At 71.3% G+C, this 54,939-nt stretch carries 63 protein-coding genes (1 of these 63 cut by a window edge); 36 read left to right on the plus strand and 27 right to left on the minus strand.

Annotation, left to right across the window (positions count from 1 at the left end; all coding sequences use genetic code 11):
• Nucleotides 1–58 precede the first annotated feature (58 nt).
• Entirely contained in the window at nt 59–457 is a 399-nt protein-coding gene (locus tag AWC30_RS08575; protein ID WP_234807997.1) for a hypothetical protein, read from the plus strand.
• Between the two features lie 108 nt (nt 458–565).
• Here AWC30_RS08575 and mbp1 (AWC30_RS08580) read toward each other — a convergent pair whose 3' ends face one another.
• On the minus strand, nt 566–811 hold the full coding sequence (gene mbp1, locus AWC30_RS08580; RefSeq protein WP_085109776.1) for a microaggregate-binding protein 1: 246 nt from the start codon (nt 809–811) through the stop codon (nt 566–568).
• Between the two features lie 21 nt (nt 812–832).
• Nucleotides 833–1,090 (minus strand): DUF7218 family protein, encoded by a 258-nt coding sequence (locus AWC30_RS08585; protein ID WP_085109834.1) that lies wholly within the window; start codon nt 1,088–1,090, stop codon nt 833–835.
• Nucleotides 1,091–1,305: 215 nt separating this feature from the next.
• On the opposite strand from AWC30_RS08585, the gene AWC30_RS08590 reads away from it, so the two are divergent.
• Together AWC30_RS08590 and AWC30_RS08595 are read left to right on the plus strand one after the other, a co-directional pair.
• Complete coding sequence (locus AWC30_RS08590) at nt 1,306–1,743, plus strand: ATP-binding protein (protein ID WP_085109777.1); 438 nt, start codon at nt 1,306–1,308, stop codon at nt 1,741–1,743.
• On the plus strand, nt 1,743–2,531 hold the full coding sequence (locus AWC30_RS08595; RefSeq protein WP_085109778.1) for a SigB/SigF/SigG family RNA polymerase sigma factor: 789 nt from the start codon (nt 1,743–1,745) through the stop codon (nt 2,529–2,531). Before AWC30_RS08590 ends, AWC30_RS08595 begins: the two co-directional genes overlap by 1 nt.
• 34 nt (nt 2,532–2,565) lie before the next feature.
• Here the strand turns inward: AWC30_RS08595 and AWC30_RS08600 are convergent, their stop codons facing one another.
• Nucleotides 2,566–2,997, minus strand: coding sequence for an STAS domain-containing protein (locus AWC30_RS08600; RefSeq protein WP_165756470.1), 432 nt, complete (start codon nt 2,995–2,997; stop codon nt 2,566–2,568).
• Between the two features lie 393 nt (nt 2,998–3,390).
• Here AWC30_RS08600 and AWC30_RS08605 point away from each other — a divergent pair, with 393 nt between their 5' ends.
• Together AWC30_RS08605 and AWC30_RS08610 are read left to right on the plus strand one after the other, a co-directional pair.
• On the plus strand, nt 3,391–4,377 hold the full coding sequence (locus AWC30_RS08605; RefSeq protein WP_085109780.1) for a glycosyltransferase: 987 nt from the start codon (nt 3,391–3,393) through the stop codon (nt 4,375–4,377).
• A 43-nt stretch (nt 4,378–4,420) separates the two neighbouring features.
• On the plus strand, nt 4,421–5,692 hold the full coding sequence (locus AWC30_RS08610) for a glycosyltransferase (RefSeq protein ID WP_085109781.1): 1,272 nt from the start codon (nt 4,421–4,423) through the stop codon (nt 5,690–5,692).
• Between the two features lie 3 nt (nt 5,693–5,695).
• Here AWC30_RS08610 and AWC30_RS08615 read toward each other — a convergent pair whose 3' ends face one another.
• Together AWC30_RS08615 and AWC30_RS17790 are read right to left on the minus strand one after the other, a co-directional pair.
• The gene (locus tag AWC30_RS08615; protein WP_085109782.1) at nt 5,696–6,535 is read right to left on the minus strand and encodes an SDR family oxidoreductase; all 840 of its coding nucleotides are present in this window, start codon (nt 6,533–6,535) and stop codon (nt 5,696–5,698) included.
• On the minus strand, nt 6,535–6,711 hold the full coding sequence (locus AWC30_RS17790) for a hypothetical protein (RefSeq protein ID WP_165756471.1): 177 nt from the start codon (nt 6,709–6,711) through the stop codon (nt 6,535–6,537). The genes AWC30_RS08615 and AWC30_RS17790 overlap by 1 nt, the downstream gene beginning before the upstream one ends.
• 179 nt (nt 6,712–6,890) lie before the next feature.
• Between AWC30_RS17790 and AWC30_RS08620 the strand changes: the two genes are divergently transcribed.
• Nucleotides 6,891–7,310, plus strand: a complete 420-nt coding sequence (locus AWC30_RS08620; protein ID WP_085109783.1) for a hypothetical protein — start codon at nt 6,891–6,893, stop codon at nt 7,308–7,310.
• On the opposite strand, the gene AWC30_RS08625 is transcribed toward AWC30_RS08620, so the two are convergent.
• The 5 genes from AWC30_RS08625 to mbp1 (AWC30_RS08645) all read right to left on the minus strand — a co-directional run bounded on the left by AWC30_RS08625 (nt 7,307) and on the right by mbp1 (AWC30_RS08645) (nt 12,079).
• Nucleotides 7,307–9,151, minus strand: coding sequence for a CheR family methyltransferase (locus tag AWC30_RS08625; RefSeq protein WP_085109784.1), 1,845 nt, complete (start codon nt 9,149–9,151; stop codon nt 7,307–7,309). The two genes, AWC30_RS08620 and AWC30_RS08625, sit on opposite strands and share 4 nt — an antisense overlap.
• A 44-nt stretch (nt 9,152–9,195) precedes the next feature.
• Nucleotides 9,196–9,927, minus strand: a complete 732-nt coding sequence (locus AWC30_RS08630) for an STAS domain-containing protein (RefSeq protein ID WP_085109785.1) — start codon at nt 9,925–9,927, stop codon at nt 9,196–9,198.
• A gap of 19 nt (nt 9,928–9,946) precedes the next feature.
• Nucleotides 9,947–10,957: a chemotaxis protein CheB gene (locus AWC30_RS08635; protein WP_085109786.1), complete on the minus strand. Its 1,011-nt coding sequence runs from the start codon at nt 10,955–10,957 to the stop codon at nt 9,947–9,949.
• Nucleotides 10,958–11,003: 46 nt separating this feature from the next.
• On the minus strand, nt 11,004–11,609 hold the full coding sequence (locus AWC30_RS08640; RefSeq protein ID WP_372507128.1) for a PAS and ANTAR domain-containing protein: 606 nt from the start codon (nt 11,607–11,609) through the stop codon (nt 11,004–11,006).
• A 230-nt stretch (nt 11,610–11,839) separates the two neighbouring features.
• Entirely contained in the window at nt 11,840–12,079 is a 240-nt protein-coding gene (gene mbp1, locus AWC30_RS08645) for a microaggregate-binding protein 1 (RefSeq protein WP_085109788.1), read from the minus strand.
• A 116-nt stretch (nt 12,080–12,195) separates the two neighbouring features.
• On the opposite strand from mbp1 (AWC30_RS08645), the gene AWC30_RS08650 reads away from it, so the two are divergent.
• The 9 genes from AWC30_RS08650 (at nt 12,196) to AWC30_RS08690 (ending at nt 22,461) form a co-directional block, all read left to right on the plus strand.
• A complete protein-coding gene (locus AWC30_RS08650; protein WP_085109789.1) occupies nt 12,196–13,179 on the plus strand; it encodes an NAD-dependent epimerase/dehydratase family protein in 984 nt (327 codons plus the stop codon).
• 93 nt (nt 13,180–13,272) lie between these two features.
• A complete protein-coding gene (locus AWC30_RS08655; protein WP_085109790.1) occupies nt 13,273–14,922 on the plus strand; it encodes a carbamoyltransferase family protein in 1,650 nt (549 codons plus the stop codon).
• Entirely contained in the window at nt 14,919–16,433 is a 1,515-nt protein-coding gene (locus AWC30_RS08660) for an HAD-IIIA family hydrolase (protein ID WP_085109791.1), read from the plus strand. The genes AWC30_RS08655 and AWC30_RS08660 overlap by 4 nt, the downstream gene beginning before the upstream one ends.
• On the plus strand, nt 16,430–17,473 hold the full coding sequence (locus tag AWC30_RS08665; protein ID WP_085109792.1) for a glycosyltransferase family 9 protein: 1,044 nt from the start codon (nt 16,430–16,432) through the stop codon (nt 17,471–17,473). The genes AWC30_RS08660 and AWC30_RS08665 overlap by 4 nt, the downstream gene beginning before the upstream one ends.
• Nucleotides 17,470–18,045, plus strand: coding sequence for a D-sedoheptulose-7-phosphate isomerase (locus tag AWC30_RS08670; protein ID WP_085109793.1), 576 nt, complete (start codon nt 17,470–17,472; stop codon nt 18,043–18,045). Before AWC30_RS08665 ends, AWC30_RS08670 begins: the two co-directional genes overlap by 4 nt.
• A complete protein-coding gene (locus AWC30_RS08675; RefSeq protein WP_109561991.1) occupies nt 18,042–19,430 on the plus strand; it encodes a PfkB family carbohydrate kinase in 1,389 nt (462 codons plus the stop codon). The genes AWC30_RS08670 and AWC30_RS08675 overlap by 4 nt, the downstream gene beginning before the upstream one ends.
• Before the next feature lie 24 nt (nt 19,431–19,454).
• Nucleotides 19,455–20,201 (plus strand): SDR family oxidoreductase, encoded by a 747-nt coding sequence (locus AWC30_RS08680; protein ID WP_085109794.1) that lies wholly within the window; start codon nt 19,455–19,457, stop codon nt 20,199–20,201.
• A complete protein-coding gene (locus AWC30_RS08685) occupies nt 20,192–21,163 on the plus strand; it encodes a glycosyltransferase family 9 protein (protein WP_234807998.1) in 972 nt (323 codons plus the stop codon). The genes AWC30_RS08680 and AWC30_RS08685 overlap by 10 nt, the downstream gene beginning before the upstream one ends.
• Nucleotides 21,160–22,461: a UDP-glucose dehydrogenase family protein gene (locus AWC30_RS08690; protein ID WP_085109795.1), complete on the plus strand. Its 1,302-nt coding sequence runs from the start codon at nt 21,160–21,162 to the stop codon at nt 22,459–22,461. The genes AWC30_RS08685 and AWC30_RS08690 overlap by 4 nt, the downstream gene beginning before the upstream one ends.
• Nucleotides 22,462–22,471: 10 nt before the next feature.
• On the opposite strand, the gene AWC30_RS08695 is transcribed toward AWC30_RS08690, so the two are convergent.
• Entirely contained in the window at nt 22,472–23,584 is a 1,113-nt protein-coding gene (locus AWC30_RS08695) for an enolase C-terminal domain-like protein (protein WP_085109796.1), read from the minus strand.
• An 87-nt stretch (nt 23,585–23,671) separates the two neighbouring features.
• Here AWC30_RS08695 and AWC30_RS08700 point away from each other — a divergent pair, with 87 nt between their 5' ends.
• The 3 genes from AWC30_RS08700 to AWC30_RS08710 are packed head-to-tail and all read left to right on the plus strand — an operon-like array spanning nt 23,672 to nt 25,984.
• Nucleotides 23,672–24,157: an oxidoreductase gene (locus AWC30_RS08700; RefSeq protein WP_234807999.1), complete on the plus strand. Its 486-nt coding sequence runs from the start codon at nt 23,672–23,674 to the stop codon at nt 24,155–24,157.
• A 15-nt stretch (nt 24,158–24,172) separates the two neighbouring features.
• Nucleotides 24,173–25,663, plus strand: coding sequence for a molybdopterin-dependent oxidoreductase (locus AWC30_RS08705; RefSeq protein WP_085109798.1), 1,491 nt, complete (start codon nt 24,173–24,175; stop codon nt 25,661–25,663).
• The gene (locus AWC30_RS08710; protein ID WP_234808000.1) at nt 25,664–25,984 is read left to right on the plus strand and encodes a hypothetical protein; all 321 of its coding nucleotides are present in this window, start codon (nt 25,664–25,666) and stop codon (nt 25,982–25,984) included.
• Between the two features lie 48 nt (nt 25,985–26,032).
• Here AWC30_RS08710 and AWC30_RS08715 read toward each other — a convergent pair whose 3' ends face one another.
• The 4 genes from AWC30_RS08715 to AWC30_RS08730 are packed head-to-tail and all read right to left on the minus strand — an operon-like array spanning nt 26,033 to nt 27,951.
• Entirely contained in the window at nt 26,033–26,311 is a 279-nt protein-coding gene (locus tag AWC30_RS08715) for a hypothetical protein (RefSeq protein ID WP_085109799.1), read from the minus strand.
• The gene (locus AWC30_RS08720) at nt 26,308–26,649 is read right to left on the minus strand and encodes a hypothetical protein (RefSeq protein ID WP_207568416.1); all 342 of its coding nucleotides are present in this window, start codon (nt 26,647–26,649) and stop codon (nt 26,308–26,310) included. Before AWC30_RS08720 ends, AWC30_RS08715 begins: the two co-directional genes overlap by 4 nt.
• A 23-nt stretch (nt 26,650–26,672) precedes the next feature.
• Nucleotides 26,673–27,698, minus strand: a complete 1,026-nt coding sequence (locus AWC30_RS08725) for a hypothetical protein (RefSeq protein WP_234808001.1) — start codon at nt 27,696–27,698, stop codon at nt 26,673–26,675.
• A 25-nt stretch (nt 27,699–27,723) separates the two neighbouring features.
• On the minus strand, nt 27,724–27,951 hold the full coding sequence (locus AWC30_RS08730; RefSeq protein ID WP_085109801.1) for a hypothetical protein: 228 nt from the start codon (nt 27,949–27,951) through the stop codon (nt 27,724–27,726).
• Nucleotides 27,952–28,077: 126 nt separating this feature from the next.
• Between AWC30_RS08730 and AWC30_RS08735 the strand changes: the two genes are divergently transcribed.
• The 6 genes from AWC30_RS08735 (at nt 28,078) to AWC30_RS08755 (ending at nt 33,771) form a co-directional block, all read left to right on the plus strand.
• Nucleotides 28,078–28,728: a UdgX family uracil-DNA binding protein gene (locus AWC30_RS08735; RefSeq protein ID WP_085109802.1), complete on the plus strand. Its 651-nt coding sequence runs from the start codon at nt 28,078–28,080 to the stop codon at nt 28,726–28,728.
• 68 nt (nt 28,729–28,796) lie between these two features.
• A complete protein-coding gene (locus AWC30_RS08740) occupies nt 28,797–30,617 on the plus strand; it encodes a thiamine pyrophosphate-requiring protein (protein WP_085109838.1) in 1,821 nt (606 codons plus the stop codon).
• Complete coding sequence (locus AWC30_RS17795; protein ID WP_165756472.1) at nt 30,617–30,766, plus strand: hypothetical protein; 150 nt, start codon at nt 30,617–30,619, stop codon at nt 30,764–30,766. Before AWC30_RS08740 ends, AWC30_RS17795 begins: the two co-directional genes overlap by 1 nt.
• Nucleotides 30,767–30,810: 44 nt before the next feature.
• A complete protein-coding gene (locus tag AWC30_RS08745; protein ID WP_085109803.1) occupies nt 30,811–31,305 on the plus strand; it encodes a hypothetical protein in 495 nt (164 codons plus the stop codon).
• 5 nt (nt 31,306–31,310) lie between these two features.
• The gene (locus AWC30_RS08750; protein WP_085109839.1) at nt 31,311–32,078 is read left to right on the plus strand and encodes a gluconate 2-dehydrogenase subunit 3 family protein; all 768 of its coding nucleotides are present in this window, start codon (nt 31,311–31,313) and stop codon (nt 32,076–32,078) included.
• Nucleotides 32,065–33,771: a GMC family oxidoreductase gene (locus AWC30_RS08755; protein WP_085109804.1), complete on the plus strand. Its 1,707-nt coding sequence runs from the start codon at nt 32,065–32,067 to the stop codon at nt 33,769–33,771. The genes AWC30_RS08750 and AWC30_RS08755 overlap by 14 nt, the downstream gene beginning before the upstream one ends.
• A 33-nt stretch (nt 33,772–33,804) precedes the next feature.
• On the opposite strand, the gene AWC30_RS08760 is transcribed toward AWC30_RS08755, so the two are convergent.
• Nucleotides 33,805–34,842, minus strand: coding sequence for an SDR family oxidoreductase (locus AWC30_RS08760; RefSeq protein ID WP_085109805.1), 1,038 nt, complete (start codon nt 34,840–34,842; stop codon nt 33,805–33,807).
• Between the two features lie 74 nt (nt 34,843–34,916).
• Between AWC30_RS08760 and AWC30_RS08765 the strand changes: the two genes are divergently transcribed.
• Nucleotides 34,917–35,630 carry a HemK2/MTQ2 family protein methyltransferase gene (locus tag AWC30_RS08765; protein WP_085109806.1) on the plus strand — a complete coding sequence of 238 codons (714 nt, stop codon included), beginning with the start codon at nt 34,917–34,919 and terminating at the stop codon, nt 35,628–35,630.
• The gene (locus tag AWC30_RS08770) at nt 35,627–35,824 is read left to right on the plus strand and encodes a CDGSH iron-sulfur domain-containing protein (RefSeq protein WP_085109807.1); all 198 of its coding nucleotides are present in this window, start codon (nt 35,627–35,629) and stop codon (nt 35,822–35,824) included. Before AWC30_RS08765 ends, AWC30_RS08770 begins: the two co-directional genes overlap by 4 nt.
• Here the strand turns inward: AWC30_RS08770 and AWC30_RS08775 are convergent.
• Nucleotides 35,813–36,847, minus strand: coding sequence for an iron-containing redox enzyme family protein (locus tag AWC30_RS08775; protein ID WP_085109808.1), 1,035 nt, complete (start codon nt 36,845–36,847; stop codon nt 35,813–35,815). The genes AWC30_RS08770 and AWC30_RS08775 overlap by 12 nt on opposite strands.
• Nucleotides 36,848–36,956: 109 nt before the next feature.
• Between AWC30_RS08775 and AWC30_RS08780 the strand changes: the two genes are divergently transcribed.
• The 5 genes from AWC30_RS08780 (at nt 36,957) to AWC30_RS08800 (ending at nt 41,300) form a co-directional block, all read left to right on the plus strand.
• A complete protein-coding gene (locus tag AWC30_RS08780) occupies nt 36,957–38,750 on the plus strand; it encodes a glycoside hydrolase family 15 protein (RefSeq protein ID WP_085109809.1) in 1,794 nt (597 codons plus the stop codon).
• Nucleotides 38,751–38,836: 86 nt separating this feature from the next.
• Entirely contained in the window at nt 38,837–39,157 is a 321-nt protein-coding gene (locus AWC30_RS08785; protein WP_085109810.1) for an ANTAR domain-containing protein, read from the plus strand.
• Nucleotides 39,158–39,178: 21 nt separating this feature from the next.
• On the plus strand, nt 39,179–40,165 hold the full coding sequence (locus AWC30_RS08790) for a TIGR03557 family F420-dependent LLM class oxidoreductase (RefSeq protein WP_085109840.1): 987 nt from the start codon (nt 39,179–39,181) through the stop codon (nt 40,163–40,165).
• A gap of 262 nt (nt 40,166–40,427) precedes the next feature.
• On the plus strand, nt 40,428–40,970 hold the full coding sequence (locus AWC30_RS08795; RefSeq protein WP_085109841.1) for a type 1 glutamine amidotransferase domain-containing protein: 543 nt from the start codon (nt 40,428–40,430) through the stop codon (nt 40,968–40,970).
• A 54-nt stretch (nt 40,971–41,024) separates the two neighbouring features.
• Entirely contained in the window at nt 41,025–41,300 is a 276-nt protein-coding gene (locus AWC30_RS08800) for a hypothetical protein (protein ID WP_085109811.1), read from the plus strand.
• Between the two features lie 3 nt (nt 41,301–41,303).
• Here the strand turns inward: AWC30_RS08800 and AWC30_RS08805 are convergent, their stop codons facing one another.
• The 9 genes from AWC30_RS08805 to AWC30_RS08845 all read right to left on the minus strand — a co-directional run bounded on the left by AWC30_RS08805 (nt 41,304) and on the right by AWC30_RS08845 (nt 48,971).
• Nucleotides 41,304–41,660, minus strand: coding sequence for a hypothetical protein (locus tag AWC30_RS08805; protein WP_085109812.1), 357 nt, complete (start codon nt 41,658–41,660; stop codon nt 41,304–41,306).
• A 9-nt stretch (nt 41,661–41,669) separates the two neighbouring features.
• On the minus strand, nt 41,670–43,460 hold the full coding sequence (locus AWC30_RS08810; RefSeq protein ID WP_085109813.1) for an acetyl/propionyl/methylcrotonyl-CoA carboxylase subunit alpha: 1,791 nt from the start codon (nt 43,458–43,460) through the stop codon (nt 41,670–41,672).
• A gap of 76 nt (nt 43,461–43,536) precedes the next feature.
• On the minus strand, nt 43,537–43,965 hold the full coding sequence (locus AWC30_RS08815) for a SufE family protein (protein WP_085109814.1): 429 nt from the start codon (nt 43,963–43,965) through the stop codon (nt 43,537–43,539).
• Complete coding sequence (locus AWC30_RS08820) at nt 43,965–44,855, minus strand: sulfurtransferase (protein ID WP_085109815.1); 891 nt, start codon at nt 44,853–44,855, stop codon at nt 43,965–43,967. Before AWC30_RS08820 ends, AWC30_RS08815 begins: the two co-directional genes overlap by 1 nt.
• Nucleotides 44,856–44,901: 46 nt before the next feature.
• Nucleotides 44,902–45,129, minus strand: coding sequence for a hypothetical protein (locus tag AWC30_RS08825; protein WP_234808002.1), 228 nt, complete (start codon nt 45,127–45,129; stop codon nt 44,902–44,904).
• 253 nt (nt 45,130–45,382) lie between these two features.
• Nucleotides 45,383–46,012, minus strand: a complete 630-nt coding sequence (locus AWC30_RS08830) for a Maf family protein (protein ID WP_085109816.1) — start codon at nt 46,010–46,012, stop codon at nt 45,383–45,385.
• On the minus strand, nt 46,009–46,263 hold the full coding sequence (locus AWC30_RS08835; RefSeq protein WP_085109817.1) for an acyl-CoA carboxylase subunit epsilon: 255 nt from the start codon (nt 46,261–46,263) through the stop codon (nt 46,009–46,011). Before AWC30_RS08835 ends, AWC30_RS08830 begins: the two co-directional genes overlap by 4 nt.
• Before the next feature lie 32 nt (nt 46,264–46,295).
• The gene (locus AWC30_RS08840) at nt 46,296–47,945 is read right to left on the minus strand and encodes an acyl-CoA carboxylase subunit beta (protein ID WP_085109818.1); all 1,650 of its coding nucleotides are present in this window, start codon (nt 47,943–47,945) and stop codon (nt 46,296–46,298) included.
• A gap of 69 nt (nt 47,946–48,014) precedes the next feature.
• Nucleotides 48,015–48,971 (minus strand): alpha/beta hydrolase, encoded by a 957-nt coding sequence (locus tag AWC30_RS08845; protein WP_085109819.1) that lies wholly within the window; start codon nt 48,969–48,971, stop codon nt 48,015–48,017.
• Between the two features lie 98 nt (nt 48,972–49,069).
• Here AWC30_RS08845 and AWC30_RS08850 point away from each other — a divergent pair, with 98 nt between their 5' ends.
• From AWC30_RS08850 to AWC30_RS08865, 4 genes are read left to right on the plus strand one after another with little or no spacing between them, the layout of a single operon-like run.
• Nucleotides 49,070–50,020, plus strand: a complete 951-nt coding sequence (locus AWC30_RS08850) for a glycosyltransferase family 2 protein (protein ID WP_234808003.1) — start codon at nt 49,070–49,072, stop codon at nt 50,018–50,020.
• 41 nt (nt 50,021–50,061) lie between these two features.
• Entirely contained in the window at nt 50,062–51,732 is a 1,671-nt protein-coding gene (casI, locus tag AWC30_RS08855; RefSeq protein ID WP_085109820.1) for a steroid-22-oyl-CoA synthetase, read from the plus strand.
• 41 nt (nt 51,733–51,773) lie between these two features.
• Nucleotides 51,774–52,586 carry a biotin--[acetyl-CoA-carboxylase] ligase gene (locus AWC30_RS08860; protein ID WP_085109821.1) on the plus strand — a complete coding sequence of 271 codons (813 nt, stop codon included), beginning with the start codon at nt 51,774–51,776 and terminating at the stop codon, nt 52,584–52,586.
• 10 nt (nt 52,587–52,596) lie between these two features.
• Nucleotides 52,597–53,127: a PH domain-containing protein gene (locus AWC30_RS08865; protein ID WP_085109822.1), complete on the plus strand. Its 531-nt coding sequence runs from the start codon at nt 52,597–52,599 to the stop codon at nt 53,125–53,127.
• On the opposite strand, the gene AWC30_RS08870 is transcribed toward AWC30_RS08865, so the two are convergent.
• Nucleotides 53,070–53,756, minus strand: a complete 687-nt coding sequence (locus AWC30_RS08870; protein WP_085109823.1) for a GtrA family protein — start codon at nt 53,754–53,756, stop codon at nt 53,070–53,072. The genes AWC30_RS08865 and AWC30_RS08870 overlap by 58 nt on opposite strands.
• Nucleotides 53,757–53,883: 127 nt before the next feature.
• On the opposite strand from AWC30_RS08870, the gene AWC30_RS08875 reads away from it, so the two are divergent.
• A protein-coding gene (locus AWC30_RS08875; RefSeq protein ID WP_109561993.1) for a 5-(carboxyamino)imidazole ribonucleotide synthase crosses the window boundary here: on the plus strand, nt 53,884–54,939 show its 5' portion. 165 nt of this gene lie beyond the right edge of the window; only the first 1,056 of its 1,221 coding nucleotides appear in the window; it begins with the start codon at nt 53,884–53,886; its stop codon lies off the right edge, out of view.

Raw genomic sequence — 54,939 nt, forward strand, 5'->3', positions numbered from 1 at the left:
CGCAGTGAACGCATAGGCTCAAGAGACGCTGCACCGCCGCCGACGGAAGGGGATATCCGTGTCCGATCAGACCCCGCTGACGAACGGGGAGCCCAGGCGGCGTCGACCGGTGCTGCGGAACGATCCCACCGTCGGGGTGGCCGCGCGATTCGCGTTGCTGGTCACGGTGGTCGGGGTGGCGGTGCTGCTCGTCGCGGGGTGGTGGGCCAGCGGCTGCGACAGCGGCGCGATGGGCGGTGCGGCCTGCGGGGTGCCGCAGCGCGCGGCGCTCGCGCTGGCGTCCCCGGTGATCCTGTTCGCCGGTGCGATGCGGGCGTTCGTGCGGACCTACCGGCGCTACCGCGCGGGTGAGCAGTGGTGGGGTTGGCAGGGCGCCGGGTGGTTCCTGCTGATGCTCTGCTTCGCGATCCTGCTCATGTCCGGCGCGCCGATCGCGGGGCCGGCGCTGTTCGATTGAGGGCCGAGACGGTTGCGGGAAAGGGAAAAGGGCCCAGCCGTAGCGGCTGAGCCCTTCTCGCGGTAACAGGTTGAGAGAATCCGGCCGGGCAGAGCCCGCGGGACCGGATCAGCTGTCGGGGTCCTGGCTGGCCTTCTGGCGCTGCTCGTCGACCTTCGCCTCGGCGCGGGACTTCTCGGCCTCCGCTTCCTTCTTGGCGGCGTCGCGCTCGGATTCGGCCTTGTCCTGCTGAGCCTTGCCCTCGCGGATCATGTCGTCGCGGCCGGTCACCGTACCGACGGCCTCCTTGGCCTTGCCCTTGGCGTCCTCGACGACGCCCTTGATGGCTTCTTCGGCGGCGTTCTTGTCAGTCATGTGTCCACCTTCCCAGTGCTGCTAGTGGTTTCGCAGTTTCGCGATGAGCTTGCTTTTCGTCAGCTTCGAATAGCCGGACATGCCAAGCTCTTTTGCCCGCTTTTTGAGCTCAGGGACGGTCCAATCCTGGTAGGACCCCGAACGTCCGCCGCGTTTACCGACTTTCGAGCGGCCACTCGCGGCGGCGGCGTTCGCGATGCGGGCGGCTTTCTCCTTCGAGTCGCCCTTGTCGCGCAGATCCTGGTAGAGACGCTCGTCCTTGATCGACGAGTTCGGCATCTCCTTCTCCTTTCCGCGCTGAATCTTCCCGACCCGCACACCGGAGTGCCCGCTGCGGGATCGGTCTAAACATCGAATCGTCGAGGCGGGGGTTAACGGCTGGGACAAATGGGTATCAATCCGGCGGCGTCGGAAAGCGCCACGCGGAGCGATCGCGCAGGGCGATAATGTCGCGGCGGTAACCCCGAGGAGATCAACGGCCGGGAGGGCAACTCGTGACGAACACCAGGATCCAGGCGACCCGAGACGAGCGCACCGACCGGTCCATCGAGTTGCGCGTGGCGGCCCGGGTCGACAACGTCGCGGTGGTGCGCACCCTGGCCGGCGCCGTCGGCGCCCTGGAGGATTTCGACCTCGACAGCGTCGCCGACCTGCGGCTGGCGGTCGACGAGGCCTGCACGCAGCTGATCCGGGTCGCCGGCGTCGGCGCGACCCTGGTGACGGTGGTCAGCCCCGGCGAACGGGAGTTGCGGATCGAATTGTGCGTGGCCTGCGCGGAGCCGACCGACGTGGTGGGGCCGGGAAGCTTCGGCTGGCATGTGCTGACCGCCTTGGTCGACGACGTCCGCACCTTCCGCGGCGGTGAGGAGCCCGGCGTCGACGGGCAGCTCGTCGGCATCGCGCTGACCAAACGTCGGGCGGAGACCAGCTGATGGCATCCGGTGCCGATCGGGCATCGCGGTCGAGTTCGGAGTACGCCGACGTTCCCGCGATGTTCGTGGAATTGGCTTCATTGCCCGCCGATACGACCGAGTACCGAACGCAGCGGGACATGATCGTTGAACGGTGCCTGCCGCTGGCCGATCACATCGCCCGGCGCTTCGACGGGCGCGGCGAGGCGCGCGACGACCTCGTGCAGGTGGCCCGGGTCGGACTGGTGAACGCCGTGCTGCGCTTCGACGTCGAAACCGGTTCGGACTTCGTCTCGTTCGCGGTGCCGACCATCATGGGTGAGGTCCGCCGCCACTTCCGCGACAACAGCTGGTCGGTGAAGGTCCCGCGCCGCCTCAAGGAGATGCATCTGCGGCTCGGTGCGGCCACCGCCGAACTGTCCCAACGGATGGGACGGGCACCGACCCCCTCCGAGTTGGCGGCGGAGATGGAGGTCAGCCGCGCCGAGGTCGTTGAGGGCCTGGTCGCCGGTAGTTCCTACAACACGCTGTCGATCGACAGCGGCAGCAGCAGCGGCGGTGATGAGGACGTCCGCGCGATCTCTGACACGCTGGGCTCGGTGGACGCCGGCATGGAGCGCATCGAGAACCGCGAGACCCTCCGGCCGTTGCTCGACGCGCTACCTGAGCGAGAGCGAACGGTGTTGATCTTGAGGTTCTTCGAGTCGATGACCCAGACCCAGATCGCCGAACGGGTCGGGGTGTCGCAGATGCACGTATCGCGGTTGCTGGCAAAGTCATTGGCCCGGCTCCGCGACCAGATGCCCTGATCTGCGGAGCCGGGCCAACGGGCCGGCCGTAGGGTCAGCCCAGCAGTCGCAGCACCCGGGTGTCCCGGACGTAGGCCAGTGCCTCGGCCACCGACTGCTGGCTCGGCAGGGTCCCGTGCGGGTCGCAGATGCGCAACAACCGCGACACGGCAGCGCTGGGCACCAGCGCCCACGACACGCCGTCGACGAGGTCGGTGTCGATGTCGTGCAGGGCCGCGAAACCCGCGGTCCCCATGAACTCCACCCCCTCGAGATCCAACACCACCCACTGGCAGTCCGCCACGCCGTCACGCACGCATTGGGTGATCTCGGCGGCGTTCGCGGCGTCGATCTCGCCGTGCACGGCCAACACCAGACCGGTGCCGTCCCAACGCGCTTCGAAGTGTGCGGTATGACTTTCCCAGATCTTCGGCGGGAAATCGGCGGCCACCGGTTCAATGATGGCCGCAGTACGCTTCACAGTCATGTCCATCGCTCCATCAGTCGACATATTCGTTCTGTGGACCGTGCCGAGAGCGATGCGTGAATTGAATACCCCGGGGAGTTCCACCTCCCCGGCACGCCCTCGACGGGTTCCCGGTGGCTGTGAACTCAACCTGTGGGCGACGTTACTCCACTGGCGCCGCAATGACAACGGTTCGGTAACGGTCGATCATTCTTCTCAACGAACCCTTACCCGGACTCCGGCCCGGAGCCGCTTCGCTGGCCGTGGCAGCAACCCGGACATCGCCATCGTGAGCGACAACGGCGCGGTGGTCGGTGCCTGATCGTCGGTCGGGCGAAGGTCCCGGGCTTTTCCCGGTACGTGGAGGATTCGCCGGCAGCGTTTAGTGACCACTTCTCCGGGTATCGACTGCGTATGACAACGCCGGATCGGCAACCGCCGCAGCGCTCCATTTTGCTGTGGCACATCCACGGCTCGTGGACGCAGGCTTTCGTCGCCGGCCGGCACCGGTACCTGATCCCGGTCACCGAAGCCGGCGACGAGGACGGCCGTGGTCTGTGCGGCCGGGATTGGCCGAACGCGACCGAGGTCGCGCCGGAGGCATTGGGCGCCTCCGACGTCGACCTGGTGATACTCCAACGGCCCGGTGAACTGGAGCTGGCGCAGTGCTGGCTGGGCCGGCGCCTGGGCACCGAGATCCCGGCGGTGTACGTCGAGCACAACACGCCGCGGCCCTACGCGGTCGACAGCAGCCACCCGATGGCCGGGCGCAGCGACATCACGATCGTCCACGTCACCGACTTCAACCGGCTGATGTGGGACAACGGCCGTGCCCCGACCACGGTGATCGATCACGGCATCGCCGACCCCGGTCCGCGCTACACCGGCGAGATCGCCGCCGCGGCGGTGACGATCAACGAGCCGGTTCGTCGCGGGCGCACGGTCGGCACCGACCTACTGGTCGAATTCGGGAGGAGCGTGCCCATCGAGGTGTGGGGAATGGGCACCGAAGAGCTGAACCACCCCGAGCGGCTGCGACCCGGCGTCGTGGGCCACGGCGACCGGCCCGGCCCGGCGCTCTGGGACGAACTCGCCCGACGCCGGGTCTACCTACACACAGCCCGCTGGACCTCGCTGGGCCTGTCGCTGCTGGAGGCGATGTACCTGGGTATGCCGGTGGTGGCGGTCGCCGCCACCATGGCGCCGCTGGTCGTCCCGCGTGACGCCGGAGTGGTCAGCGCCGACCCGGCGGTGCTGGGTCGGGCGCTGGAGGAGCTCGTCGCCGACCCCGACCACGCCCGGGCGGCCGGTGCGGCGGCCCGCGAGCACGCCCGAAAACAGTACGGGCTGGACCGGTTCCTGCACGCCTGGGAACACCTGATCGAGGCGCAGTGCGCATGACCCGCCCACCGACCTCGAGGGAGACAGCAAGGAGAGGATCGCCATGAAGATCGCGATGGTGTCCGAGCACGCCAGTCCGCTGGCGGCCGCGCTGGGGGGAGCCGACGCGGGAGGGCAGAACGTTCACGTCGCGGCGTTGTCGTCGGGGCTGGCCCGGCAGGGCCACGAGGTGGAGGTGTTCACCCGCCGGGACGAGCCCAGCCTGCCGGAGCGGGTGACCACCCCGGACGGCTACACCGTGGTGCATGTGGACGCCGGTCCAGCCGAACCGCTACCCAAAGATGAACTGCTGCAATACATGGGGCGGTTCGGCCGCTACCTGGACGCCGAATGGACGCGCGAACGCCCCGACGTGGCGCACGCACACTTCTGGATGTCGGGGATCGCGACCCAGTTGGCCGCGCGCCGCAACCGGATTCCGGCCGTGCAGACCTTCCACGCCCTCGGCGTGGTCAAGCAACGCCACCAGGGTGTCGACGACACCAGTCCACCGGACCGGTTGCGACTGGAAACGCTCGTCGCCCGCGAGGCGGCTTGGGTGACCGCCAGCTGCACCGACGAGGTGTTCGAGCTGCGGCGGATGGGACGCGACCGCACCCGCATCTCGGTGGTGCCGTGCGGCGTAGACCTGGACCTGTTCTCCCCGGACGGGCCACGGTCGGACCGCTCCGATCGCCGCCGCATCGTCTCGGTCGGCCGGTTCGTGCCCCGCAAGGGCTTCGCCACGCTCATCGAAGCGCTACCCGCCATACCGAGCGCCGAATTGGTGATCGCCGGCGGGCCCGCAGCCGCCGAGTTGGCAAACGACGACGAAGCGTGCCGATTACGGCGGCTGGCCGACGAGCTCAGGGTGGGCGACCGGGTTCGGCTGCTCGGCGCGGTCGCCCACGAGGACATGCCGGCGCTGCTGCGCTCGGCCGATGTCGTCGCCTGCACCCCCTGGTACGAGCCGTTCGGCATCGTGCCGCTGGAGGCGATGGCCTGCGGAGTGCCGGTGGTGGCGACCGCGGTCGGCGGGATGCTCGACACCGTGGTGCACGACATCACCGGCCTGTTGGTCCCGCCGAAGAAACCGCGCGACTGTGCCGGCGCGATCAACACTATCCTGCGGGATGCGTTCCTCCGGGACAGCCTCGGCGCCTCCGGCCGGGACCGGGCCAAGGCTCGCTACGCCTGGGACCGCATCACCGATGACACGCTGCGCGTCTACCGCCGGATCACCGACAAAACCCTGCTGTACCGCCCGCTTGGCGGCGTGAATCCTCGTGGCGGACAGCCGGTTCAGGCTACCGAGGCGTCAGCGAGTTCCGGCTGACCGTCACAGGATCGGCCGACCGCCGGTGACCGCGACCCGCGCGCCGGAGACATAGCCGGCCTCATCGGAGGCCAACAGCACATAGACCGGCGCCAGCTCCGCCGGCTGGCCCGCGCGTCCCAGCGGCACGTCATCCCCGAACGTCTCCACCGCGTCGGTGGGCAGGGTGGACGGGATCAGCGGCGTCCAGATCGGGCCCGGGGCCACGCTGTTGACCCGGATGCCCTGCGGACCGAGCAGCTGGGCGAGGCTGGCCGAGAAGTTGGCGATCGCGGCCTTGGTCGCGGCGTACGGCGCCAGAGTCGGGTTGGGTGCGTCGGAGTTGACCGACGAACTGCCGATGATCGACGAGCCGGGGCCCAGATGCGGCACCGCCGCCTTCACCAGCGAAAAGTAAGCGCCGACGTTGAGCCGAAAGGTGTAGTCCCACTCCAGCTCGCTGATCTCGTCGAGCGTTTTGCGGGTCATCTGAAACGCGGCATTGCTGACCAGCACGTCGATGCCGCCGAGTTCGGCGACCGCGCGGTCGACCACATGGCGGCAGTGCGCCGGGTCGGACAGGTCGCCGCGCACCAGCACGCAGGTGCGGCCGACGTCTTCGACGAGCGCGGCCACCGCCCGGGCGTCGTCGTCTTCGTCGAGGTAGGCGATCACTAGATCGGCGCCCTCGCGGGCGAACGCGATCGCCACCGCACGCCCGATCCCGCTGTCGCCGCCGGTGATGATCGCTCGTTTGCCGGTGAGCTTGCCCGACCCGCGGTAACTGTCCTCCCCGCAATCGGGTGTCGGGTCCATCCGGGCCTGCGACCCCGGCGGTGTCTGCTGCTGCTGCGGGAAGCCCATCAGGAACCCCCTCCGCCGGGCCCGGCCGCCGGGACGTCGGGGTCGTCGTCGGCCGGCGGCTCCGGATCGCGCCACTCCTCGACGCGGCTGGGCCGGTTGCCCTGCAGGGTGCCGCGCATCTCCTTCTTGAGCGCGTCGTCGTCACGCGGCCCGTGTTTGGCGTTTGCTCGCTCCATCACACCTTCACCTCTCGCCGTGCCGTGGGCTTCGGTGTGTTCTGCGTACCCCGCGGCGCAGCGGCGTAACCTGAGGACACGTCGCCGATGTCAGGGGGTGGGATGAGGATTCGGCTTGACGGCATCTGCCGCATCGGTCGCGGGCATCCTCGCTCTGAGGCGCCGGACGGGGCCCGGCGGTGAGCCCCGAACCGGAACTCGACCCACAGTCACCCGCATCGCGGGCCGCTCGGGCCCGCACCCGCGCCGAGGAACTCCAGCAGCGCCGCGCGCAGTTGGCGGCCGGTGCCCCGGTCACCGCGGAGACCGCCCAACGGGCCCAGCAGCGCGCCGCCGAATCGCTGCACCGGGCGGACCAAGCGCACCAGTCGGCCGCTCAGAAGCACCGGACGGCTGCCGCAGCGCATCTGCGCGCGGCCGCGGTCCACGAGCAGGCCGCGGTGCACGCCGGCGACGGCGACAGTGCGGCGCATGTGGACGCCGCCGCCCGCCACCGCGATGCCGCCGCCGAGCATGAAACGACCGCCACGACCGATGACACCGCCGCCGCGCACGATGCGGCCGCGGCCGACGAGATCGCCCGGCCAGACGCGCCTTAAGACTGCACTTCCATCAACAGCATCGCCCCGTCGACCCCGGCTGCATCGGACGAGCGGAAACCGGTGCAGGTGACCCGCACCGTGACCGGTCGGCCTCGCCGATTCACCGCCTCGATGAGCGCCTCACCCGGCTCGTCCGGCGCAACGAATACCTGCCCGATCAGCGGGCGCACCGCATCCAGCGGCAACCCGATGTCCAACCCGGTCAACGCCGAACCGGTGGTCTCGTCGGCGCGCAGCCCCCACGTCTCCTCGCAGCCGCGGTTCCAGATCACCACTCGCATCTCCCGGTCGACCACCACCAGGCCCAGATGGATCGAGTTGACCAGCGCGTCGACGAAGGTGCGGGCGTCGTCGAGCTCAACGCTGCGTTCCCGCAGGGTGTCGTTGATCGTGTGGAGCTCATCGTTGGTGGACTGCAGCTCCTCGTTCATCGTTTCGAGCTCTTCGTTGGTGGACTGCAGCTCCTCGTTGGTGGTCTCCAGTTCCTCCACCGTGGACTGCAGTTCCTCGTTGGTGGTCTCCAACTCCTCGTTGGTGGACTGCAACTCTTCGTAGGCCGCCTCGAGCTGGTGGTTGGTCTGGACCACCTTGTCCAGCAGCGCCCGGGTGGCGCTGACGTCGAAGAACACGATCGATACGCCGAGCAGTCCGTTCTCACTGTCGATCAAGGGATTGACGTGGATCTCGAACCACACGGTCTCCGCGCCGGGCCGCTGCCAGCTGACGTCCTGAATGCGCGCGGAGCGGCGCTCCACCTTCGCCTGTTCGAGGTAACCGCGCAGTTCCACGGGCCGGTAGGAGATCTCCAGATCACGCAGCAGCCGGCCGATATCGCGGCCCGACAACCCGAAGAGCATCTCGGCCTGCTGGTTGATCATGGCGACGGTGTCTTCGCCGGTGACCACGATCTGAGCGACCGGACCGGCCCGAAACGCCATGTCCCGCACCGTGGTCAGACCGTTCAGCTCTCCGTGGCGGTCATGCAGCGCCGCGGTTCGCTCGTGGTTGTCCAGGCCGCTGTGGCTGCCGACGGCCTTTCGGAACACCCGGTGTTTGAGGTTCAGCGGAGTGAACCGGTCGCTGTGGCTGAGCAGCATCTCGGCGTGGCCGAGGAACAACGTGCCTTGCGGAGCCAACGCGAAATGCAACCGTCCCAGCACGGTGCGCTGGGTCTCGGCGTTCATGTACCTCAACGTGTTGCGGCACACCAAAAGGTCCACCCGCGAGATCGGGGCGTCCTTGACCAGATCGTTGCGACCGAAGATCACCGCCCGGCGCAGATCCTTGCGGAACAGATACCGGCCATTGACCGGTTCGAAGTAACGGTCGAGGTACACCGTCGGAACCGACTCGACGGCTTTGGCGTCGCAGGTGGCCGCGCGCGCCTCGTTTAGCGCCTCCTCATCGACGTCGGTGGCATAGATCTTGACCCGTTGCCGAAAGTCATCACCGCCGAGCGCCTCGGCCAGCAGGATCGCCAGGGTGTACGCCTCCTGCCCGGACGCGCACCCCGCGCTCCACACCCGGATCGGGTCGGTCGGCCCGCGCTCGGCGAGGATCTGCGGGATCACGTCGCTGCGCACGTATTCCCAGGACTCGGGGTCACGGAAAAACGCGGTGACATTGATCAGGATGGTGTTGAACAGCGCGGCGAACTCGTCGGCACTGGCTTGCAGCACATCGAGGTACTCCTCGAAGGTCTCGTAACCGGCCTGGCTCATCCGGTGCCGGACCCGCCGCATCAGCGACGCCCGCTTGTATCCGGTGAAATCGAAGCCGCGGGAATCGCGCAGGTAGCGCAGCAACGCTTCGAACGTCTCGTCCGTGTGCTCGTCCATCTCGCCCCATCCGCTCTATGCCGCGGATCGCACACTACCGGTCGTCAGAGCCGGCTTTCCGGGCCGATGACCGCCCACACCGTCTTGCCGGACACCGTCGGCGTGCTGCCCCACGCCCGCGACAGCGCGGCCACGACACCCAGCCCGGAGATCGCGCGTGTGGTGCCCAGCGGGGGTTCGCGGCGTACCGCCGGCGCGGTCGCCTCGTCCTGGACGGCGATGGTGACCGTCTCGGCTTTGGCTTCCACCCGCAGCACCGGTGCACTGTCGGTGTGGGCGAGCACGTTTTCGATGAAAACGTCGACGACGATCTTGGCGACCGGGATCAGCTCGGCATATCCCCACCCAGCCAGCCATTCGGCGACCATCGCACGGGACCGGCTCAGTGCCGGCGGCGCCGCCGGGAGCCCGGCACGGGCTCGTCGGCGCAGCGGAGTGTCGCCGTCGCCGAGGGATCGCAGCGCGGCTTCGGCGTGCGGGTACACCGGCACGTAGCGGGTCACGCCGTTGCCGGCGATCGTGGCGGCGATCGCGGGGTGTGCGCAGATCAGCAGGATCGGCACGTCCGGCCAATAGCTGACGTGCCAGCGGGCGCTGGTGAACACCGCCCAGGCGGAGGAGGCCGGCACCGCCAGGGCGCCGACGTCGACCAGTACCGCGGTCGGCTGCTCCAGGGCCGCCTTGATCACGCTGTCGCGCAACGTGAGGTAGGTGCTGCTGTCGAGGACGCCACGGACGGTCAGCAGGCAGGCCCCCTGCAGGGCGTCCGAGCGCACCGTGAGCTCGCCGGCCCGGCTAACCCTCGGGCTGGGCCTGGCGCAGATACACCCCGTACAGCCGGTTGCCGAGCACCGTGATCGCGTGTTCGGCTTCCTCGGACAGCGCGGTGTAACGATCGTGCAACATGCCGGTCGGTACCTCCTCGGCGAGGCGCCGGGACAGTTTGGCCTTCTCCTGCAGGCTACGCACGGCGATCCACAGTGCGTTCTCGATTTCGCCGTCCCGCGCGTTCAGTAACGCGTCGGCGGTCCAGGCGTGCCCGACCCGGCACCGGTAGGTGGTGTCGCTGATCGTGACCAGCGGGCCGTTGCAGTCCGGGCAGGAGTACCCCGACGGGGTGCCGAGGATTTCGGCGTCGAACCCGCCGGCGAAGCGACCTGCCATCGCGATCTGGTTCTCCAGCTCCAGCCCGGGGTCGTGGTCGAGCGGGTCGGGAAGCAGCCGAGGCGTCCAGCGGCCCAGCAACTCGCCCATCTCGGCGGCGGCCAGCTGGTGGTCGACCACCCCGGCCCGGATCGCGTTGTGCGGCATGTCTGCGAACAGCGCGTCGTGCGGGGACTGCGCCACGGTGGTGCCGCCACGCGCGTGGATCGCACCCAGGCCGTGCACCCCGTCGTCGAGCACCCCGGACAGCAGGATCCCGACCGCACGGGGCCCGTAGGCCAACGCCACCGACCGGAACAACGCGTTGACGGCAGGCCGATGACCGTTCTCGGTGGGCCCGTCGGTCAGTACCAGTCGGCCGTCGTCGACGAGCAGGTGGTATCCGGGCACCGCGACGTCGATGACGCCGGGTTGGAGCGGCGCACCGTGCACAGCGGCGCGGGCGCGCAACGGGCCGCGCCGATCCAGAATGCGGGCCAGCACGCTGGCCGCCCCGATCGGCAGATGGAGCACGACGAGCACGGCATGCGGCAGATCGGCGGGCAGGCCGGCGACGAAGGAGCTGAGCGCCTCCACCCCGCCCGCAGAAGCCCCGACCGCGACCACCGTGCGGGCGCTCTCACCGTCGTTCGCATTGCCCACAGCGGTCGGATACCCACAACCGCGGGAGGCGACACCCGGGCCGCCGTCAGCTGATGGTCAGCAGCGCGTGGTCGATCCGGCTGATGGCGTCGGCGGACAACCGCCCGGTCACCGCTTCGACGAACCGGACCGCGAATTCGCGCACCTTGATGTTGGTCTCCTGCGAGCGCCACACCAGGACGTCGAAGGCTCGCTCCGCGGAGATGCCGTGTGCGGCCATCAGGATCCCCTTGGCCTGCTCGATCACCGAGCGTGACTCGGTGACCTCCGAAACGGCCGCGCTCACGTCGGATTGCAGCGTCTCGGTGACGTCGACGTAGAAGCCGGCGGTGCCGATCACCGTCTCACCATCCTCGCCGACCATGTAGTCCCCGACCACGATCACCCAGCGGGTGACACCTGCGGTGTCGATGATGCGGTGGCGGCTGCTGAAGGGCTCACCGGCCTGCACCCGGCCGATCACCTCGGCCACTTCAGGGCGGTCGTCGGGGTGCTTGTGCTGCAGGACCAGCTCGGTGGTCGGGTTCACCGCGCCCGGGGCGTATCCGTGCAGTCGCGCCACGGTGTCCGACCAGACCCAGCGCTGATCGGACAGGAAGTACTGGAAGCGCCCCACTCGCTGCGGATCGCCGTCATCGAGGAACCGCTCCAGCGGGTTCGCCGGGTCGCAGTCATCGTCACCCTGCGACGGCTGGGGTGGGAACGGGGCGTCGACATCGCCGACCAACGGACACCTACTTCACACAGATGAGCTTGGTGAAAGCTGAACGGCGCTGGTTCTGAACGCCAGTGCCAATTTTAACCATGCGCGTCGCACTTCGAACAACACGGCCGGTGGAGGCACCCCGTTCGGAGTGCCGCCCACCGGCCGGTATGCGGTTGCTACTGGTTGGCCTGCTGGCGTTTCTCCGCGGCTTCGGCGCCTCCGCGCGCCGACTCCGCTTCGGCCTCCTTCTTGGCGGCGTCCCGCTCGGCCTGTGCCTTGTCCTGCTGGGCCTGGCCCTCCTGAGCAAGATCGTCCCGGCCGGTCACGTTGCCGACCGCCTCCTTGGCCTTGCCCTTGACGCCCTCCACGGCGCCGCGCAAGCCTTCCTGCGGGCCACTCTTGTCGTCGTCTGACATGTGTTCCCTCCCTTCGTTGGCCACTGGCGCATTCCCGATGCCGACACCCGCCAAACCTTTCCCGCCGGAACGCGCCGGCGGCGTTAAGCGGGGGCTGAGCGGGTACCCGACTTCGCATGCGCGAACTTCGTCACGTCCTGGTCACCGGCGGCGCCGGCTTCCTCGGCACGCACCTGTGCGCGCGGCTTCTGGCCGCTGGAAGCCACGTGGTCTGCGTCGACAACCTCGCCACCAGCTGGCCGCCCACGGCCAAGCGGCTGCGCGGGCGGGCCGGCCTGGATTTCGTCGAGGCCGACATCGCCGACGCGCCGGACGATCCACGCCTGCTCGGACCGTTCGACGTCGTCTTCCACCTCGCTTCACCGGCCTCGCCGCCGGACTACCTGCGTCTGCCGCTGGAGACGCTTCGGGCCGGAGCGCAGGGCACCGCGGCGGCCCTCGACATCGCCGAACGCAGCCGCGCCCGGTTCGTGCTGGCCTCCACCAGCGAGGTTTACGGCGACCCTCAGGTGCACCCGCAGCCGGAGAGCTACTGGGGCCACGTCAACCCGGTCGGTCCACGTTCGGTGTACGACGAGGCCAAGCGGTTCGCCGAGGCGCTGACCTTCGCGCACCGTCGCAGCCGGGGTACCGACATCGCCATCGCGCGCATCTTCAACAGCTACGGCCCCGGGATGCGCCCCGACGACGGGCGCATGGTGCCCACCTTCTGCTGCCAGGCGCTGCGCGACGAACCGATCACGGTCGCCGGCACCGGCGAACAGACCCGCTCGCTGTGTCACGTCTCCGACACCGTTGCCGGGCTCCTGGCGCTCGCCGCCGCCGACATCACCGGACCGGTCAACATCGGCAACCCGATCGAGTTCACGGTGCTGCGGGTGGCCGAACTGATCCGCGAGCACGCCGGCAGCGACTCGCCGATCCGGCTCATCCCCGCCGGCACCGACGACCCACAGCGGCGCTGCCCGGTGATCGACCTCGCCGCCGAAGAGCTGAATTGGGAGCCGAAAGTCGATCCTGCACAGGGGCTTCGCGAGACGGTCCAGTGGTTCCGCGACGAGCTGTCGGCGGCCGCAGCGGGTTTGACCCGCGCCGTTTAACCACCTTTGCCGTGGGTATCTGACTGCTGAGCTCAGCAGAGTCGCCGAGCTCGACACAAGCAGTGGTGCAACGCCCACCCGGGAGGATCGATCGTGCGAGTGCTGGGGATCAACGGGGTCTTCCATGACCCGGCCGCCGCGCTGGTCGTCGACGGGCGCATCGTCGCCGCCGCCGAAGAGGAACGCTTCTCCCGCCGCAAGCACGGCAAACAGGCCGTCGCGTTCTCCACCTGGGAACTTCCGGTGCACGCCGCCCGGTGGTGCCTGGAGGAGGGCGGACTGGACCCGGCCGACCTCGACGCCGTGGGCTACTCCTATGACCCGGTGCTCGCCGAGTCCGACGACGGGCCGCTGCCCGGCCAGGACCGCGACTGGGAGCATCTCCGGACCCTCTATGCCCGGCGGGCCGGGCGTTTCCTGGCCGCCGCGCTGCCGGGTCTGGACCCCGGGGCCGTGCGGCACGTGCGCCACCACGTCGCCCACGCGGCGTCGGCGTCGCTGGCCTCACCGTATCCCGACAGTGCCGTGCTGGTGGTGGACGGCCGCGGCGAAGCGACCTCCATGCTGGCCGGGGAGTACCGCGACGGCAAGCTGGACATCCTTGCCAGCCAAGCTCTTCCGCATTCGCTGGGCCTGCTGTACGAGGATCTCACCGAACACCTCGGTTTCACCCGCGGCAACGACGAGTACAAGGTGATGGCGATGGGCTCCTACGGGACCCCGCGTTTCGCCGAGCGGCTGCGCGCCCTGGTCCACAGCTGCCCCGACGGCACGTTCCGCACGGAGCCGATCGACTGGACGACGCTGGCCCCGCCCCGCGGCCCCGCCACCGCCGACCTCGACCCGGTGCACGCCGACCTGGCCTGCAGCGTGCAAACCGTCGTCGAGGAAGTGCTGGTGGACCTGGTGACCTGGCTGGCCGGCCACACCGGCTCCGACACGGTATGTCTGGCCGGCGGGGTTGCTCTCAACTGCGTGGCCAACACCCGGATCCACACCTCCGGCGCCTTCCGCCGGGTCTGGGTGCAGCCGGCCGCCGGGGACGCCGGTACCGCGCTGGGCGCCGCGCTGGCGGTGGCCGGGGCGCAGGACGCGCCGGGCGAGCCGCTGGAGCCGATGGGTTCGGCCGCGCTCGGCCGCGGTTGGTCCGACGACCAGATACAAGCCGTCCTCGACGACGCCGACATCCACTACGAACGCCCCGCCGACCAAGCCGTGGCGGTGGCCGACGCCCTCAGCGACAACCTGCTGGTCGGCTGGTTCCAGGGCCGCTCAGAGTTCGGCCCCCGTGCCCTGGGGCACCGCTCCCTGCTCGCCGACCCGCGCGACCCCGACAACCTCGAGCGGCTCAACCGGGTCAAGGGCCGCGAACAGTTCCGGCCGGTCGCCCCGATGGTGCTCGCCGAGCGGGCCGCGGAGATCTTTCAGCGCGGGCCGCTGCCGAGCAGGTACATGCTGTTCGTCCACGACGTCGCCGACGGCTGGCGCGACCGGATCCCGGCCGTCACCCACGTCGACGGGACCGCGCGCATCCAAACCGTCGACACCGATCAGCCGCTGCTGCACCGGATGATCGCCACCTTCGGCGACCGCACCGGCGTTCCGGTCGTGGTCAACACCAGCTTCAACACCGCCGGACGGCCGATGGTCGACAGCCCCCGCGACGCACTGGAGTGCTTCGGCAGCGCACCCATCGACGTGCTCGCGATCGGGCCGTTCCTGATCCGAAGGCACCAGCAATGACGGCGCCCGGCGTCGCGGTGGTGGTGCCCACGGTGGGGCGCCCGGCACTGCACCGGCTGCTCACCGCACTCGGCGCTGCCGCCGGGCCGGCTCCACCGGAGATCGTCGTCGTCGACGACCGGCAAGACACCCGCATCCCGCTGCCGCTGCCCGAGCTGCCCCAGGTGCCCCAGGTGCTGGTGCTGCGCAGCGGGGGTCGTGGGCCCGCCGCGGCCCGCAACATCGGCTGGCGGGCCAGCTCCGGCGAGTGGGTGTGCTTCCTCGACGACGACGTGGAGCCCGGGCCCGCCTGGTGCGCCCAACTGGAGGTAGACCTGAAGACCGCCGCAACCACCGCGGGGGCGGTTGGCTCGCAGGGCGTGATCGCCGTGCCCGCCCCGGCCGGGCGGCGCCCTTCCGACCAGGAGCGGCGCACGCTCCGCCTGGCCGAGGCACAGTGGATCACCGCCGATATGGCCTACCGCCGGTCCGCGCTGGTCGACAGCGGCGGCTTCGACGAACGCTTCCCCCGCGCCTACCGGGAGGACGCGGACCTGGCGCTGCGCCTCACCGACGCGGGCAGCACGATCCTCGCCGGGACCCGCGAAACCCGCCACCCGATCGATACCGGCAGCGCCTCGCCGTGGAGCAGCCTGCGCGCCCAGCGCGGCAACCGTGACGATGCGCTGATGCGCCGCAAACACGGCAGGCGCTGGCGCGCCGCGATCGGGGAGGGTCGCGGCCGGCTGCCGGCGCACCTGCTGTCGGTCGCGGCCGCGGCCACCGCGGTGGGCGGGGTGCTGGCGCGCTCCCGCCGGGCCGGCGGGGCCGGGCTGGTGAGCTGGCTCGCGCTGACCGCCGACTTCGCGGCGCGCCGCATCGCTGCCGGCCCGCGCACCACCGCCGAGATCACCGCGATGATCCTCACCAGCGCGCTGATCCCGCCGGTCGCGGTCGCTCAACGCGCCCTGGGCGCCTGGCGGTTCCGCGGCGCCCGCGCCGAGCCGGTGCTGGCGGTGCTGCTCGACCGCGACGACACCCTCATCCACGACGGCCCCTACCTCAACGACCCGGATCGCGTAGTCCCGCTGCCCGGAGCGGCGGCCGCGCTGCACCGGCTGCGCAGCCACGGTATGCGCCTGGGCGTGGTCAGCAACCAATCCGGCGTGGCCAAGGGGTTGATCAGCGCCGAGCAGTTGACGGCCGTCAACGCCCGGGTGGACCGGCTGCTGGGCCCATTCGACACCTGGCAGATCTGCCGCCACGACGACGGTGACGGCTGCACCTGCCGGAAACCGGCGCCCGGGCTGGTCACCGCCGCGGCCGCGGCGCTCGGCGTGCCGGCCCGGCGCTGCGTGATGATCGGCGACACCGGCGGCGACGTCACCGCCGGACTGGCCGCCGACGCGCACGCGATCCTGGTCCCCACCGAGCGCACCCGCGCCGAGGAGGTCCGGGCCGCCCGCGCCGATGCCGCCGTCGCCGACACCCTCGGCGACGCTGTCACCCTGGTCCTGGAGCGGATGCGATGAGCCCCGCGACGCCCACCCGGACCGCGCTGGTCGCGCGGCTGGACAGCCTCGGCGACGTGCTGATCACCGGCCCGGCGGTGCGCGCGGTGGCCGCCGGACACGACCGGGTGGTCTTCCTCGCCGGGCCGCGCGGCAGCGCGGCAGCCGTCCTGCTGCCCGGCGTCGACCGGGTGGTGGAGTGGGCCGCCGGCTGGGTCGACTTCGACTCCCCGCCGGTGAGTGCCGCAGCGGTCGCCGACCTCGTCGAGATCATCGCCACCGAAAAGCCCGACACCGTGCTGATCTTCACCTCCTTCCACCAGTCGCCGCTACCGCTGGCGTTGATCTGCCGGATGGCCGGCGCCGAGTGGATCGGCGCGATCTGCACCGACTACCCCGGCCGCCTGCTGGACCTGCGACACCGGGTCCCCGCCGGCATCCCCGAGCCGCGCCGCGCCCTGTCGCTGGCCGCGGCCGCCGGCTACGAACTCCCGGCCGACGACGACGGCCGCCTGCGCATCACTCCGGCCCCGACGCTGACACCGGAGCTGTCGAACACGCTGGGCGGCCCCGGGTTCGTGGCGTTCCATCCGGCAGCCGCCGTCCCGGCCCGCCAGCCCGCACCGGCGACCTCGGCGGCGATGGTGGCGGCGCTGGCGCGGGCCGGGCACCGGGTGGTGGTCACCGGCAGCGCCGCCGAACGCGACCTGACCGCGCTGGTGGCCGGCGACCACGCCATAGACCTGGGCGGCCGCACCAGCCTCGTGCAGCTCGCCGCGGTGTTCGCCGCCGCCGCGGCGGCGGTGGTGCCCAACACCGGGCCGGCACACCTGGCCGCCGCCGTCGGCGCGCCCATCGTGTCGCTGTTCGCCCCGGTCGTCCCGGCCGACCAGTGGAGCCCGTACGGCACCGACGTGGTGCTGCTGGGTGACCAGCACGCCGCCTGCCGGGACAGCCGCGCCCGCGCCTGCCCGGTGCCCGGGCATCCCTGTCTGGACGGCATCGATGTACAGGACGTGGTCGCCGCGGTGGCCACGCTGGAGCAAAGGGGAGCAGCATGATCGAAAGGCACTTCGCCGACCTGGTGCGTGCGCTCGCACCGATGCGCCCGGCCGCCGAGCAGCTGACCACCTGGGGCGAGCACCTCGCCGACGTCTTCGCTGGTGGCGGGCGGCTGCTGGCCTGCGGCAACGGCGGCAGCGCCGCCCAGGCCCAGCACCTCACCGCCGAACTGGTCGGCCGATTCCAGGACGAGCGGGATCCGCTGTCGGCCATCGCACTCCACGCCGACACCTCGGCGGCCACCGCCATCGTCAATGACTATGGGCCTGAGGAGATGTTCGCCCGCGGTGTCCGCGCGCACGGCCGGCCCGGCGACATCCTGGTCGCGCTGTCCACCAGCGGCAGCAGCCGCAACGTGCTGGCCGCCGCCAAGGCGGCCCGGGAATGCGGAGTCACCACCTGGGCGCTGACCGGGGCCGGGCCCAACCCGCTGCTGGCCGGCTGCGACGACGGCATCGCCGTGGAGGCGGAGTCCACCGCCACCGTCCAGGAGGTCCACCTGGTACTGGTGCACGGCCTGTGCATGGCACTCGATCACGTGCTGCTCGGCGGGAAGCAGGTGACGCGGTGAAACCCCTGGTGATCATCGGTGACTCGATGCTCGACGTCGACGTCGACGGCTCCGCCGAGCGGCTCTCCCCGGAAGCGCCGGTGCCGGTGGTGGAACCCCACCACATCTGGCAGCGCCCCGGCGGAGCCGGACTCGCCGCCGTCCTGGCCGACCGGGTCCACTCCGAGGTCGTGCTGGTCACCGCGACCGGACGGGACGCCAGTGGACGCACCCTGGCCCGGCTGTTCGCCGAGGACTACCCGAACATCCGGCTCGTCGAGACGGGCCTGGCCGGCACCACCGCCAGCAAGATCCGCATCCGCGCCGGCGGCCAGTCGGTGCTGCGCGTCGACCACGGTGACGGCTACGCCGCCACCGGCCCCCTGCCGCCACAGGTCACCGAGGTGCTGCGCGAGGCCGGCGCGATCTGCGTCGCCGACTACGGGCGAGGCGTCACGGCCCACGAGCGGCTGCGCGCGCTGCTGACCGCCGCCGTCGCCGACATCCCGGTGGTGTGGGACCCGCACCCGCGCGGCACCGCACCGGTGCCCGGCTGCGCGCTGGTGACACCGAACCAGTCCGAGGCGAGGCGCTTCGTCCCCGACACCCCGGGCGGCCAGCTCCCCGCAGCCCTGCGCGACCGATGGGCCGCCGACGCGGTCAGCGTCACCCTCGGCGCCCGCGGCGCGCTGTTCGCCGACCGCCGGCACACCGCTCATCACCTCCGCCCACCGGACAGCGTGGCCGGTGGCGCCGCCGACACCTGCGGCGCCGGGGACCGGTACTCGGTCGCGGCGGCAGCGGAACTCGCCGGCGGTGCCGACCCGTTGCAGGCCGCGACCGCCGCCGTCGACGACGCAGCCCGGTTCGTCGCCGCCGGTGGCGCCTCCGCCGTCTCCTCGGTGTTCCCGATGCTCGGCGGAATCGAGACGACCACCGACGCCGGTGCGGTGACCGGGATCTCGGCGGTGAACGCCCTCGTCCGGCGGGTCCGGCAAAGTCGCGGCACGGTGGTGGCCACCGGCGGATGCTTCGACCTGCTGCACACCGGGCACGTGCGGCTGCTGCGCCGCGCCCGCGAACTCGGAGATGCGCTGATCGTGCTGATCAACTCCGACGAGTCGGTCCGCCGGCTCAAAGGCGAAGGACGGCCGGTGGTCTCGGCGCAGGACCGCGCCCGGGTGCTGGCGGCGCTGGCCTGCGTCGACGGCGTGGTGATCTTCAACGACACCGACCCCACCGCGATGCTCGACCGGCTGCGGCCCGACATCTGGGTCAAGGGCGGCGACTACCGCGACGTCGACCTGCCGGAAGGCCCGACGATCAGCCGCAACGGCGGCGACGTGGTGTTGCTGCCGACCGTGCCGGGGTATTCGACCTCGAAGCTGATCGCCGCGGCGAAGTAACCACCCACCCGACCGGAGGAGCGCATGTCCCAACACGACTCGTCGGCCCCGCAGTCCGCAGCACTCGGCACGGAGCGACCCGCCGGGGGAGTCGGCAACGTCCTGATCGCCGGCGGAGCCTCCGGGCTGGGCGCAGCGACGGTGCGCGCCGTGCAACGCCACGGCGGCACCCCGCTGGTGATCGACGTCGCCGAACCCGCCGACGGTGTCGCCTACCAGCACGCCGACCTGGCCGACACCGCCGCGGTCGAAGACGCGGTGGCCGAACTGGCCCACACCGCCGACGGACCCCTGCACGCCGTGTTCACCCCGGCAGGCACCGACGCCTGCGGGCGCCTCGACCAGGTGCCCGCCGCCGACTGGGAGAAGGTGCTGCACGTCAACCTGCTGGGCACCGCTGCGGTCATCCGGGCCGCGCTGCCGTACCTGACCGCCGACGGCGGGCACATCGTCACCTGCGCCTCCACCCTGGGCATCAAAGCGGTCAGCGATGCAACCGCGTACTGCGCCAGCAAATTCGGGGTCGTGGGATTCACCCGGGCACTGGCTGCCGAACTGGCCGGTGAGGTCGGGGTGACGCTGCTGATCCCCGGCGGCATGACCACCGCGTTCTTCGATGACCGCCCCGAGCAGTACAAGCCACCCGCCGATGCGAAACTCAACGACCCCGACCAGGTGGCCGAGACCGTCCTGTTCGCGCTGCGTCAACCCGCGGGAAGCGAGATCCGCGAGCTGGTGGTGTGCTGCAGCCAGGAGTCGTCGTGGCCGTGACCCTGCCGGTCCCGCCGGTCGTCCCCGACGCGCCTGCCACGATCCTCGTCCTGCGGGCCCTCGGACTCGGCGACCTGCTCACCGGCGTCCCCGCGCTACGCGGTCTGCGCCGCACCTACCCGCAGGCGCGCCTGGTGCTCGCCACGCCGGATTGGCTCACGGGACTGGCGCTGCTGTCCGGCGCGGTCGACGAGGTGTTGCCCACCGCGGCGCTCGGCGCGTTGCGGTGGCCCGGCCCGGCGCCGGACCTGGCGGTGAACCTGCACGGCCGCGGCCCGCAGAGCATCACCGACCTGCTGGCCACCGAAGCGGAAACACTGCTGTCCCACCGCCATCCGGATTTCCCGGCGCTTCCCGGGCCGGCCTGGCGGGACGACCTGCACGAAGTTGACCGGTGGTGCACGCTGCTGGGCTCCGCGGGTATCGTCGCCGACCCGCAGGACCTCACGCTCGAGCGGCCGGCCGGCCATCCGCGCCGCGACGGCGTGGTCATCGTCCATCCCGGCGCCGGCGCACCGTCGCGGCGCTGGCCGGCGGAGCGGTTCGCGGCGGTGGCCGCCGACCTCGCGGCGGCCGGGCAGCCGGTGGCGGTGACCGGTTCCAGCGCCGAACGACCGCTGGCCGAGGACGTCGCCCGCCGGGCCGGCCTGAACCCGTCGGCGGTGCTGGCCGGCCGACTCGACGTGCTCGCCATGGTGGCGCTGATCAGCGACGCCCGCCTGCTGGTGTGCGGCGACACCGGCGTCGGCCACATCGCCACCGCCACCGGCACCGCTTCGGTGCTGCTGTTCGGCCCCACCCCGCCGAGCCGCTGGGGGCCCCGCGGACCCGGCAGGCATGTGACGGTCTGGGCCGGGGACCGCGGCGACCCGCACGGCCAGCAGCCCGATCCCGGACTGCTGCTGATCACACCGGACCGGGTGCTCGACGCGGCCGCCGAAATCCTTGGGCAGTGCGCATGACACCGCGGGTGGGGGTCGTCGGCGCCGGCTACGTCGGACTGACCACCGCGGTCTGCCTGGCCGACACCGAACTGGACACCGTCTGCATCGACCTGGACGACGACCGGGTCGCCCGGTTGCGGCGCGGCGACGCGGTCATCGACGAACCGCGCCTGCCGGATCTGCTGCGGAGCCGGCTGCGCACCGGCCACCTGCGGTTCAGTCGCGACTACGACGCCCTGCACGACCGCGACGTGGTGTTGGTGTGCGTACCCACCCCCACCGCCGACAGCGGTGCGGCCGACCTGCACGCCGTCGACGCGGCGGTCGCCGCCTTGGCCGCGGTGCTGCGCCGCGGGGCGGCGGTGGCCGTCAAATCCACGGTGCCGGTGGGCACCTGCCGCCGGCTGGCCCGCCGCCTGCACGACCATGGCATCGACGTGGTGTCCAACCCGGAGTTCCTGCGCGAAGGCCGCGCCGTCGATGACTTCTGTCACCCGGGCCGGGTGCTGGTCGGCACCGCCGACGGCGAGGACGGCATCCGGGCCGGCGCCCTGGTGGCGCGCCTGTACGGCGGAGCCGACACGGTGCTGCGGATGAGCTGGGAGAGCGCCGAATTGGCGAAGTACGCCAGCAACGCGTTCCTGGCGGTCAAGCTGTCGTTCGTCAACTCGCTGGCCGAACTGTCCGGCCGGGTCGGCGCCGACATCGGCGACGTCACCGGGGCGATGGGCGCCGATGACCGGATCGGGCCGCACTTCCTGTCGCCGGGTCCCGGCTGGGGCGGCTCGTGCCTGCCCAAGGACACCGCCGCCCTGCTGCACACCGGCCGCCGGCACGGCACCGCGCTGCCGGAAGTGACCTCCGCACGCCGCACCAACGGCCACCAAACCGAACGGATCCTCACCGCGCTGCGCAGCCGGCTGAACCGCCCGCTGCACCAGCTGAAGGTGACCGCCCTGGGGGTGACGTTCAAAGCCGGAACCAGCGACGTGCGCGACTCACCGGCGATCACCATCTGCACCGACCTGCAGCGGGTCGGTGCCCAGCTGACCGCCTACGATCCGCGACTGGAGGCGATCGACGCCGCCGCCCTACCCGCCGCCACCGCCTGCGACCCCTACGTCGCGGTCAAAGACGCCGACGCCATCGTGGTGCTCACCGAGTGGCCGGAATTCGCGGTGCTGGACTGGGACCGGATCGGGCGGCGCGTCGCCCCGGACGCGGTGGTGCTCGACACCCGCAACGTCGTCGACGCCGACGCGGTGCGTCGCGCCGGTCTGGAGTTCGTCGGCAACGGCACCGCCCACGGCTACTGACCGGGCGACCTCAGCGGACCCGGAACCGCTCCAGATCGCCTGCCTTGAGCGTCAGCCCATGGCCGGGGGCGCTCCGGTCCGGGCGCAGTACGCCGCCGGCCTGCGGGCGCAGCACCCCGTCGAACGCCATCGCCTCGATACGGACATGGTCATGGAAGTACTCCAGATGCCGCAGGTGCCACACCGCCGCGCCGACCTGGGCGCTGATCTGCGGGGCGCAGTGCAGGGAGAGGTCCAAACAGCGGGCGTCGCACAGCGCCGCAACCCGCAGCACCCCGCTGACGCCCAGACAGCGGGTGACATCGGCCTGCGGGCAGTCCACCGCCCCGGCGTCCAGCATCCGCTGAAAATAGTGCAGGTCATAGCCGTACTCACCGGCGGCGATGTCCAGACCGGCCGGGCCGCGGTCGCGCAGCAGGCGCAGCCCCGCCAGATCGTCGGAGCTCACCGGCTCCTCGAACCAGCGCACCTCGTGGTCGGCGAACCGCTGCGCCCACAGCAGCGCCTCCTTGCGGCGGTAGGCGCCGTTGGCGTCGACGTACAACTCGGTGCCCGAGCCGATCGCGGCCAGCGCCACACTCAACCGCGCCGGGTCGGTACTCGGGTCGCGGCCCACCTTGATCTTCACTCGCGGGATTCCGGCGTCGACCCAGCCGCTCAGCTGGGAGCGCAGCTGAGCATCGCTGTAGGAGGTGAACCCGCCGCTGCCGTAGATCGGCACGGATTCGTGGATCGCTCCCAGCGTCACGGTCAACGCCTGACCCAGCAGCCGGGAATGCAGGTCCCACAGCGCGATATCGATCGCTGCGATCGCTTGGGCCACTACGCCGGGCCGGCCCAGGTTGCGCACGGCGTGCAGCATCTGGGTCCAGCGCGCCTGCGGGTGCAGCGCGTCCTCGCCGGTGATCAGGTCGGCGAGCATATCGGCGACCACCGTCGCCACCGGGGTACCTGCGTAGGTGTAGCCCAGCCCGCGCTGCCCGCCTGCCTCCGCGGTCACCACCACCATGGTCGTCGACTCCCAGGTCAGGGTGCCGTCGGACTCCGGTGCGTCGGTGGGGATGGTGTAGGCGACGACCTGCACCGCGTCGACCGGGACCGGTGTTGCGCCAACAGCATCCATCCGCGGTGGCTACCCACAATCACGCGGTGCTATCCACCTGCAGCCAAGCACGTTTCCCACCGATCGGCCCCGGGTATGCGTGACGGCGTGAGCACCTCGGTCACCGGTCGCTGGCGGCGGTTCTGGTCGACGCCGCCGCTGACGCTGAACGGGTGGGTCGCGTTCAACCTGCCGACCACCGTGAGCGCCGCAGGCGCCGCCCTGCTGCTGGCCATCGCGGGTGTGCACGGCTACCTGTGGTGGTCGACCCCCGACCCGCCGGCGGCCTTCGTCGGCTACCTCGTGTTGCTGTGCGCGGCCTGCGTGCTCGCGGCGGCGCTGATGTTCGCTCCGCGCGCCGAGATCACCGGCCCGGCCTGGTATCTGGGCAGCGTGGCCTGCCTGTCGTTCCTGGTCGTCTACCTGAGCACCCGCGCCGACGTGGTGGCGGGGCTCACCGGGTTGACCGGTCGCTGGGACGTCGCGCCGGGCAGCGCGCTGATGGGCTGTGCCGCCTTGTTTCTCCTGCTGCACGCCACGGTGCTCTCGGGCATCAACGTCGCGCACCCGCAATGGCAGAACTGGCATGACTAGGTGAGGGAGGCGACGATGACGGCGTTGGATTTCCCGGCCTGGCTGCGCGTCGAGCACTGGCTCAACCTGCTGTTCCTGACCTTGGCGATGCGCAGCGGGCTGGAGATCCTGGCCACCCACCCGAAGCTGTACGGCAACGACGAAAGTCGTCCGGGCACCGAATGGGCCCGCTTCACCCGCAAAGTGATGCCCAAGGCCAAGCTCTACGACACCCTCGACGAGGAGGAGTCCTACCATCCGCTGGTGTCGCTGCCCGGCCGCGCCCAGCTCGGCATGGGCAGGCATTGGCATTTCGTGGCGGTGCTGGGCTGGATCCTGGTGGGCGCCAGTTACTTCATTCTGCTGTTCGCCACCGGTCAGTGGCACCGCTACTGGCCGGCATCGTGGTCGATCTTCGCCGACGCCGCCGACGACGCGCTGACCTATCTGTCGTTCAACCTGCCGCCGTTGCTGCCGGGTGAACCGCTGGACGCGATCCAGAAACTCACCTACGCGGGGTTGCTGTTCGTGCTGGCGCCGCTGCAGATCCTGACCGGGGCGGCGCAGTCCCCGGCGGTCGAGGCCCGGTTCCCGTGGTTCGTCCGGCTGTTCGGCGGCCGGCAGCGCGCCCGCAGCCTGCACTTCCTGGGGCTGGGTGCATTCGCGGTGTTCATCGTCATCCACCTGTCGATGCTGTTCTTCTGGGGCTGGGGGCGGCTTAGCGCACTGATGATCTTCGGTTCGGTGCGCAACACCTATTGGGCCACCGCGCTGTCGCTGCTGATCGTGGCCGCCGTCATCGGTGTGCACGTCGCGGCGACGGTGTGGAGCCTGCGGCGGCCACGCTCGGTGCAGCGGGTGCTCGGCGGGTTCCTCGACCGGTTCCGCCGGCGGGTGTTGCGGCCGTTGGACTCCCGGCAGAACTATCCGGTGCCCGCGGTCTCCTCCCAGCACCGGGTGAACGGAAAACCGCCCACGTCACTGGAGTACAAGGTGATGGCGGTGCACAACTTCGTCGACTGGCGGCTGCGGGTCGGCGGCCTGGTCGAAAACCCCGTCACCCTCGACCTGGCCGGACTGCAGGCGCTGAGCGAACCGCGCACCCAACGGGTGCTGCACAACTGCATCCAGGGCTGGTCGAGCATCGCCGAATGGGGCGGGGTCCCGCTGGACCGGCTGGCCGAACTGGTGCGCCCACTGCCGCAGGCCCGCTACATCTGCTTTCTGACCATGCAGGACAACGACCGTGACGAGCCGAGCGCCCGCGGGCACGGCCAGTTCTACGAGGTCATCGACCTGGAGTTGGCGCACAAGCCGCAAACCCTGCTGGCCTACCAGATGAACGGGATCCCGCTGGCCATCCAGCACGGGGCGCCGGTGCGGTTGCGGGTGGAGACCCAGGTCGGCTTCAAGATGGCCAAATGGATCAACCAGATCGAGTTCGTCGACGACTACTCCTGCATCGGTAAGGGTGCCGGCGGCTGGCGTGAGGACAACGTCTACTACGACCGGCAGGGGGAGATCTGAGTGACCGCCGACCGCGGACCGCAGAACAGCTTCCCGGGGCCCGAGGACGCCGACGTGATGGCCCGCCCGGAACTGGTGGAGTTGTCCGACGCCGCCACCGAGCGGGTCGTCACCCACCTCGAGGCGAGCGGACTGCGCTGCGAGTGTTGCGGCGCCGCCGATTTCACCATCGGGTCGGCGCTGCCGATGGGTTTTCTGTTCCTCGACGAGGACGACGACGCCTACCTGGTCGCACTCACCTGCCGCAACGGCGGTTGCGGGCGCCCGCGTACCGGTCTGCGGCTCGCCGGCGCCGATTTCCTGGCCGCCGCCGATTCCTAGCGCGCCGCGAGCGCCTTGCCTGCTGGGAAGCGCAGCCGGGCGCGGTGCTCAGCGCGGTCCGTCGCGCTCACCGACGTCGTGGGTCTCCTGCGCCAGCCGCTGGTCGAGCGATTCGCCTTCGCGTTGCTCGGCGGCGGTCACCCCGAAACGGTCGGCGGAGGTCCACTGCTCGGGTGGGTCCATGCCCTCTTCCAGCGGATCCAGCCCGATACGGTCCTCATCGAGATCCTCCGCGCCCACGCTGCTGGTCAGATCGGTGTTGACCCCGTCGCCGGGATCGGGCTGGTAGGGCGACGGCGCATCGGACGGGGTGTCGTTGTCGGTCATGACTCCTCCTCGTGTGCTGGATCGGTGTGTGCTGGATCGGTTACCGGGGTGTGCTCGTCGCCGAGGCGTGGCACCGCGATGCCCAGCCGGCGGGACACCGCGGAGAGCTCGCGCAACTCGGCGCAGAGCCGGCGCACCCGCGTCTCGTCGGCGCCGGCCAGCTCGCCGCGGTCGCGGTAGTGCAGCAGCCGCGGGAGCCGGCCCGCCAACGCGGTACCCCAGCGGATGCTGACGTCGTAGACCGTCGCCTCGCTCACCTCGGGCCGGCTACCCAACTGCCGCACCGCGGCAATCTGTTCGGTGAGAACACTCACGTCGTCGGTGATGTCCACGCTCATCTCGGGTTCCTTTCCCGGCGCCGTCACAGGCCCGGCTTGGCGATGCTGACCAGGTACGGCTGACCGTCGAGCGTCAGGTACACCCGGTGCGCCCCGACCGCCAACCCGGACGGCGACGCCGAACGGGCCGGCCCGGCAGGCAGTTCGGCCCGGTAGTCGACGACCCGGATGACCGGAATGGCCCCGTCGGGATAGCCGGTGAAGCTCGCCGTGCGGGCCACCACCAGCGCGGTGTCGGTGGCGATGTAGAGCCGGGTGTCGTCGGCGACGAGGCAACGCACCGCCCCGGCGGGCACCTCCAGCCGGCCGACCTCGGACAGGCCCTCGCCGCCCCGGCGGCTCTCCACCGCACGCACCGTGGCACCGGAGGCGACGTAGCTGCGGGTGGTCTTGGTGTGATCGGCGGCGGCCACGCTCACCGGCACCGCGATCTCGCCGAGCTGCTCGGGGGTGGTCGATGCGCCGCGGTAATGGCGCACCCCGTCGCGGTGGTACAGGTGGTAGTCGATGCGGCGGCCGCGCGCGGAGCCGATGATCGCCTCCGCCGGTTCGTCGGAGAACTCGGCGGTCGGTAGGGCCGTTCGGCCGTGCTCGCCGACCGGGGTCACCGAACGCCCGTCGGCGGAGAGCACCAGCAACACCCGCAGCCCGGCGTTGGCGCTGACGCTGTCCGGTGCCGGGCCGGCGGCGAGCTCGTCGACCGGGCGCAGGCTGTCCAGATCCAGCACGGTCAGGTTCTGCCGACCCGGGCGCGGCACGAAGACCTCGCGCGGATTCGTCTCGCTGATCCGCAGGTCACGCCCGGCGTCCAACGGCCCGGATACCGCGGTCCCCACCCGGTCGGGGTCGTCGGGGTCGGTGACCCGGGCCAACCGGCCGTCGTCGGTGAGGGCCACCAGCGCCGACAACGCCGGCGACCAAGCCGGCGCGCGCAACGGCCGGGCGGTGGCGCTGACCGTCACCGTCGGCTCCGACTCCCAGTCGGTCTGCGCCGACGTGCAGCCCGCCACGGTAGCGGCGGCAACCGCGGCGCCTACGGCTGCTCGCACCCACCCCCGAACCGTCACGGCGCACTCAGTCGGTGAGCCGGTGCTTGAGCAGCGCCTTGGCCTCATGGGCGCCCTTGCGGCTGGCCTGCTGGGCGCGACGGAACAGGTCGGCGGTTTCCTCGTCGCCGCTGCGGTCGGCGTCGGCGATGTAGGTGTCCAGCCGCAGCGCGTTGTCCAGACACGCTTCCACGAACCAGATCAGGTTGTAGTCGCGGTCTTTGGTCCCGGTCACGGTTCCGGTTTCCACCGTCATCGTCGCCTCCCTCGGGTTCTCACATCGGACACACGTCGGGTTCGTTCTCCGCGGCTATCGGCTACCCGTCGGGCCCGTCCGCTAATCCGGGTGGTTGGCGCGCCGGCCGCCGGGTATGCGCACCCCATGACCGCAGGCGCCGAGCAGTACCTGCCCGCGACCCGCGGGCTGCGCGCGCTCCGCGCGGCCGCCGCCACCTGTCGCGGCTGCGGCCTGTACGAGAACGCCACCCAGACGGTATTCGGTGTGGGGCGCCGCAGCGCACCGCTGATGCTGGTGGGCGAACAACCCGGCGACCGCGAGGACCGGCAGGGCCGCCCATTCGTGGGGCCGGCCGGCGGACTGCTCGCCCGCGCCCTCGATGACGCCGGGATCAGCGCGGAGCAGACCTACCAGACCAACGCGGTCAAACACTTCAAGTTCACCCGGACCAGTGGCGCGCGGCGCATCCACCAAAAACCGGGCCGCACCGAGGTGGTCGCCTGCCGGCCGTGGCTGATCGCCGAGATCGACGCGGTACACCCGCGGCTGGTCGTCGCCCTGGGCGCCACCGCCGCCCAGGCGCTCCTCGGACCGAGCTTCCGGGTCTCGGCGCATCGCGGCGAAACGCTGGAGCTGCCCGGTGATCTCGGAACACGCCGCCGACCGCGGCTGCTGGCCACCGTGCACCCGGCGGCGGTGCTGCGTGACCGCAGCGGCGACCGCGACAAGGCTTACCGGCTGTTCGTCGAGGATCTCCGCCGCGCCCGCGACATCGTGTCCTCCCCACCGGTTTGACCGCTTCTCGCCCGGGTACCCGAAAACCGACGCCCGATGACGCCCCCATGTCGAAGGAGTGCACCACCATGCCGAAAACCGCGGATTACATCGTCGACCGGCTCCGTCAGTGGGGGGTACACCGCATCTTCGGCTACCCCGGGGACGGCATCCTGGAGATGGTGGGCGCGCTGGACCGCGCCGACGGCGACCCGGAGCTCATCCAGCCCCGCCACGAGGAGATGGGCGCGTTCATGGCCACCGGCCACGCCAAGTTCACCGGCGAACTGGGGTGCTGTCTGGCCACCTCCGGTGGCGGCGCGATCCACCTGCTCAACGGGCTCTACGACGCCAAACTGGACCACCAGCCGGTGGTGGCGATCATCGGTCAACAGAAACGGATGTCGCTGGGCGCGGCGTTCCAGCAGGAGATCGACCCGAACTCGCTGTACAAGGATGTCTCGTCGGACTTCATCCAAACCTGCATGGACCCGGTACAGGCGCGCCACCTGGTGGACCGCGCCTGCAAGGTGGCGTTGACCAACCGGACCGTCGCCACGATCATCCTGCCCGAGGACGTCGCCGAGGAAGAAGCCGTGCCGTCCCCGCCACGGGTGCACGGCGCGGTCTACAGCGGCATCGGCTGGGCCAAACCGCGGATCCTGCCCGGCCCGGCCGAACTGCAGAAGGCCGCCGAGATCCTCAACGACAGCGAGAAGGTGGCGATCCTGGTCGGCGCCGGTGCCCAGGACGCGGTCGAGGAGGTGAAACAGACCGCCGATCTGCTCGGGGCCGGGGTGGCCAAGACCTCCCTGGGCCGCGCCACCCTGCCCGACGACCTGCCGTACGTGACCGGCCCGATCGGGCTGCTGGGCTCCACCGCCAGCGAGGCGATGATGTCGGGTGCGGACACCCTGTTCATGATCGGCACCAGCTTCCCCTACGCCGAATGGCTGCCCAAGGAGGGCCAGTGCCGCGGGGTGGAGATCAACCATGACGGCCGGATGATCGGGCTGCGCTATCCGATGGACGCCAACCTGATCGGGGACTCCAAAGACACGCTGCAGGAACTGATCCCGCTGCTCAAACACAAAGAGGACCGGTCCTGGCGGTCCAAGATCGAAAGCGAGGTCGAAGAGTGGTGGCGAGTCCTCGACGACCGCGCCCACGACAAGGCCGAACCGCTCAACCCCGAGCTCGTGGTGCACGAGCTGTCCAAACGCCTGCCGGACCGGGCGGTGCTGACCACCGACGCCGGGTCGGTGGCCAATTGGTGGGCCCGGCACCTGCGGCTGCGCCCGGGGATGGCGGCGTCACTGGCGGGCAACCTGGCCAGCATGGGGCCGGGCACCCCGTACGCGATCGCGGCCAAACTGGCCCACCCGGGCCGGCCGGTGATCGCGGTCGTCGGCGACGGGGTCTTCCAGATGAACGGCATGGCCGAGATGATCACCGTCAAGCGCTACAACGAGCGGCTCTCCGACGGTCCGCTGGTCTTCTGCGTGTTCAACAACCAGGACCTCAACCAGGTGACCTGGGAACAGCGGGCCATGGGCGGCCAGCCCAAATTCGAAGGAAGCCAATACATCCCCGATGTTCCCTACGCCGAGTTCGCGAACCTGCTCGGCCTCACCGGGATCCGGTGCGACAACCCGGCCACCATCGGCGAGGCCTGGGAGCGGGCGCTGGCGGCGTCCGGGCCGGTGGTGCTGGAAGTCGTCGTCGATCCCAACGTGCCGCCGGTGCCGCCGCAGATCCGCATGGAGATGGCCAAGAAGACCGCCAAGGCCGTCCTGAAGGACCCGGACCGGGTGAGCATGACGGCCAAGGGCGCCAAGCAGAAGATGCACGAGTTCACCGAATCAGCCAAGCAAACGGTGCGCGACCTGCGGGATCGGGGCGACGACTGATGGGCCGCGATCCCGATTCCCACGGCAGCGGTTCGGAACCGGCCGACGCCGAAGACCAGGACACCGCCGACCGGGTGGGTCGGGTCGCCGCCGACGACGACCTGGACACCGGGGAGACCGGAGCCGAGGCCCGCAGCGACGACGGCTGAGGTATCCGACCGGGCGGCATGACCGCCGAAGGAGGAGGACGCCGATGACACTGCTCAAAATCGGGCGCCGAGGGCGCCCGCCGGCCCCCTCCACGGCGGTCGGTGAGGCCGAGTATCTGATCGACCGGGCGCTGCGCAACATCGCCCACGGGCGCTTCGAACGGTCCCTGTCCGGGCTGACCGCGTTCGCCGCGCTGGTGACGACCGCCGAGGTCTACGCCGAGCACTACCGGGCCAGCTTCGGCAACAAGTGGATGTGGAGCCCGATCGTGGTCACCCCGCCGGTGGTCATCGCCGGGATCGGCGGGGTGTTCTCCCGGCGCTGGGCCAAACGCTGGCTGCCCGCCACCGCCGCCGTCTACGCCGCCAACGGGCTGATGGGGGAGTTCTTCCACGCCCGCGGCGTCGGGCGTCGACCCGGCGGTTGGCGGCTGTACAGCTACAACGTGCCGATGGGTCCGCCGATCGCCGCGCCGGGGCTGATGAGCATCGTCGGCGCGATGGGCCTGCTGGCCGCGATCCTGCGCCGGGAACGGTGAGCGCGATGGCCGAGCACCCCGACATCGCCCGCGGCGACCACCTGCCCAAGCGCCGGCCCGACCGCAAACCCCTGCACCCGTCGTGGCTGCCGCGGCAGCGGCGCGGGATCACCCCGCAGATGATCGGCCGCTACCCCGACTATGACGTGCTGGCCTCCGCCGATTCCTGGGATGACGCCACCCGCGAGGTGGTGCTCGCGCGGCTGGAGAAGCCCGGGCCGCTGCGGTTCTTCGGCGCCGCCGCCGAGCCCACACTGCGCGCCTTCTGCGACACCGTGCTCGCCCAGGACAGCGAACCGCGGGTGCCGGTCGCCGAGTTCGTCGACGCCAAACTCGCCGACGGTCGGCTCGACGGGTTTCAGTACGCCGACATGCCCGACGACCGCGACACCTGGCGGCTGGTGCTGACCGGACTCGACGAGGCGGCCCGCGACACCGGGGTGGCCTCTTTCGCCGACGCCGGCTCGCAGGTCCGCCAGGACATCGTCGGCCGGTTCGCCGACGCGACCCTGTCCGGCGGAAGTTGGGACCGGCTCAACGTCTCCCGGGCCTGGTCGGTGGTGATGCGGGCCGCGCTGAGCGCCTTCTACAGCCACCCCTGGGCCTGGAACGAGATCGGATTCGGCGGCCCCGCCTACCCGCGCGGCTTCATGAGGCTCGGCGGCGCCGGGGTGCGCGAACCCTTCGAGACCCGCGGTGCGACCGCCGAGGACCCGGTCGCGATGCTCAACGACGGCGACACCGGAACCGGTGGTGCCCATGGGCGCGGGTGAGAAGTGGCGCCGCCGCCTGCGCGGCGTGCTGAAGGGCTCGGTGGGACCGCCCGACAACGACTCGCGGTTCCTGCTCGACGTGCACTCGCGCGACTTGCCCGGCAAGGACACCATGCGCCGCTACCCCGACGAGGAAGAGGTCGACCTGGTCGTCGTCGGCGCCGGCGCCGGCGGCTCGGTGCTGGCCCAGCGTCTGGCCCGCGCCGGCTGGAGCGTGGTGATCCTGGAGGCCGGACCGTTCTGGCACCCGGACCGGGACTGGGTCTCCGACGAGGCCGGCTCGCACCCGCTGTATTGGACCCAGAAGCGCATCCTCGGTGGTGCGGACCCGGTCGAGTTGGGCAAGAACAACTCCGGGCGCGGGGTGGGCGGGTCGATGGTGCACTACGCCGGCTACACACCGCGCTTCCACCCCAGCGACTTCGAGACGTTCACCCGCGACCGAGTGGGTGCGGACTGGCCGATCGGCTACGCCGACCTGCTGCCGCACTACGAACTGCTGGAGCGGGAACTGCCGGTGGCCGGCCAGGACTGGCCGTGGGGTGACCCGCACCGCTACCCGTTCTCCCCGCACCCGGTCTCCGGGGCGGCGATGAAACTGTGGGAAGGCGCACTGGCGCTGGACATCGAGATGCGGGTCGGACCGGTCGGCATCGTCAACGGCACGTTCGGTAACCGGCCGCACTGCATCTACCGCGGCTACTGCCTGCAGGGTTGCAAAGTCAACGCCAAGGCCAGCCCGTACGTGACGCACCTGCCCGACGCTTTGGCCCACGGTGTGGAGATCCGGGCGGACTGCATGGCCGCCCGCGTCGAGGTCGACGAAGCCGGCAACGCCAGCAGCGTCACCTACTTCGACGGCGACGGCCGGGAGCGCCGCCAGCGCGCCAAAGTGGTGGCGGTCGCGGGGTATTCGATCGAGACACCGCGGCTGCTGCTCAACTCCACCAGTCGTCGCTTCCCGCGCGGGCTGGGCAACGACACCGACCAGGTGGGTCGCTACGTGATGGTGCAGGGCGCCTCGCAGACCGCGGGCCGCTGGCCCGAGGAACTGCGGATGTACAAGGCGCCGCCGCCGCAGGTGACCTCCGAGCAGTTCTACGAAACCGACCCGGACCGCGGGTTCGCGCGCGGATTCTCCATCCAGACCGTCTCGCCGCTGCCGATCGGCTGGGCTGAACACGTGCTCGCCGACGGCCATTGGGGTGCGGCGCTGCGCGAATACATGCGCGACTACAACCACTGGAGCACCGTCGGGGTGCTCAACGAACTGCTCGCCCACCCGGACAACCGGGTCAGCCTGGCCGACGAAACCGACACCCACGGCCTGCCCGTCGCCCAGTTCGACTACACGCTGTCGGACAACGACAAGGCCAACATGGCTTACTCCACCGAGGTGATCACCAACATCCTCAAAGCTGCCGGGGCGCAGGACATCCTGACCATCCAGCGGTTCGCCCACCTGATCGGCGGAGCCCGAATGGGCAGCGATCCGGACACCAGCGTCGTCGACTCCGACCAGCGGATGTGGTCGGTGCCCAACCTGTTCGTCGCCGACGGCTCGGTCTGCCCCACCCAGGGCAGTGCCAACCCGGCGCTGACGATCATGGCGCTGTCCTCGCGGCTGGCCGACCGCATCGTGCGCAACGAAATCCGCACCGATCGGCGCGGTGCGGGCGCCCGAGCGGGCTGAGCCCGACGGGCGGTCGACGCGGCGCGGAGCGGGTCAGCCGTGCCGCGCGCCCCAGTAGGCGCCGCCGGCCAGGGCCGCGGCGCCGGCGCCGAGCAGTGAGCGCCGGTGCCTGCTGGTCCACACCTGCAGGCTGCGCGCGTGCGACCGGGCGTCGAACGCGCCGTGGGCGCCGAAGTCGTGCCCGTCGGGCCCGTCGGCGGGTTCCCAGAGGTTGACCGGCTGGTCGGGGTCGACCGGCTGATCGGTTTGCTGCGAGCGGTAGCCGGTGCGGGCCAGGTAGCGGTCCAGCAGTGCTGGGGCCAGCCGCTGGCCTAGGATCGTGGCCACCGTGCTGCCGCCGACCCAGTACTGCTTGCGTCGCGGGTGCCGCAGCGCATACGCCACGGCGCGGGCGGCCACTTCCGGCTGGAAGATCGGCGGCACCGGCTGCGCCTGCTTGGGCAACCGGGACCGCACCCAGGAGAACTGCGGGGTGTTCACCGCGGGCATCTGCACCACGGTGATCCGCACCTTGGAGTGGTCGTGCAGCAACTCGGTGCGCAACGACTCGGTGAACCCGTTGATGGCGTGCTTGGCGCCGCAATACGCCGATTGCAGCGGGATCGCCCGCACCCCCAACGCCGACCCGACCTGGACCACCACCCCGGCGTTGCGGGGCCGCATGCGGCGCAACGCGACCATGGTGCCGTGCACGAACCCCAGGTAGGTGACCTCGGTGACCCGCCGGTACTCGTCCGGGCCGATCGCGTGGAACGGCGCGAACAGGGACGAGAACGCCACGTTGATCCAGCCGTCGATCGGGCCGAACTCCTGCTCGACCCGGCCGGCGGCGTCCTCCAGTGCATCGTGATCAGCGACGTCGGTGGGCAACACCAGCGCCTCACCGCCGGCGGCGCGCACCTCCGCGGCCGCGGCGTTGAGACCGGTCACCCCGCGGGCCACCAACCCGATCCGGGTGCCCGGACCGGCCAGCTCGCGGACCACCGCGCGGCCGATGCCCGCACTGGCCCCGGTGACCACCACGACCCGGGGGCGGCGACGGGAACCGCGGACGGCATCCAACACGGTCATAGCCGCGTGATACCCACTGCGGGCGTGGGTAAACGCCGAGTTTGCCGGAGCCCGCGGCGGGGTAGCCCGCAGTGATGTCCCCGGAGTTGACGACCCGCATAGCGCCGCCGGCGAGCCGGCTGCCGTTCACCGCCTGCCCGACACCCCACGGTGTGTATGCGCCGCAAGAGGATTCCCGGTTGCTGATCGGCGCCATGGCCGAGACCGGCGTGGTGCGCAACCGCCGGGTGGTGGACCTGTGCACCGGCAGCGGCGTCATCGCCATCGCCGCAGCCGAACTCGGCGCCTCGGCCGTCACCGCGCTGGACATCTGTCCCCGGGCCGTGCAATGCGCCGGCGACAACGCCGCCGCCAGGGGAGCGGCGGTGGACGTCCGGCAGGGGCCGTGGAGCCACGCGCTGAGTGCCGGGCCGTTCGACGTAGTGGTCGCCAACCCGCCGTATGTGCCCGGACCACCCGGCGGTGCCCCGGTGCTCACCGGGTCGCCGCTGCGCTCCTGGGACGGCGGTGTCGACGGCCGCTCGGTGCTCGGGCCGCTGTGCGAAGCCGCGAACGAGCTGCTCAGCCCGGGCGGTGTTCTGCTGGTGGTGCATTCGGAGTTCGCCAGCCCGGACCGCTCCCTGTTCGACCTGTGGGCGGCCGGGCTGGCTGCGGAGGTGATCGCCGAACAGCGGATCCCGTTCGGGCCGGTGCTGTCCAGCCGAGCCGACTGGCTGGAGAGCACCGGGCGCATGCCGTCGGGCTGCCGCACCGAACGACTGGTCGTCATCCGGGCGGACAAGCCATGAGCTCCGCAGAGCCCCGCCGGGTAAGGGTGGTGCGTAACGGGCCGGTGCTGATCTCCGGGCCCGTCCGCATCGAAACCCCAGACACCGTGGTGGAATCCGATCGCTTCCAGGTGGCGATCTGCGCCTGCGGGCGCAGCAAGAACTACCCCCTGTGCGACACCAGCCACCGCTGCAAACGCGGTTCAGGAGAATAGCGGACCGAGCGGGGAGCGCAACGAACTCTGATCGGCCTGCCACGCGGTGAGCATCTGCTCGGCCAGCCGGCTCTCCACCAGGTCGTAGGCGCGGATGCCGAACACCACGTCGGGCGCCAGCTGCGGCTCCCGCGCCACCAGATCCGCCACCACCTCGCCGCGCACCACCTGCTCGTGCACCGCGTCGGCCTCGACGTGCTCGCGGTAGAACGTCACACACTCCTCCGGGGCATCCATCCGCTGCAGCGCCGAGACCAGCCGCCGCGACCCCGGCGGCGACGTGATCTCGGTGGCCGCGAAATGGCCCACGGTGGCTCCCCGCCACCGCCGATGCAGGCCGAACAACGACATCAGGTTGACCGCCGCCAGCGCCTCCGCCGACACCGCGCCCAGATACGCCAGATAGCCGCCGTCCAGGCCGGCCGCGACCATCAGGTCGGCGTACAGCTCCTGGTGCACCTGCGGGCCGCGACCCGCCCCGTACTCGTCGAACTCGATGGCCACGAACGCCGCCTTGGCCCCGCCCGCCAGCCGCGGAATCACCCAGGCGTGCGGATCGCCCTCCTTGAGGTGATACACCGACCGCTGCACGAAGTACTCACACATCTGTACCCACGTCCCGCTGTCACGCAGGTGCCAACTCAGCCCGCTGCCCCGAACCGGCTCGACGGTCAGCGCATCCATCTCCGCGGCCACGTCGACCGTCGCCTCGATCGGGCCGACGTCGCGGCGCACCTGCTCGAGGAACATCCGCTCCAGGCGGCCCCGCAACTCCAGCAGGCTCGGCTCCCACTCCCAGCCCGGGTCCACCCCGGCGAACCCGCGGTAGTGCAGCTCGTAGCAGAGCTGCAGCGCCAGCTGCAGATCCCGTCCGTAGGGGTCGACGTCGCCGACGGCGACACCGACGTGCTCAAGTCGCTGCGGGGAGCCGGCCAACGTGTCACAGACCGCGGTCGACAGCGGCCCGCACCCGGCGGGCAACTCCGGCCCGAGGCCGGTCGGGCTGATCGGGGCAACTCTCATACCCCACCCATACCCGCACCGGACGACCGGAAAACGCCACCGCGCAGCGCCCGGTTTCACCGGGTGCCCCGGCGGGGAAAACCCATGACCGAAGACGAAAGGATCGCGGATGACGCAGCGGCAGGCGGTGGACCTGCGGGCGCAGTTCCCGCCCCAGGTGCTGCGGCAGTACGCGCTGCTGGCCGACGGGGAGCGCGGCGCGCTGATCGGGCCGCACGGCGAGATCACCTGGCTGTGTGCGCCGCGCTGGGACTCCGACGCGGTGTTCGCCGCGTTGATCGGCGGCGGTGGCTGCTTCGCGATCACCCCGCAGGACCGCAGGCATGTGTGGGGCGGCTACTACGAACCGGGCAGCCTGATCTGGCACAGCCACTGGGTGACCGGGGAGGGGCAGATCGAATGCCGGGAGGCGCTCGCTTTCCCCGCCGAGCCGGGTCGCGCGGTGGTGTTGCGCCGCCTGCTCGCCGTGCACGGCACCGCGCGGGTCGCTGTGCTGCTCGAGCCCCGCGCCGGATTCGGTCACTACGCCAGCGCGCATCTCCGCCGCGACGGCGAGGTGTGGAGTGGTCGCAGCGGGCCGCTGCGCTGGCGGCTCACCGGCTGCCCCGACGCCACCCCGCAACCGAGCGCGCACGGCGCCGGATCGGTGCTGGTCGCCGAACTGGCCCTGCCGCAAGGCGGCCACCACGACGTGGTCTTCGAAGTGTCCGACCGTGCACTGCCCGACGACCTGGTGGACGCCGACACCGCTTGGGCGGCAACCGCCGACACCTGGACGCGGGCCCGGCCCAACCTGACCGACACCATCGCGCCACACGACGCCACCCAGGCGTGGGCGGTGTTGCGCGGGCTGACCAGCCCCGGCGGCGGCATGGTCGCCGCGGCCACCACCAGCCTGCCCGAACGCGCCCACACCAACCGCAACTACGATTACCGCTACGTCTGGATACGCGACCAGTGCTACGCCGGGATGGCCGCCCACGCCGCGGGCGCGGCCGACCTGTTCGACACCGCAACGGATTTCGTTGTCGCCCGGTTGCTGGAGGACGGCCCGCACCTCAAACCCGGCTACACCACCACCGGCGCCCCGGTGCCCGACGAACGCACCCTGGACCTACCCGGCTACCCCGGCGGGGTGGACAAGGCCGGCAACTGGATCACCCGCCAGTTCCAGCTCGACGCGTTCGGTGATGCGCTACAGCTGCTGGCCACCGCCGCCCGCGCGGACCGGCTGCCCACCGGGGGCCGGCGCGCCATCGACGTCGCGGTCGCCGCCGTCGACCGACGCTGGCAGGAGAAGGAGGCCGGCATCTGGGAGCTGGACAACCGGCAGTGGACCCACTCGCGGCTGACCTGCGTGGCCGGGCTGCGGGCGGTGGCCCAGGTGGCCGCTGGCGGCGGGCCGGGGCGGACCGCGGTGCTCGCCGACGCCATCCTGGCCGACACCGCACGCCGCGGCCTGGACGCCGCAGGCGCCTGGCGGCGCAGCCCCGAACTGCCCGGCGTGGACGCCGCCCTGGTGCTGCCGCCGGTGCGCGGTGCTCTGCCCGCCGACGACCCGCGCACGCTGGCCACCCTGGCCGCGGTGCGCGACCGGCTCACCGTCGAGCAGTACGTCTACCGGTTTCGCCACGATCAGCGGGACCTCGGCGAGGCCGAGGGCGCGTTCCTGCTGTGCGGGTTCATGATGGCGCTGGCCGAACACCAGCAGGGCAGGCACTGGTCGGCGGTGCGCTACTTCGACCGCAACCGCTCGGCGTGCGGCCCCGGCGGGCTGCTGTCCGAGGAGTTCGACGTCAGCCAGCGCCAGTTGCGCGGCAACCTGCCGCAGGCGTTCGTGCACGCCCTGCTGCTGGAGACCGCCGCCACCCTCACCGACCCGGGCGGCACCGCACCGGCCTGACCCGGCCGCGGTGTGCCCGCCCCCGAATCGGGGTACCCGGTTGGGCACAACGAGGTTCGGGGGACAACACCGACGAGGAGGGGGTCATGGTTCTGAGCTTGCTGACCGGATCCGACGGGCCGGTGAGTTCGTCGCTGTCGGCGCGCAGCCTCGACATCGCCAAGGGCGTGCTGATCGTGCTGCGCGGCTGCGACGCGGCCGCCGCCTTCGACGAACTGGTGGCCGCCAGCCGCAGGCACCGGTTGCCGATCTTCACCCTGGCCGACGCGTTGGTCGCGGTGGCGGCGGGTGGAACCCGACGCGCCGCCCACCTCAGCGCGCAGGTGGCGCGGGCCGTCGAACAGGAGTGGGGTCCGCTGCTGGCCCCGCGCGGTGCGACCGACACCGGCGACGGTTTGGCCGAGTGAGCCCCGGGTATGCGCCACGACATGACCCGTTTCGGCTACACGTTGATGACCGAGCAGAGCGGACCCGCCGACCTGGTCCGCCACGCCGTTGACGCCGAGCAGGCCGGCTTCGACTTCCTGGTCTCCAGCGACCATTTCACCCCGTGGCTGGCCAGCCAGGGCCACGCCCCCAACGCGTGGGCGGTGCTCGGCGCGGTGGCCCACGCCACCGAGCGCGCCCACCTGTACTCCTACGTCACCTGCCCGACCATGCGCTACCACCCGGCCGTCGTCGCCCAGCAGGCCGCCACCGTGTCGCTGCTGTCGGAGGGCCGCTTCACGCTGGGACTCGGCAGCGGCGAGAACCTCAACGAGCACGTGATCGGGGAGGGCTGGCCGAGCGTGGCAAGCCGCCAGGACATGCTGCGGGAGGCCATCGAGATCATCTCCGCGCTGCTCGACGGCGAGCCGGTGACCTGGCACGGCGACTACTTCTCGGTGGAGATGGCCAAACTGTGGGACCCGCCCGAGCAACCCGTCGGCATCGGGGTGGCGATGGCAGGCAGGCACGGCATCGCCAAGCTGGCCACCCTTGCCGACCACCTCATCGCCGTCGCCCCGGACGCCGGCCTGGTCCACGACTGGCACAGCGCCCGCCAGGCCGCCGGGTTGGCAGGCGGCGGTCGCATCGTCGGACAGATCCCGGTCTGCTGGGACCGGGACCGCGACGCCGCCATCGCCCGCGCCCACGACCAGTTCCGCTGGTTCGGCGGCGGCTGGCAGGTCAACGCGGAACTGCCCACCCCGGCCGCGTTCGCCGCCGCCACCCGCTATGTGCGCCCCGAGGACGTCGCCGAGGCGATCGCCTGCGGACCCGACCTGGACCGGATCGTCGAGGCGGTACGCGCCTACCGGGAGGCCGGCTTCACCGACATCGCGCTGATCCAGATCGGCGGGAACCACCAGGAGGAGTTCCTGGCCGAAGCGGCCGACCCGCTGCTGACCAAACTGCGTGCCGCCGTCGCCTGACCCGGGCGCGGATTGGCGCCGCCCCGTTCCGGGTATGGCTAACCCGACCGACGGGGCCGATCCGAGGGAGGCGATCGCGATGACACAGCAGGACTCACCCGCGGACCCACTCGACGACGCGGTCCGACTGGACGCGCTGACGGTGGAGTCCACCGGTGTGCCCGCACCCGGCAACCCCGACCCCGACGACATGGCGGCCGACGTGGCGGGCGGATCGGTCGCCGAGGCCATCCGCGAACCCGCCGATGAGGAGGAATCCGCCATGACCGACCGACTGCAGGGCCGACGCGTCGCCATACTGGCCGCCGACGGCGTCGAACGCGTCGAATACGAACAGCCCGTCGACGCGCTGCGCGAGCAGGGCGCCAGCACCGAACTGATCTCCCTGGCGGCCGGCGATATCCAGGCCCGCGACCACGACCTCGAACCGGCCGGCAGCTTCCCGGTGGACCGCCCGGTCGGCGAGGTGTCGGTCGAGGACTACGACGCGCTGGTACTGCCCGGCGGCACCGTGAACCCGGACAAGCTGCGCAGCGACGACACCGCGGTCGCCTTCGTCCGCGACTTCGTCAACTCCGGCAAGCCGGTCGCCGCCATCTGCCACGGCCCGTGGACGCTGGTGGAGGCCGGGGTGGTGGCCGGGCGCACCGTGACCTCCTACCCGAGCCTGCGCACCGACCTGCGCAACGCCGGCGCCGACGTCGTCGACAAGGAGGTCGTGGTCGACCAGAATCTGATCACCAGCCGCTCGCCGGACGACCTGCCGGCGTTCTGCGCCACCCTCATCGAGCAACTCGCCGCCTGAACAGCCGGAACAGCGGCGGGTTTCACCGCGCGGCGACCCGGGTATCCGATCACCATGACTGATCCCGACAACCCCATCGACTATGCCCGGACCACGCAGCACCGCGCCGGCATGGTGATGAAGGACCGCCGCGAGGTGCCCGGTGCTGCACTGCTGGTCTTGGCCGTGGTCTGCCTGGTCGGTTTCATGACCTCGTTCGCGATGGGCAGCACCGCCTGGACGGTCGGCTTAGGGGTCGCCGCCCTGGTCGCCGGTGCCGCCGGCGCGGCCTGGATCCTGCTCGGTCGACGCCGCGCCGCCGGCCTCGGCGACGACCGGTCCCGGTCCTGACGCCTAGGTCGCGCCACCCGGTGCGTCGACGACAACCGGGTTGAGACCCAACGCGCCGGTCGCGAACCGGCACACCGTCGCCACGGCAACCTGTGCCGCCTCGTCGTGACCGGTGCGGGCGCGGTGCCGGACCTGCTCGGTGACCGGGTCCAGCACCACCTCGGCGAGCAGCTCACCGGTGGTGGGCTCACAGACCGCCCAGGTGAATCGGGTCTCGTTCGCCCAGCCGTCGACCACCCCGGCGACGTAGCCGGGGTCGGTCTCGCCGAGATCGGCCAGCGCGACCCGGTCATCGACACGTTCGTCGGCGCGCGGCGCCCGCAGGTACCAGGCGCCGGCGTTGATCTCCACCGGTTCCACGGTCGGGGCCTACTTGATCTCGGCCAGCACCGTTCCCTGGGTGATCGCGGCGCCGGCTTCGACGGCCAGGCCGGTGATCACGCCGTCCTTGTGGGCGGTGACCGGGTTCTCCATCTTCATCGCCTCCAGGACGGCCACCAGATCGCCGGCGGCGACCTCCTGGCCCTCCTCGACGGCGACCTTGACCACGGTGCCCTGCATGGGTGCGGTGACCGCGTCGCCGGAGGCGGCGGCACCTGCGGCCGCGCTGCGCTTGCGGGCCTTGGGCTTCTTGCGGAGGGCGCCTCCGCCCCCGCCGCCGTTGCCCAGCGCCAGATCACCCGGCAGCGACACCTCCAGGCGGCGCCCACCGACCTCGACGACCACGGTCTGGCGCGGCAGCGCGTCGTCCTCGTCGATCGGCTCGCCGCCGGTGAACGGCTCGATGGTGTTGTCGAACTCGGTCTCGATCCAGCGGGTGTGCACCGAGAAACCGTTCTCGTCGCCGACGAACGCCGGGTCGCGCACCACCACCCGGTCGAACGGGATGACGGTGGCCAGCCCCTCGACGTGGAACTCGTCGAGGGCCCGGCGGGCACGCTCCAGCGCCTGGGTGCGGTCGGCGCCGGTGACGATCAGCTTGGCCAGCATCGAGTCGAACTGCCCACCGATCACCGAACCGGTCTCCACCCCGGAGTCCATCCGGATGCCGGGGCCGGTCGGCGGGTCGAACCGGGTCACCGGGCCGGGGGCGGGCAGGAAGCCGCGCCCGGCGTCCTCGCCGTTGATCCGGAACTCGATGGAGTGCCCGCGCGGCTCGGGGTCCTCGGTGATGTCGAGCTTCTCGCCGTTGGCGATGCGGAACTGTTCGCGGACCAGGTCGATGCCGGAGGTCTCCTCGGTGACCGGGTGCTCGACCTGCAGCCGGGTGTTGACCTCCAGGAAGGAGATCAGCCCGTCCTGGCCGACCAGGTACTCCACGGTTCCCGCGCCGTAGTAGCCGGCCTCCTTGCAGATCCGCTTGGCGGACTCGTGGATCTCCTTGCGCTGCGCGTCGGTGAGGAACGGCGCGGGGGCCTCCTCGACCAGCTTCTGGAAGCGGCGCTGCAGCGAGCAGTCGCGGGTGCCGGCCACCACGACGTTGCCGTGCTGGTCGGCGATGACCTGCGCCTCGACGTGGCGGGGCTTGTCCAGGTAGCGCTCCACGAAGCACTCGCCGCGGCCGAACGCGGCGACGGCCTCACGGGTGGCCGACTCGAACAGTTCGGGGATCTCCTCGATGGTGCGGGCCACCTTCATGCCGCGGCCACCGCCGCCGAACGCGGCCTTGATCGCGACCGGCACGCCGTACTCCTGGGCGAAGGCCACCACCTCGTCGGCGTCCTTGACCGGGTCCGGGGTGCCGGGCACCAGCGGCGCCTTGGCGCGCGCCGCGATGTGCCGCGCGGTGACCTTGTCGCCGAGGTCGCGGATCGACTGCGGGCTCGGCCCGATCCAGATCAGTCCGGCGTCGATCACCGCCTGGGCGAAGTCGGCGTTCTCGGAAAGGAAGCCGTAGCCGGGGTGGATGGCGTTGGCGCCGGACTTCTGGGCGGCCTCCAGGATCTTCTCGAACACCAGGTAGGACTCCGCCGAGGTCTGCCCGCCCAGGGCGAACGCCTCGTCGGCCAGCCGCACGTGCGGCGCGTCGGCGTCGGGCTCGGCGTACACCGCCACGCTGGGCAGTCCCTCATCCCGGGCCGCCCGGATCACTCGAACCGCGATCTCCCCGCGGTTGGCGACGAGCACCTTCTGGATCCGTGAGCTGGCGTGACTGGGCACTTGGCCTCCTACTCGGGCGTGGTCCGTGGACAGATCTCTAAGAGAAGTCTTTAAAGAATGTAGCCGACGAGGCAGTCTAAGCGTTGCGCAACCGGCGCTTGATTCGGGCCAGCATCGCCGACATGCCCCGAACCCGCAGCGGCGAGATCAACTCGGCCAGCCCCAGCGCGGTGTAGAAATCGTCCGGCACCGCCAGGATGTCGGCGGCCGGCTGGCCGTCCAGGCCGGTGGCCAGGATCGCGGCGAACCCACGGGTGGTGGGCGCCTCGGCGGGCGCGGAGAAGTACAACCGCACCCGGCCCGGGTCGCCGGCGTCGACGTCGAGGAACAGCGGTGATTGGCATTCGGGCACCGGCTCCATCGCCGCCTCTTGCAGTTCGGCGGGCAATGGGGGCAGTTCCTCGGCGAACTCCAGCAGCAGCGCCAGCTTGTCCTGGCCCTCCACCTCGGCGAAATCCGAGATCACCTCGGCCAGCGGCGCAGGCAGTGACGACGGTGCGGTCATTACCGCGGCAGCTCCCCGGGCTCCTCGCCGGCGACGATCGGCACCCGCACGGTGTTGCCCCACTCGGTCCACGACCCGTCGTAGTTGCGCACACCCGGCTTGCCCAGCAGGTAGGTCAACACGAACCAGGTGTGGCTGGAGCGCTCGCCGATGCGGCAGTAGGCCACCGGCTCGTCCTCGGGCTTCAGGAAACCGTAGAGCTCGTCGAGTTCCTCACGGCTGCGGAACCGGCCGTTGTCGGTGACCGCTTTGCTCCACGGGATCGACACCGCGGTGGGGATGTGGCCGCCGCGCAGCACACCCTCCTCCGGGTAGTCGGGCATGTGGGTGCGCTCGCCGGTGTACTCCTGCGGGGAGCGCACATCGATCAGCGGCTGCTTGCCGAGGATGGCCAGCACGTCGTCCTTGTAGGCGCGGATCGGGGCGTCGTTGCGCTCCACCACCGGGTAGCCGGTCGTGGTCTTGGTGGGCACGTCCAGGGTGGTCTCGCGGCCGTCGGAGAGCCACAGGTCGCGGCCGCCGTCGAGCAGCCGGACGTCGGGGTGACCGAAGAGGGTGAACACCCACAGCGCGTAGGCCGCCCACCAGTTGCTCTTGTCGCCGTAGATCACCACGGTGTCGTCGCGGGCGATGCCCTTGCGGTCCATCAGCGCGGCGAACTCCTCGCCGGTGAGGTAGTCGCGCACCGGGTGGGTGTTCAGATCGGTCACCCAGTCGATCTTGACCGCGCCGGGGATGTGCCCGACGTCGTAGAGCAGGACGTCCTCGTCGGATTCGACGACCACCAGCCCGGGTTGGCCCAGATTGGCCGAGAGCCAATCGGCGGTCACCAACCGTTCCGGGTGGGCGTAGGACTGCAGGGCAGGGCTGGGGTCTGGTGGTACTGGCACAGGCCCGAGCCTACTCATCACACCCGCGACTGTCGTGCGGCGTCGGTCACATTCCGAGGGCGACCTCGTAGGCGACCGCGAAACGCAGTCCGCCACTGCGCGGCCGGAACAGCGCGCCCGCGTTCGGGCACCAGCTGACCACCCGCAGCAATCGGGTGCCCGGGGCGAGTCGACGCCGCACCATGTCGGCGAGCGCCGAGCGCAGTCGTTCGGTGTCGTAGCGGTCGATCTCCCGCGGCACCAGGATGTCCCACATCGTCTCTTCCACCGGCATGCACGCCAGTGTGGCCCGTGCGTCGCGCGAGTGTGGCATTGGTCACGGTGTGCCTTCGTTGCAATCCGGTAACGGGGCAACCCCCGCTTACCGCCACCAGTCACCGCCCCAGTCACCGCGAGTGAAGCCTGAGGGCGGAAAAATGCGAAAAATACCGCCACAGAACAACACTCGGCGTGGCCGGGCGGGTCTGGGCGGTCTGTGCGGGCTTGGCGTGGCTGGGCGGTCTGTGCGGTCTGGGCGGGGCTGGGCGTCAGCCGGTCCACAGCCGGGCGACGGGGACACCGAGGCGGGCCAGCAGGGTGCGCGTCAGCGGCAGGCTCAGCCCGATCACGTTGGAGGGATCGCCCTCGATGGCGTCGACGAACCAGCCGCCGAGACCGTCGAGGGTGAACCCCCCTGCCACACCGATGGGTTCGCCGCTGTCGAGGTAGGCGGTCAGGTCCTCGGCGGTCGGGGTGGCGAAACGCACCACGGTGGAGCCGACGCCGTCGGCGCGGCCGGTGAGGGCGCCGGACTCGACGCGCAGCACGCAGTGGCCGGTGTGCAACCGCCCGGTGCGCCCGGCGGCGGCCCGCCACTGTGCGCGGGCCGCCGGCACCGAGCCGGGTTTGCCGCAGAGCCGGCCGTCGAGTTCGAGCATGGAGTCGCAGCCGATGACGACACAGTCGAGGGCCGTGTCGGGATCGAGGGCGGCGGCCACCGCGGCGGCCTTGGCGGCGGCCAACTCGCCGACGACCTGGTGCGGCGTCGGGTCCGAGCCGAGCGCGGCGATGGCGGCGTCCTCGTCGACCCCGGAGACCACCACCAGCGGGTCGATCCCAGCGTTGCGCAGCACGCCGAGCCGGCCGGTCGACGCCGACCCGAGGACGACCCGGGTCACCGGCGGATGTGCGTGCGCTCCAGCAAGGTGACCCGCGCCCAGCTGTGGATCGAGTACCGCAGCTTGTCCACCGGGTGGCCCCACAGGTTGCGCTGCGCGGGCCCGGCGGGCGCCGACGAACCGGACGCCCCGCCGAATACCGCGACCAGGGCGGCCACCTCCTCGTCGGTGGGCTCGCCGCGCAGCACGCGGATCTGCGCGGCGCGGGTGGCGGCCTCGTCGGCCGACGGCGTCTCAGCGGCCTCGCTCACAGCGCCGCCGTCACTCACTCCACTCGCCGCGCTCACAGCGGAATGTTCCCATGCTTCTTCGGCGGCAGCTGCACGATCTTGCGTTCCAGCAGCCGCAGCGAGTTCGCGATGTAGCCGCGGGTGTGCGACGGCGGGATGACCGCGTCGACGTAGCCGCGCTCGGCCGCGATGTACGGGTTGACCAGGGTGTCCTCGTACTCCTGCTGCAACTCCAGGCGCAGCGCGTCGACGTCCTCGCCGGCTTCGGCGGCTTCCTTCAGCTTCTGGCGGTAGACGAACCCGACCGCGCCGGAGGCACCCATCACCGCGATCTGGGCGGTCGGCCAGGCGATGTTGACGTCGGCGCCCATCTCCTTGGAGCCCATCACGCAGTAGGCGCCGCCGTAGGCCTTGCGGGTGATCACGGTGATCTTGGCGACGGTGGCCTCGCCGTAGGCGTAGAGCAGCTTGGCACCGCGGCGGATGATGCCGTCGAACTCCTGGCCGGTGCCGGGCAGGAACCCGGGCACGTCGACGAGCATCACGATCGGGATGTTGAAGCAGTCGCAGGTCCGGATGAACCGCGCCGCCTTCTCCGAGGCCTTGATGTCCAGGCAGCCGGCGAACTGGGTGGGCTGGTTGGCCACGATGCCCACGCTGCGGCCCTCGATGCGCCCGAACCCGACCACGATGTTCTGCGCGTAGCCGGACTGCACCTCGAGGAACTCGTCGTCGTCGAGGATCCGGGTGATGACCTCGTGCATGTCGTAGGGCTGGTTGGGCGAGTCCGGGATCAGGGTGTCCAGGTCGATGTCCTCGGGGGTGAGGTTGTCCTCGATCGGGCCCTCGGCGACCGGCTCGTCGTAGCGCGGCGGGTCGGCGTAGTTGTTGACCGGCAGGTAGCTCAGCAGGTCCCGCACGTAGTCGAAGGCGTCCTGCTCACCGGAGGCCACATAGTGGGCGGTGCCGGATTTGGCCATGTGGGTGTGGGCGCCGCCGAGCTCCTCCTGGGTGACCTCCTCACCGGTGACGGTCTTGATGACGTCGGGGCCGGTGATGAACATCTGGGAGGTCTGGTCGACCATCACGATGAAGTCGGTGAGCGCGGGGGAGTAGACGTGCCCGCCGGCCGCCGCGCCCATGATCAGCGAGATCTGCGGGATCACCCCGGAGGCGATGATGTTGTTGTGGAAGATCTGGCTGTAGAGGCCCAGCGAGACCACGCCCTCCTGGATGCGGGCACCGGCGCCGTCGTTGATCCCGATCAGCGGGCGGCCGGTCTTGATCGCCAGCTCCTGGACCTTGACGATCTTCTCGCCGTACACCTCGCCGAGGCTGCCGCCGAACACGGTGGCGTCCTGGGAGAAGATGCAGACCTCGCGGCCGTCGATGGTGCCGTAGCCGGTGACCACCCCGTCGCCGAGCGGACGCTTCTCGGCCATCCCGAAGTTGGTGCTGCGGTGCCGGGCCAGCGCGTCGAGTTCGACGAAGGAGTCCTCGTCCAGCAGCGCCAGGATGCGCTCCCGGGCGGTCAGCTTGCCCTTGGCGTGCACCTTCTCCACGGCGGCCTCACCGACCGGGTGCAGCGTCTCGGCGGTGCGCCGCTTGAGGTCGGCCAGCTTGCCGGCGGTGGTGTGGATGTCGATCTCGTGCTCGGCCGCGGGTTCGACCGCATCGGCCGCAGAGTCCCTAACGCTCGTCATAGGTGACGAGCTTAACCGCGTTTCCACCGGCTCCGGCCGCGGGGCGGCGCCGACGCGCGGCGGGCCGGTTCAGGCCACCCGATTCCGCCCCGGCGACCCGGCGGTGACCTGCTGGACGAAGTCGCCGATGTGCGCCAACGCCCGCCGGCCCTCCGGCAACACGTCGGCGGCCAGCGGAAAGTCGTGGATCTGACCGTCCCACACGTGCAGATCGCAGGACACGTCGCTGGCGGCCAGCCGTTGCGCCATCAAGTCGGCGTCGGCCAGCAGCAACTCGGCGCCGCTGGCATGGATGGTGACCGGCGGCAGCTGCGACAGGTCGGCGTCCACCGGGGACAGCGCGGTCTCCTGCAGGTGGTGGCTGAACACCGCCAGCGCCCGCCCGGGGAACATCGAACAGCGGCGCGCGTTGCGGTGGGCCAGTTTCCGGGCCGGGTCGATGTCGGTCAGCGGGGAGATGGCGGCGATCCCGGCCGGATGGCAGAGGTCGGCGCCGATCGCGGCGAGCGCCACCATGAACGCCAGGTAGCCGCCCGCCGAGTCGCCGGCGACCACGATCTGCTCGTCGCGGTAGCCGCGCCGACGCAGCCAGCGCAGCCCGGCCAGCGCGTCACCGACGGCGTCGCCGATCGGATGGCGCGGCAGCATCCGGTAGGCGACGTTGAGCACCGCGGCGTCGGCCGAGCGGGCCAGGCGGCTCACCAGCGAACGATGGGTGTTGAGCCCGCAGGTCAGAAACGCCCCACCGTGCAGATACAGCACCGCGCGGCGGGTCGACCCGTTTGCCGGCCGCAGCCATTCGGCGGCGCAGTGCTCCAGCCGGACCGCCTCGATGCCGGCGGGGCGGCGGGCCAGCAGCCCGGCGCAGCGGTCGACCGCCTCGAACGGCCAGCCCAGGTCCGGCTGGGCTGCCCACACCCGCACGATGTTCTTCACGACAAACCTGCTGGCCAGCTCCACGGCCACCGACTGCGGGCTGCGGCGGCGATGGACCCGCCGGGCGAGCGAGCGTTCGAAACCGGTCATCTGTGGTCAACTCCTCGGTTGTCTACCAGGAGTACCCCGCCGTCGGTGAAGTAACCGCAGACGTTTGCCGCGGCCGCCACCGTGGCATCCGGCCGGTGATGGCAACCGAGATGGAGGCCGGCCGAGCCGGCCACGGAGACCGCGCGGGCAGCGCACCCGCCGGCGCGGTCGGCGTCGTGATGATCACCCACAACCGGCGCACGGAGACCCTGGACACCCTCGAGCACATGAGCCGGCTGCCCGACGCCGGACCGCTGGTCCTGGTCGACAACGCCTCCACCGACGGCACCGCCGATGCCGTCGCCGAGCGGTTTCCGCAGGTGCGGCTGGTCCGCAGCCGGACGAACCTGGGAGCGGCCGGCCGGACCCTGGGGGTGCCACTGGCCGGCACCGACTACGTCGCGTTCTGCGACGACGACACCCGCTGGCAACCCGGCACGCTGACCCGGGCCGCCGCACTGCTCGACGCGCACCCGGAGTTGGGCGTGGTGGTCGGGCAGTACCTGGTGGAGCCCGACCTGCGCGAGGACCCGCTCACCCCCGAGCTGCGCGACTCGCCGCTGCCGCGCCCGGATTGGCTGCCCGGCCCGGCGCTGCTGGGCGGGATGGCGGGCACGATGACGGTGCGCGCCTCCGCCTACCGGCAGGTCGGCGGCTTCTCACCGCGGCTGCTGCTCGGCGGCGAGGAGGAGTTGTTCGCGATCGACCTGGCCGCCGCCGGCTGGTGGATGTGCTTCGCCGAGGACGTGGTAGTCCACCACGCCCCGTCGGCGGCCCGCGACCCGCGCCGCCGGCGCCAGGTCGGCATCCGTAACACGCTGTGGACGGTGTGGCTGCGCCGCCCGGTCCGCAGCGCGCTGCGCCGCACCCGGGCGGTGCTCGGCTCGGCGCCGCGCGATGCGGCCACCGCGGCCGCGGTGCTGGAAGCGCTGCGGGGGCTGCCGTGGGTGCTGCGCGACCGGCGGGTCGCGCCGGCCGGCGTCGAAGCCGCGCTGCGCCTGCTGGAGGAACCGCAGCGCCACTCGGCGGCACGCCGTTACGTGGGCTGACCGGCGGGCGCCCGGCAACGCGATTTCCTACCCTGCTTGGGATGCGCACCGATATCGCCACCATGCTGCTGGACCGCGCCGGCGACCACCGGCCGGGGTTACGCACCCGCGAACGGGACTGGACTTGGGACCAGGTGGTCGACGAGTCGGCCGCGCGCGCCGCGCTGGCCCATACGCTGCGCCGCAACGGCCCGTTCCACATCGGGGTGCTGCTGGACAATGTCCCGGACTTCGTGTTCTGGCTCGGCGCGGCCGCACTGGCCGGGGCGACCGTCGTCGGCATCAACCCGACCCGCGGCGCGGGGGAACTGCGCGAAGAGATCGCCCACGCCGACTGCCAGCTGATCATCACCGACACCGCCGGGCGGGACCGCCTCGCCGACGCCGGCATCGCCCTGGGCGCCGACCGGGTGGTGTGCATCGACGACCCCGACTACCGCCGCCGTGTCGAGGCACACCGCCGCGCACCGGCGGCAGCCGACGGCGTCGGCGCGGATTCCCTTTTCCTGCTGCTGTTCACCTCCGGCACCACCGGCGCGGCCAAGGCCGTCCGGTGCAGCCAGGGTCGGCTGGCCCGCATCGCGTACGCCGCGACCGAGAAATTCGGCCACGTCCGCGACGACGTGGACTACTGCTGCATGCCGCTGTTCCACGGCAACGCGATCATGGCGCTGTGGGCGCCGGCGCTGGCCAACGGCGCCACGGTCTGTCTGACGCCGGTGTTCTCCGCCTCCCGTTTCCTCGACGACGTCCGCTACTTCGGGGCCACGTTCTTCACCTACGTCGGCAAAGCCCTGGCCTACCTGATGGCCACCGACGAGCGCCCCGACGACGCCGACAATCCGCTGGTGCGCGGGTTCGGCACCGAGGCCTCCCCGGAAGACCAGGCCGCCTTCCGCCGCCGGTTCGGCGCTGAGCTGTACGAGGGCTACGGGTCCAGTGAGGGCGGCGGCGCGGTGGCCCGGGATCCGGCCGCACCGCCCGGCGCGCTGGGCCGGCCCGCCCACCCCGGGGTGGCCGTCGTCGACCCCGAGACGCTGCGCGACTGCACCACCGCGGTGTTCGACGCGGACGGCCGGTTGACCAATCCCGATGCGGCGGTAGGGGAGATCGTCGACAAGCAGGGGGCCGCCGCCTTCGAGGGCTACTACAAGAACGACGCCGCCGACGCCGAACGGCTGCGCCACGGCTGGTACTGGACCGGCGACCTGGGCTACCTCGACGCCGACGGATTCCTGTATTTCGCCGGACGCCAAGGGGACTGGATCCGGGTCGACGGTGAGAACATCTCGGCGCTGACCATCGAACGGGTACTGTGCCGCCATCGGCCGGTGATCGCGGCGGCGGTCTACGCGGTGCCCGACCCCCGCTCCGGCGACCAGGTGATGGCCGCCGTGGAAGTCGCCGACCCGCACCACTTCGACACCGCGGCGTTCGCCGACTACCTCAGCGCGCAGAAGGATTTGGGCGCCAAGGGAATCCCACGGCTGCTGCGACTGTCGGCACGGCTGCCGGTGACCGGCTCCAACAAGATCCTCAAACGACGGCTGCAGGCCGAAGCCTGGCACACCGGCGACCCGCTCTACCGCTGGGTCGGCCGCGGAACACCGGTCTACACCGCGGTGGACGCGGCCCAACAGCACGAGCTGGACGCCGAGTTCGACCGCCACGGCCAGACCCGCCGGCTACCGGCCGGGGCCCGGCGCCGCTGAATCGCGCGCACGGCACCGGCGCCGGTGAGTAGGTTGGCCGGGTGACGACCGACCCCGACACCGCCCGCCCACCCCTGGATGCCGCCGCGCTGCGCGCCCGGCTCGCCCCGCCGTGGCGGGAGCTGGAGGTGGTCGACGAGACCGGCTCCACCAACGCCGACCTGCTCGCCCGGGCCGGCTCCGGAACCGACGTCGACGGCCTCGTGCTGCTCGCCGAGCACCAGACCGCCGGGCGCGGCCGCCATGGCAGGCACTGGTCGGCGCCGCCGCGCTCCCAGCTGTCGCTGTCGGTCGGCGTGCGCGCCGACGGGGTGCCGTCAGCGGCCTGGGGCTGGCTGCCGCTGGCCACCGGGGTGGCGGTGGCCGACGCGCTGGCCGGCCTCGACGAGACGCGCACCGGGCTGAAATGGCCCAACGACGTGCTGGCCGGGGACCCGCCGGGCAAGCTGGCCGGGATCCTCGCCGAGGTCGCGGCGCCGGCCGCGGTCATCGTCGTCGGGCTCGGCCTCAACGTCACCATGACCGCCGAGGAGGCGCCCGACCCGGCGGCCACGTCGCTGTCGCTGCTGGGAGCGGCCACCGACCGCACCGCGCTGGCCGCCGCGGTGCTGCACGCCCTGGGTGCGCGCATCGACGCCTGGCGCCGGGCCGGCGGCGCCGACGCGGCGCTGATCGACGACTACCGCCGCCACAGCGTCACCCTGGGCCGGCGGGTCCGGGCGATCATGCCCGGCGACCGCACCCTGGCGGGCACCGCGACCGGCGTCGACGACCTGGGCCGGCTGACCGTCGACACCGGCGGGCAGACCGTGGCGGTCTCCGCCGGCGACATCACCCACCTGCGCGGGATCTAGGGCGGCCGCCGTGGGATACCCGCACAGCGTGCTCGCCGACGACGAACAAGTGGTGCTGCACCGGCACCCGCACTGGAAACGGCTGGTCGCGCCGGTGCTCACCCTGCTGCTGGCCACCGGGCTGGCGTCGTTCGGGGCGGCGGTGGTCAGCACCCAGCACTGGGAACCCACCGCCACCAACGTGGTCTACGCGGTGATCGCCGCGATCTGGCTGGTGCTGGTCGGCTGGTTCACGCTGTGGCCGTTCCTGGCCTGGCTGACCACCCACTTCGTCATCACCGACCGGCGGGTGATGTACCGGCACGGACTGTTGACCCGCAGCGGGATCGACATCCCGCTCAACCGGATCAACAGTGTGGAGTTCACCCACCGGCTGACCGACCGGATGCTGCGCACCGGCACGCTGATCATCGAATCGGCGTCCCAGGACCCGCTGGCGTTCTACGACATCCCGCGCGTCGAGCGCGTCCACTCACTGCTGTATCACGAAGTCTTCGACACGTGGGACGACTCCGGCCGCGGCAACAGGGGGCCGGGCTGACCCGGGCGGCGGAACAGCGACACCTTGCCGCTTTCCAGGCCGTCCTCGATCGCCTCGACGAGCGCGCCGTCCTCGAGCACCGCGCCCATCAGTGCCTCGGCCGCCGGCTGCGGGTCCGGCTCGGCCACCAACTCGCTCACCCCGCCCAGCTGGTCGGGGAAGACCCACCGGCGGAACGCCCAGAACCGGAACGCCATCTGCAGCAGGTTGCCGACCAGGTAGGCGGCGATGAAGTCGGCGATGTTCTCCACCGTCAGCGACACCATCGGCGCCCGCAGCTGCAGCACGTAGCTGGAGAACCACAGCGGCGCCATCGACAGCAGCACCCCGACCCCGCTGAACGCGAAGAACAGCAGCGCCTCGTGGTGACGTTCCCGGCCGCCGCGGTCGCGGAAGCTCCACTCCCGGTTGAGGATGTAGGAGGCGATCACCGCCACGATCCCGGAGATGATCTTCGCGGTCACCGGCTTGGGTTCCAGCACGGTCAGCTTCAGCGTGTAGAAGATCGCCGAGTCGATGATGAACGTGGTTCCGCCGACGATGGCGAACTTGATCAGCTCATGATGGCGTTCGGCCAGCGGGCGGACGGCCCGCGGCAGGCGCGCGATCGTGGCGTCGGTGAATGACACAACGATCCAGTGTACGGTCCACCCGCCCGCCATGTAAAAACACTGTGATAACCGTCGCGCGCGGGCATGGCACCATGTTGCGGTGCCGTCTGCCCCCAACCCCGGTGCCGGACCGCCGTTGGTCGCGATGATCGGCGCCGGTCAACTGGCCCGCATGACCCATCAGGCCGCGATCGCGCTCGGCCAGAGCCTGCGGGTGCTCGCCGTCGACCGCGACGATCCGGCCGCCCAGGTCACCCCCGACGTGGTGCTGGGCTCCCACACCGACCCGGCCGCGCTGCGGCGCGCCGCGGCCGGGGCGACGGTGGTGACCTTCGACCACGAACACGTGCCCGGCGACCTGCTGGCCGAACTGGCCGCCGGCGGGGTCAACCTGGCGCCGCCGCCGCAGGCGCTGCGCCACGCCCAGGACAAGCTGGTGATGCGTCGGCGCCTGGCGGATCTGGGCGCGCCGATGCCGCGCTACCTGGCGGTGGACGACCGCGCCGGGCTGGACGCGGTGGCCGGGTTCGCCGAACGGGTCGGCGGCGCGACGGTGGTCAAAGCCGCCCGCGGCGGCTACGACGGCCGCGGCGTGGCCATGGCCGACGACCCGGCGGCGGCCCGCGACCTGGCCGCCGGCTACCTCGACGGCGGCATCCCGGCCCTGATCGAGGAGCGGGTGGCGATGCGCCGCGAACTCGCCGCGCTGGTGGCCCGCTCGCCGTTCGGGCAGGGCGCGGCCTGGCCGGTGGTCGAAACCGTCCAGCGCGACGGCATCTGCGTGCAGGTCATCGCCCCGGCCCCCGACCTGCGCGACGAGCAGGCCCAGCAAGCCCAGCAGCTGGCGTTGCGGCTGGCCACCGAGCTGGAGGTGGTCGGGGTGCTCGCGGTGGAGCTGTTCGAGACCGCCGACGGTGCCCTGCTGGTCAACGAGTTGGCGATGCGCCCGCACAACTCCGGGCACTGGACCATGGACGGCGCGGCCACCAGCCAGTTCGAGCAGCACCTGCGGGCGGTACTGGACTACCCGCTGGGCGACACCGACCCGGTCGTGCCGCTGACCGTGATGGCCAACGTGCTGGGCGCGGATCAGCCGCCGGCGATGACCCTCGACGAACGGGTGCACCACCTGTTCGCCCGGATGCCCGACGCCCGGGTGCACCTCTACGGCAAGTCCGAGCGGCCCGGCCGCAAGATCGGC

The sequence above is a fragment of the Mycolicibacillus trivialis genome, from assembly GCF_002102395.1.
Taxonomy (GTDB): domain Bacteria; phylum Actinomycetota; class Actinomycetes; order Mycobacteriales; family Mycobacteriaceae; genus Mycobacterium; species Mycobacterium triviale.

Coding starts and splice junctions, on each gene's coding strand:
- AWC30_RS08740 (WP_085109838.1), top strand. CDS start 28,797: ATGCCGAAAACCGCGGATTACATCGTCGACCGGCTCCGTCAGTGGGGG.
- AWC30_RS08600 (WP_165756470.1), bottom strand. CDS start 2,997: ATGACTGTGAAGCGTACTGCGGCCATCATTGAACCGGTGGCCGCCGAT.
- AWC30_RS08735 (WP_085109802.1), top strand. CDS start 28,078: ATGACCGCAGGCGCCGAGCAGTACCTGCCCGCGACCCGCGGGCTGCGC.
- AWC30_RS08770 (WP_085109807.1), top strand. CDS start 35,627: ATGAGCTCCGCAGAGCCCCGCCGGGTAAGGGTGGTGCGTAACGGGCCG.
- AWC30_RS08745 (WP_085109803.1), top strand. CDS start 30,811: ATGACACTGCTCAAAATCGGGCGCCGAGGGCGCCCGCCGGCCCCCTCC.
- AWC30_RS08760 (WP_085109805.1), bottom strand. CDS start 34,842: ATGACCGTGTTGGATGCCGTCCGCGGTTCCCGTCGCCGCCCCCGGGTC.
- mbp1 (WP_085109788.1), bottom strand. CDS start 12,079: ATGTCAGACGACGACAAGAGTGGCCCGCAGGAAGGCTTGCGCGGCGCC.
- AWC30_RS08755 (WP_085109804.1), top strand. CDS start 32,065: ATGGGCGCGGGTGAGAAGTGGCGCCGCCGCCTGCGCGGCGTGCTGAAG.
- AWC30_RS08750 (WP_085109839.1), top strand. CDS start 31,311: ATGGCCGAGCACCCCGACATCGCCCGCGGCGACCACCTGCCCAAGCGC.
- AWC30_RS08720 (WP_207568416.1), bottom strand. CDS start 26,649: ATGAGCGTGGACATCACCGACGACGTGAGTGTTCTCACCGAACAGATT.
- casI (WP_085109820.1), top strand. CDS start 50,062: ATGCGCACCGATATCGCCACCATGCTGCTGGACCGCGCCGGCGACCAC.
- AWC30_RS08595 (WP_085109778.1), top strand. CDS start 1,743: ATGGCATCCGGTGCCGATCGGGCATCGCGGTCGAGTTCGGAGTACGCC.
- AWC30_RS08730 (WP_085109801.1), bottom strand. CDS start 27,951: ATGACGGTGGAAACCGGAACCGTGACCGGGACCAAAGACCGCGACTAC.
- AWC30_RS08800 (WP_085109811.1), top strand. CDS start 41,025: ATGACTGATCCCGACAACCCCATCGACTATGCCCGGACCACGCAGCAC.
- AWC30_RS08660 (WP_085109791.1), top strand. CDS start 14,919: ATGACGGCGCCCGGCGTCGCGGTGGTGGTGCCCACGGTGGGGCGCCCG.
- AWC30_RS08690 (WP_085109795.1), top strand. CDS start 21,160: ATGACACCGCGGGTGGGGGTCGTCGGCGCCGGCTACGTCGGACTGACC.
- AWC30_RS08840 (WP_085109818.1), bottom strand. CDS start 47,945: ATGACGAGCGTTAGGGACTCTGCGGCCGATGCGGTCGAACCCGCGGCC.
- AWC30_RS08825 (WP_234808002.1), bottom strand. CDS start 45,129: ATGCCGGTGGAAGAGACGATGTGGGACATCCTGGTGCCGCGGGAGATC.
- AWC30_RS08650 (WP_085109789.1), top strand. CDS start 12,196: ATGCGCGAACTTCGTCACGTCCTGGTCACCGGCGGCGCCGGCTTCCTC.
- AWC30_RS17790 (WP_165756471.1), bottom strand. CDS start 6,711: ATGGAGCGAGCAAACGCCAAACACGGGCCGCGTGACGACGACGCGCTC.
- AWC30_RS08585 (WP_085109834.1), bottom strand. CDS start 1,090: ATGCCGAACTCGTCGATCAAGGACGAGCGTCTCTACCAGGATCTGCGC.
- AWC30_RS08715 (WP_085109799.1), bottom strand. CDS start 26,311: ATGACCGACAACGACACCCCGTCCGATGCGCCGTCGCCCTACCAGCCC.
- AWC30_RS08610 (WP_085109781.1), top strand. CDS start 4,421: ATGAAGATCGCGATGGTGTCCGAGCACGCCAGTCCGCTGGCGGCCGCG.
- AWC30_RS08785 (WP_085109810.1), top strand. CDS start 38,837: ATGGTTCTGAGCTTGCTGACCGGATCCGACGGGCCGGTGAGTTCGTCG.
- AWC30_RS17795 (WP_165756472.1), top strand. CDS start 30,617: ATGGGCCGCGATCCCGATTCCCACGGCAGCGGTTCGGAACCGGCCGAC.
- AWC30_RS08815 (WP_085109814.1), bottom strand. CDS start 43,965: ATGACCGCACCGTCGTCACTGCCTGCGCCGCTGGCCGAGGTGATCTCG.
- AWC30_RS08625 (WP_085109784.1), bottom strand. CDS start 9,151: ATGGACGAGCACACGGACGAGACGTTCGAAGCGTTGCTGCGCTACCTG.
- AWC30_RS08765 (WP_085109806.1), top strand. CDS start 34,917: ATGTCCCCGGAGTTGACGACCCGCATAGCGCCGCCGGCGAGCCGGCTG.
- AWC30_RS08790 (WP_085109840.1), top strand. CDS start 39,179: ATGACCCGTTTCGGCTACACGTTGATGACCGAGCAGAGCGGACCCGCC.
- AWC30_RS08705 (WP_085109798.1), top strand. CDS start 24,173: ATGACGGCGTTGGATTTCCCGGCCTGGCTGCGCGTCGAGCACTGGCTC.
- AWC30_RS08775 (WP_085109808.1), bottom strand. CDS start 36,847: ATGAGAGTTGCCCCGATCAGCCCGACCGGCCTCGGGCCGGAGTTGCCC.
- mbp1 (WP_085109776.1), bottom strand. CDS start 811: ATGACTGACAAGAACGCCGCCGAAGAAGCCATCAAGGGCGTCGTCGAG.
- AWC30_RS08665 (WP_085109792.1), top strand. CDS start 16,430: ATGAGCCCCGCGACGCCCACCCGGACCGCGCTGGTCGCGCGGCTGGAC.
- AWC30_RS08850 (WP_234808003.1), top strand. CDS start 49,070: ATGGCAACCGAGATGGAGGCCGGCCGAGCCGGCCACGGAGACCGCGCG.
- AWC30_RS08695 (WP_085109796.1), bottom strand. CDS start 23,584: ATGGATGCTGTTGGCGCAACACCGGTCCCGGTCGACGCGGTGCAGGTC.
- AWC30_RS08780 (WP_085109809.1), top strand. CDS start 36,957: ATGACGCAGCGGCAGGCGGTGGACCTGCGGGCGCAGTTCCCGCCCCAG.
- AWC30_RS08670 (WP_085109793.1), top strand. CDS start 17,470: ATGATCGAAAGGCACTTCGCCGACCTGGTGCGTGCGCTCGCACCGATG.
- AWC30_RS08615 (WP_085109782.1), bottom strand. CDS start 6,535: ATGGGCTTCCCGCAGCAGCAGCAGACACCGCCGGGGTCGCAGGCCCGG.
- AWC30_RS08605 (WP_085109780.1), top strand. CDS start 3,391: ATGACAACGCCGGATCGGCAACCGCCGCAGCGCTCCATTTTGCTGTGG.
- AWC30_RS08680 (WP_085109794.1), top strand. CDS start 19,455: ATGTCCCAACACGACTCGTCGGCCCCGCAGTCCGCAGCACTCGGCACG.
- AWC30_RS08845 (WP_085109819.1), bottom strand. CDS start 48,971: ATGACCGGTTTCGAACGCTCGCTCGCCCGGCGGGTCCATCGCCGCCGC.
- AWC30_RS08795 (WP_085109841.1), top strand. CDS start 40,428: ATGACCGACCGACTGCAGGGCCGACGCGTCGCCATACTGGCCGCCGAC.